General features: G+C 63.0%; 52 protein-coding genes and 2 tRNA genes (2 of these 54 only partly in view). 42 read left to right on the top strand and 12 right to left on the bottom strand.

Going from position 1 to position 56377, the window contains the following annotated elements; all coding sequences use genetic code 11:
* The 12 genes from mltG to NBH09_RS03820 all read left to right on the top strand — a co-directional run.
* Nucleotides 1–365 carry the 3' end of an endolytic transglycosylase MltG gene (gene mltG / locus NBH09_RS03765; protein WP_250787097.1) on the top strand. It extends 1069 nt beyond the left edge of the window, so only the last 365 of its 1434 coding nucleotides appear in the window; the start codon falls outside the window, past its left edge; the stop codon is at nucleotides 363–365.
* Nucleotide 366: 1 nt separating this feature from the next.
* Nucleotides 367–864, top strand: a complete 498-nt coding sequence (locus tag NBH09_RS03770; protein WP_250787098.1) for a YqeG family HAD IIIA-type phosphatase — start codon at nucleotides 367–369, stop codon at nucleotides 862–864.
* Nucleotides 865–872: 8 nt separating this feature from the next.
* Nucleotides 873–1406 (top strand): shikimate kinase, encoded by a 534-nt coding sequence (locus tag NBH09_RS03775; RefSeq protein WP_250787099.1) that lies wholly within the window; start codon nucleotides 873–875, stop codon nucleotides 1404–1406.
* On the top strand, nucleotides 1403–2512 hold the full coding sequence (locus NBH09_RS03780; RefSeq protein WP_250787100.1) for a hypothetical protein: 1110 nt from the start codon (nucleotides 1403–1405) through the stop codon (nucleotides 2510–2512). The genes NBH09_RS03775 and NBH09_RS03780 overlap by 4 nt, the downstream gene beginning before the upstream one ends.
* A 132-nt stretch (nucleotides 2513–2644) precedes the next feature.
* Nucleotides 2645–3775, top strand: coding sequence for a M24 family metallopeptidase (locus NBH09_RS03785; RefSeq protein ID WP_250787101.1), 1131 nt, complete (start codon nucleotides 2645–2647; stop codon nucleotides 3773–3775).
* A gap of 159 nt (nucleotides 3776–3934) precedes the next feature.
* On the top strand, nucleotides 3935–4498 hold the full coding sequence (efp, locus tag NBH09_RS03790; RefSeq protein WP_117806186.1) for an elongation factor P: 564 nt from the start codon (nucleotides 3935–3937) through the stop codon (nucleotides 4496–4498).
* A gap of 24 nt (nucleotides 4499–4522) precedes the next feature.
* On the top strand, nucleotides 4523–4885 hold the full coding sequence (locus NBH09_RS03795; RefSeq protein WP_006233982.1) for an Asp23/Gls24 family envelope stress response protein: 363 nt from the start codon (nucleotides 4523–4525) through the stop codon (nucleotides 4883–4885).
* A gap of 3 nt (nucleotides 4886–4888) precedes the next feature.
* A complete protein-coding gene (gene nusB, locus NBH09_RS03800) occupies nucleotides 4889–5476 on the top strand; it encodes a transcription antitermination factor NusB (RefSeq protein WP_195503162.1) in 588 nt (195 codons plus the stop codon).
* A 2-nt stretch (nucleotides 5477–5478) separates the two neighbouring features.
* Nucleotides 5479–5718 (top strand): exodeoxyribonuclease VII small subunit, encoded by a 240-nt coding sequence (locus NBH09_RS03805; RefSeq protein WP_006233978.1) that lies wholly within the window; start codon nucleotides 5479–5481, stop codon nucleotides 5716–5718.
* 35 nt (nucleotides 5719–5753) lie between these two features.
* Complete coding sequence (locus NBH09_RS03810) at nucleotides 5754–6557, top strand: TlyA family RNA methyltransferase (protein WP_195444370.1); 804 nt, start codon at nucleotides 5754–5756, stop codon at nucleotides 6555–6557.
* Complete coding sequence (locus NBH09_RS03815) at nucleotides 6554–7414, top strand: NAD(+)/NADH kinase (RefSeq protein ID WP_117746039.1); 861 nt, start codon at nucleotides 6554–6556, stop codon at nucleotides 7412–7414. The genes NBH09_RS03810 and NBH09_RS03815 overlap by 4 nt, the downstream gene beginning before the upstream one ends.
* Nucleotides 7404–9032, top strand: a complete 1629-nt coding sequence (locus NBH09_RS03820; protein ID WP_250787102.1) for a DNA repair protein RecN — start codon at nucleotides 7404–7406, stop codon at nucleotides 9030–9032. Before NBH09_RS03815 ends, NBH09_RS03820 begins: the two co-directional genes overlap by 11 nt.
* Before the next feature lie 59 nt (nucleotides 9033–9091).
* Here NBH09_RS03820 and NBH09_RS03825 read toward each other — a convergent pair whose 3' ends face one another.
* Nucleotides 9092–9949 carry a MurR/RpiR family transcriptional regulator gene (locus tag NBH09_RS03825; protein ID WP_250787103.1) on the bottom strand — a complete coding sequence of 286 codons (858 nt, stop codon included), beginning with the start codon at nucleotides 9947–9949 and terminating at the stop codon, nucleotides 9092–9094.
* A gap of 272 nt (nucleotides 9950–10221) precedes the next feature.
* Here NBH09_RS03825 and NBH09_RS03830 point away from each other — a divergent pair, with 272 nt between their 5' ends.
* The 10 genes from NBH09_RS03830 (at nucleotide 10222) to NBH09_RS03875 (ending at nucleotide 21080) form a co-directional block, all read left to right on the top strand.
* The gene (locus NBH09_RS03830) at nucleotides 10222–12225 is read left to right on the top strand and encodes a fructose-specific PTS transporter subunit EIIC (RefSeq protein ID WP_250787104.1); all 2004 of its coding nucleotides are present in this window, start codon (nucleotides 10222–10224) and stop codon (nucleotides 12223–12225) included.
* Nucleotides 12226–12771: 546 nt separating this feature from the next.
* The gene (locus NBH09_RS03835; RefSeq protein WP_022094575.1) at nucleotides 12772–13035 is read left to right on the top strand and encodes an HPr family phosphocarrier protein; all 264 of its coding nucleotides are present in this window, start codon (nucleotides 12772–12774) and stop codon (nucleotides 13033–13035) included.
* A 133-nt stretch (nucleotides 13036–13168) separates the two neighbouring features.
* On the top strand, nucleotides 13169–14872 hold the full coding sequence (ptsP, locus tag NBH09_RS03840) for a phosphoenolpyruvate--protein phosphotransferase (protein ID WP_035138206.1): 1704 nt from the start codon (nucleotides 13169–13171) through the stop codon (nucleotides 14870–14872).
* Nucleotides 14873–14946: 74 nt separating this feature from the next.
* On the top strand, nucleotides 14947–15879 hold the full coding sequence (locus NBH09_RS03845; RefSeq protein WP_006233969.1) for a 1-phosphofructokinase family hexose kinase: 933 nt from the start codon (nucleotides 14947–14949) through the stop codon (nucleotides 15877–15879).
* A 189-nt stretch (nucleotides 15880–16068) separates the two neighbouring features.
* A complete protein-coding gene (locus tag NBH09_RS03850) occupies nucleotides 16069–17001 on the top strand; it encodes a 1-phosphofructokinase family hexose kinase (protein ID WP_250787105.1) in 933 nt (310 codons plus the stop codon).
* 195 nt (nucleotides 17002–17196) lie between these two features.
* Nucleotides 17197–18591, top strand: coding sequence for a CCA tRNA nucleotidyltransferase (locus NBH09_RS03855; protein ID WP_250787106.1), 1395 nt, complete (start codon nucleotides 17197–17199; stop codon nucleotides 18589–18591).
* 127 nt (nucleotides 18592–18718) lie between these two features.
* Nucleotides 18719–18795: transfer RNA gene (locus NBH09_RS03860), tRNA-Glu, on the top strand.
* 22 nt (nucleotides 18796–18817) lie between these two features.
* Nucleotides 18818–18894, top strand: a tRNA-Glu gene (locus NBH09_RS03865).
* A gap of 150 nt (nucleotides 18895–19044) precedes the next feature.
* Entirely contained in the window at nucleotides 19045–20352 is a 1308-nt protein-coding gene (locus NBH09_RS03870; RefSeq protein WP_250787107.1) for a lysylphosphatidylglycerol synthase transmembrane domain-containing protein, read from the top strand.
* 116 nt (nucleotides 20353–20468) lie between these two features.
* On the top strand, nucleotides 20469–21080 hold the full coding sequence (locus tag NBH09_RS03875; protein WP_157757975.1) for a TetR/AcrR family transcriptional regulator: 612 nt from the start codon (nucleotides 20469–20471) through the stop codon (nucleotides 21078–21080).
* Nucleotides 21081–21175: 95 nt separating this feature from the next.
* On the opposite strand, the gene NBH09_RS03880 is transcribed toward NBH09_RS03875, so the two are convergent.
* The 5 genes from NBH09_RS03880 to NBH09_RS03900 form a co-directional block, all read right to left on the bottom strand.
* Nucleotides 21176–22510 (bottom strand): ABC transporter ATP-binding protein, encoded by a 1335-nt coding sequence (locus NBH09_RS03880; protein WP_250787108.1) that lies wholly within the window; start codon nucleotides 22508–22510, stop codon nucleotides 21176–21178.
* Nucleotides 22511–23533, bottom strand: a complete 1023-nt coding sequence (locus tag NBH09_RS03885; protein ID WP_250787109.1) for a FecCD family ABC transporter permease — start codon at nucleotides 23531–23533, stop codon at nucleotides 22511–22513.
* Between the two features lie 22 nt (nucleotides 23534–23555).
* Nucleotides 23556–25127 (bottom strand): ABC transporter substrate-binding protein, encoded by a 1572-nt coding sequence (locus NBH09_RS03890; protein ID WP_250787110.1) that lies wholly within the window; start codon nucleotides 25125–25127, stop codon nucleotides 23556–23558.
* 4 nt (nucleotides 25128–25131) lie between these two features.
* Nucleotides 25132–25665: a hypothetical protein gene (locus NBH09_RS03895; protein WP_195363984.1), complete on the bottom strand. Its 534-nt coding sequence runs from the start codon at nucleotides 25663–25665 to the stop codon at nucleotides 25132–25134.
* 144 nt (nucleotides 25666–25809) lie between these two features.
* Complete coding sequence (locus NBH09_RS03900) at nucleotides 25810–26736, bottom strand: sirohydrochlorin cobaltochelatase (RefSeq protein ID WP_250787111.1); 927 nt, start codon at nucleotides 26734–26736, stop codon at nucleotides 25810–25812.
* A gap of 458 nt (nucleotides 26737–27194) precedes the next feature.
* Between NBH09_RS03900 and cobM the strand changes: the two genes are divergently transcribed.
* The 17 genes from cobM to cobK are packed head-to-tail and all read left to right on the top strand — an operon-like array spanning nucleotide 27195 to nucleotide 42941.
* The gene (gene cobM, locus NBH09_RS03905; RefSeq protein ID WP_022094563.1) at nucleotides 27195–27986 is read left to right on the top strand and encodes a precorrin-4 C(11)-methyltransferase; all 792 of its coding nucleotides are present in this window, start codon (nucleotides 27195–27197) and stop codon (nucleotides 27984–27986) included.
* Between the two features lies 1 nt (nucleotide 27987).
* Nucleotides 27988–29172 carry a cobalt-precorrin-5B (C(1))-methyltransferase CbiD gene (gene cbiD / locus NBH09_RS03910; protein WP_250787112.1) on the top strand — a complete coding sequence of 395 codons (1185 nt, stop codon included), beginning with the start codon at nucleotides 27988–27990 and terminating at the stop codon, nucleotides 29170–29172.
* Nucleotides 29165–29398, top strand: a complete 234-nt coding sequence (locus tag NBH09_RS03915; RefSeq protein ID WP_199409454.1) for an SAM-dependent methyltransferase — start codon at nucleotides 29165–29167, stop codon at nucleotides 29396–29398. The genes cbiD and NBH09_RS03915 overlap by 8 nt, the downstream gene beginning before the upstream one ends.
* Complete coding sequence (locus NBH09_RS03920; RefSeq protein ID WP_250787113.1) at nucleotides 29399–30532, top strand: cobalt-precorrin 5A hydrolase; 1134 nt, start codon at nucleotides 29399–29401, stop codon at nucleotides 30530–30532.
* Nucleotides 30532–31275: a precorrin-3B C(17)-methyltransferase gene (gene cobJ / locus NBH09_RS03925; protein WP_284703090.1), complete on the top strand. Its 744-nt coding sequence runs from the start codon at nucleotides 30532–30534 to the stop codon at nucleotides 31273–31275. Before NBH09_RS03920 ends, cobJ begins: the two co-directional genes overlap by 1 nt.
* Nucleotides 31263–32510: a precorrin-6y C5,15-methyltransferase (decarboxylating) subunit CbiE gene (cbiE, locus tag NBH09_RS03930; protein WP_250787114.1), complete on the top strand. Its 1248-nt coding sequence runs from the start codon at nucleotides 31263–31265 to the stop codon at nucleotides 32508–32510. Before cobJ ends, cbiE begins: the two co-directional genes overlap by 13 nt.
* Nucleotides 32507–33889: a cobyrinic acid a,c-diamide synthase CobB gene (locus tag NBH09_RS03935; RefSeq protein WP_250787115.1), complete on the top strand. Its 1383-nt coding sequence runs from the start codon at nucleotides 32507–32509 to the stop codon at nucleotides 33887–33889. The genes cbiE and NBH09_RS03935 overlap by 4 nt, the downstream gene beginning before the upstream one ends.
* On the top strand, nucleotides 33882–35024 hold the full coding sequence (locus NBH09_RS03940) for a nicotinate-nucleotide--dimethylbenzimidazole phosphoribosyltransferase (protein WP_250787116.1): 1143 nt from the start codon (nucleotides 33882–33884) through the stop codon (nucleotides 35022–35024). The genes NBH09_RS03935 and NBH09_RS03940 overlap by 8 nt, the downstream gene beginning before the upstream one ends.
* Nucleotides 35021–35569 (top strand): bifunctional adenosylcobinamide kinase/adenosylcobinamide-phosphate guanylyltransferase, encoded by a 549-nt coding sequence (locus tag NBH09_RS03945; protein ID WP_250787117.1) that lies wholly within the window; start codon nucleotides 35021–35023, stop codon nucleotides 35567–35569. The genes NBH09_RS03940 and NBH09_RS03945 overlap by 4 nt, the downstream gene beginning before the upstream one ends.
* Complete coding sequence (locus tag NBH09_RS03950) at nucleotides 35524–36333, top strand: adenosylcobinamide-GDP ribazoletransferase (protein WP_250787118.1); 810 nt, start codon at nucleotides 35524–35526, stop codon at nucleotides 36331–36333. Before NBH09_RS03945 ends, NBH09_RS03950 begins: the two co-directional genes overlap by 46 nt.
* Nucleotides 36330–37331, top strand: a complete 1002-nt coding sequence (locus NBH09_RS03955) for a histidine phosphatase family protein (protein WP_250787119.1) — start codon at nucleotides 36330–36332, stop codon at nucleotides 37329–37331. The genes NBH09_RS03950 and NBH09_RS03955 overlap by 4 nt, the downstream gene beginning before the upstream one ends.
* The gene (cbiB, locus tag NBH09_RS03960) at nucleotides 37331–38305 is read left to right on the top strand and encodes an adenosylcobinamide-phosphate synthase CbiB (RefSeq protein WP_250787120.1); all 975 of its coding nucleotides are present in this window, start codon (nucleotides 37331–37333) and stop codon (nucleotides 38303–38305) included. Before NBH09_RS03955 ends, cbiB begins: the two co-directional genes overlap by 1 nt.
* The gene (locus NBH09_RS03965; protein WP_250787121.1) at nucleotides 38302–39525 is read left to right on the top strand and encodes a pyridoxal phosphate-dependent aminotransferase; all 1224 of its coding nucleotides are present in this window, start codon (nucleotides 38302–38304) and stop codon (nucleotides 39523–39525) included. Before cbiB ends, NBH09_RS03965 begins: the two co-directional genes overlap by 4 nt.
* Nucleotides 39518–41017 (top strand): cobyric acid synthase, encoded by a 1500-nt coding sequence (locus NBH09_RS03970; protein ID WP_250787122.1) that lies wholly within the window; start codon nucleotides 39518–39520, stop codon nucleotides 41015–41017. The genes NBH09_RS03965 and NBH09_RS03970 overlap by 8 nt, the downstream gene beginning before the upstream one ends.
* Nucleotides 41014–41529 carry a cob(I)yrinic acid a,c-diamide adenosyltransferase gene (locus NBH09_RS03975; protein WP_250787123.1) on the top strand — a complete coding sequence of 172 codons (516 nt, stop codon included), beginning with the start codon at nucleotides 41014–41016 and terminating at the stop codon, nucleotides 41527–41529. The genes NBH09_RS03970 and NBH09_RS03975 overlap by 4 nt, the downstream gene beginning before the upstream one ends.
* Nucleotides 41530–42171, top strand: a complete 642-nt coding sequence (locus NBH09_RS03980) for a precorrin-8X methylmutase (protein ID WP_250787124.1) — start codon at nucleotides 41530–41532, stop codon at nucleotides 42169–42171.
* Nucleotides 42168–42941 carry a precorrin-6A reductase gene (cobK, locus tag NBH09_RS03985; RefSeq protein ID WP_250787125.1) on the top strand — a complete coding sequence of 258 codons (774 nt, stop codon included), beginning with the start codon at nucleotides 42168–42170 and terminating at the stop codon, nucleotides 42939–42941. Before NBH09_RS03980 ends, cobK begins: the two co-directional genes overlap by 4 nt.
* 211 nt (nucleotides 42942–43152) lie before the next feature.
* On the opposite strand, the gene NBH09_RS03990 is transcribed toward cobK, so the two are convergent.
* From NBH09_RS03990 to metK, 6 genes are all read right to left on the bottom strand, one after another.
* Complete coding sequence (locus NBH09_RS03990) at nucleotides 43153–44367, bottom strand: ABC transporter permease (protein ID WP_250787126.1); 1215 nt, start codon at nucleotides 44365–44367, stop codon at nucleotides 43153–43155.
* Nucleotides 44364–45137 (bottom strand): ABC transporter ATP-binding protein, encoded by a 774-nt coding sequence (locus tag NBH09_RS03995; RefSeq protein ID WP_250787127.1) that lies wholly within the window; start codon nucleotides 45135–45137, stop codon nucleotides 44364–44366. Before NBH09_RS03995 ends, NBH09_RS03990 begins: the two co-directional genes overlap by 4 nt.
* Nucleotides 45137–46573, bottom strand: a complete 1437-nt coding sequence (locus NBH09_RS04000; RefSeq protein WP_250787128.1) for an efflux RND transporter periplasmic adaptor subunit — start codon at nucleotides 46571–46573, stop codon at nucleotides 45137–45139. Before NBH09_RS04000 ends, NBH09_RS03995 begins: the two co-directional genes overlap by 1 nt.
* A gap of 132 nt (nucleotides 46574–46705) precedes the next feature.
* On the bottom strand, nucleotides 46706–48439 hold the full coding sequence (locus tag NBH09_RS04005; RefSeq protein WP_250787129.1) for a L,D-transpeptidase: 1734 nt from the start codon (nucleotides 48437–48439) through the stop codon (nucleotides 46706–46708).
* Nucleotides 48440–48588: 149 nt separating this feature from the next.
* On the bottom strand, nucleotides 48589–50196 hold the full coding sequence (gene sdaAA, locus NBH09_RS04010) for an L-serine ammonia-lyase, iron-sulfur-dependent, subunit alpha (RefSeq protein ID WP_250787130.1): 1608 nt from the start codon (nucleotides 50194–50196) through the stop codon (nucleotides 48589–48591).
* A 343-nt stretch (nucleotides 50197–50539) separates the two neighbouring features.
* On the bottom strand, nucleotides 50540–51820 hold the full coding sequence (gene metK, locus NBH09_RS04015) for a methionine adenosyltransferase (protein ID WP_195192830.1): 1281 nt from the start codon (nucleotides 51818–51820) through the stop codon (nucleotides 50540–50542).
* 276 nt (nucleotides 51821–52096) lie between these two features.
* On the opposite strand from metK, the gene gltX reads away from it, so the two are divergent.
* The 3 genes from gltX to def all read left to right on the top strand — a co-directional run.
* A complete protein-coding gene (gltX, locus tag NBH09_RS04020) occupies nucleotides 52097–53572 on the top strand; it encodes a glutamate--tRNA ligase (RefSeq protein ID WP_250787131.1) in 1476 nt (491 codons plus the stop codon).
* An 89-nt stretch (nucleotides 53573–53661) separates the two neighbouring features.
* The gene (gene priA / locus NBH09_RS04025) at nucleotides 53662–56115 is read left to right on the top strand and encodes a replication restart helicase PriA (RefSeq protein WP_502799835.1); all 2454 of its coding nucleotides are present in this window, start codon (nucleotides 53662–53664) and stop codon (nucleotides 56113–56115) included.
* An 18-nt stretch (nucleotides 56116–56133) separates the two neighbouring features.
* Nucleotides 56134–56377, top strand: the 5' portion of a protein-coding gene (gene def, locus NBH09_RS04030; protein WP_035138252.1) for a peptide deformylase. It continues 293 nt past the right edge of the window; the window shows 244 of its 537 coding nt (coding positions 1–244); its start codon is at nucleotides 56134–56136; the stop codon falls past the right edge of the window.

Here is a 56377-nt window from a genome sequence, read left to right on the forward strand (position 1 = left end):
ACATCGTCAACTTGGCCTCTATCGTTGAGCGCGAGGGCCTCAACGCCGACCAGCGCGCGCACGTGGCCTCGGTCTTCTACAACCGCCTTGCCGGCAAGCTCGACGGTCTGCGCTATCTCAACAGCGATGCGACCATGATGTATGTCACCGGTGGCGAGGTTACCGCCGACGACCTGCAGAGCGATAGTCCGTATAACACCTATAAACACGAGGGTCTGCCGCCCACGCCCATCTGCTCTCCGTCGCTCGAGGCACTCAAGGCCACGCTTGAGCCGATCGACTCCGAGGACCTGTATTTCTACATTACGCAGGACGAGGAGTACTTCTCGCAAACCTACGAAGAGCATCAACAGTCTTGGAATTAACATGAGGATTTTTAGCCCCAAACGATACGTTGCCTCGGTCGATCGCATCGACCTTGATACCCTGTGGGCCGATGGCAAACGCGCCATTCTGCTCGATCGCGATAACACCCTGGTGCCGCGCGACACCGAGCAGGTTCCCGCCGCGGTTTCTGCTTGGCTCGACGCCGCCCGCGCCAAAGGTTTTAAGCTGTGCATGGTGTCCAACAACTGGCATCGCGACCAGGTCATGAGCTCTGCACGCGAGCTGGGACTCGAGGCCATCAGCCACGCCATGAAGCCGGCGCCGTTTGCCCTCAAGGCGGGTCTTAAACGCCTCGGCGCCACAGCCGACGAGGCGGTGCTGATCGGTGATCAGCTCTACACGGACGTGTGGAGCGGCAACTTCGCCGGCGTCGATACCATCCTGGTAAAGCCGCAGGCGACGCAGGACCTGTGGTATACGCAGATCTTCCGTATCTTTGAGCACCGGGCCTTGCGCGACCTTCCCTGCGAGGAATAGGTCTCGCTATGTCCCAGCATACCAAACACGGCTGTGACCATATCTTCTTTATCGGCTTTTTGGGCGCGGGCAAATCGACGCTCGCGCGCAACGTCGGCACTATGTTCAAGCGGCGTTTTATCGATACCGACCGCCTGGTCGTGCGCCGTTGCGGTAAGTCGGTAACCGAGATTTTTGAGACCGAGGGTGAGGGTCGTTTTCGCGAGCTCGAGACCTCGGCGCTCCGTTCGCTCCAAAGCGAGCGCAGCCTGTTGGTTTCGTGCGGGGGCGGTATCGTCGAAACGCCGGTGAATATTGAGCTGATGCACGAAATGGGTACGTGCGTGTACCTCGAGGGTGACTTCGAGGATTCGATTCGCCAGATTCGTCGGTCCGACACGCGCCCCGATTTCCGTTCGCCCGAGCACGCTGCGCGCCTGTTTGAGCATCGCCGTCCGCTGTATCGCCAGGCCGCCGACCTTACCCTTGATATTCGCAACAAGTCCTTCGAGGACGTTTCCTACCTTTGTGCCGAGATGCTTTTGGAGCGTGGACTGCTATGATTCGCCGTCAACTGATCAATTTCCAAAACCGCAGTGTCGATGTCCGCGTCGGATTGGGCGCGTTCGATGAGCTGTCGCGCATGTTTGCCTCGGCTGTGGGCAAACCTAAGCGCGCGATGGTGGTTTGGAACTCCGCCACATCCGAGCGTTTTGGTGAAGTCGTCGAGCATGCGCTGGTCGACGCCGGTTTTGTCGTGTCGCCGCTAGTCCTCGAGGTTTCGCCTGCTGGTGCCACGCTGGTCGATGCCGATACCGTCTTTGGCGCCCTGTCGGCTAACGGCATTACCTGCGACGATTTGGTTGTCGCTGTCGGCGATACAGCGACCTGCTCGGTCGTTTGTTGGTGTGCCAATCAGTGGTGCGGTCGCACCGAGTGCGCCTTACTGCCGACGACGTTCGACGCCATGCTCACGGTCGCGACGACCATGAAGCCGCTCGTCGCCTCGTCGGCGAATGCGCTTCCCGCTATCGCGTTCCGTCCCGAACCGGGCTTGGTCGTGTGTGACCTCGACCTTGTTCGCGAGGCGGACCCCGAGGACCTTAAGCTCGGCTATGTGGTACTTGTTGGCACCATGCTTTCGAGCAGCAAGTCCCGCTGGAATCAGTTTACTGAGACCGTCCCCGAGATTCTCGCGGGCGAGGAGGTCGCGCTCGTCAATGCCGTTCAATGGTCTCAGACTGCCCGCAAGGACGTACTGATGGCCACGAACCCGAGCGCCCGCCATGCGCTCGATTTTGGTAAGACGGGGGAGCGTACCTTGCGCGCTTGCTTGGGTGATGCCGCTTCGCAGGTCCCTGCCTATCAGCTGTTATCCGAGGGCATGCGCTTTGAGGCGCGCCTAGCACATGATGCCTGCGACTTTGATATCGATTACGTCTTTGAGGTCGATGACTGCCTGGAGGACTTTGGTATCGAGGAACTTGCCTTCGATCTGGAGCCTGCCGCATATATCGAGGAGTTCCGCAGACAGCAGTTCGCGCGCTCAAACCGCAGCATGCTGCCGCTGCCCGCAGCACTCGGTGCCATTCGCCTAACGAGCGTTGAGGACGAGGTTCTTGAGCGCCATGCTCACGCCTACTTGGCTTCTCGCAAAGAACTTCTCTAAGATTTATTGACATCCATCGTCTTTCGTATCATGTTGAGGGGCGGGTTTTCTATCGGTTGCGGATCGCATGCGATTCCGTCGTTCGGTTGAGACCCGTCCCGTCTATATAGAGACAACAAGAAAGGAATCTGCATGTCTGAGTTTGCTGCCGGTCCTGCCGGTCGTATCGAGCGTGTCCATGCCCTGATGGCCGAGCGCGGCTACGACGCTATCGTGGTGCGCGACGAGGCCAACCTTCGTTGGCTTACGGGCGTGAAGGGCGTCTTCGACTACACCTTCGAGTTCCCGCACGCTGCGTTTATTACGGTCGACCAGTGCCTGTTCCACACCGACTCGCGCTACCTCAACAGCTTTGAGGAGAACACGCCCGCCGGCAGCCCCTGGGTCTACGACATGGACGAGGGTACCATTCCCGGCTGGGTCGCCGGCAAGATCGCGGCTAACAAGTGCCGTGTCTGCGCTGTCGAGGACGATATGCAGATTAACTTCTACCAAGGTATTCAGCGCGGCCTGGAGGACCGTTCCGTCGCCTGCATGCTGCCGCTGATGCACGACGACATCCGCAAGATGCGCGCCATCAAGGATGCCGAGGAGATCGAGCTCATGCGTCACGCACAGTCGATCACCGACGCCGCCTTCCAGCACATGCTCGGCTTTATTAAGCCCGGTATGACCGAGAAGCGGGTTCGCAACGAGCTCGAGAACTTTATGTTCGCCAACGGCGCCGACAGCTTGGCCTTCGGCTCCATTGTGGCGAGCGGGCCCAACACCGCCAACCCGCATGCCGTGCCGAGTGACCGTGTCATCGAGAAGGGCGACTTCGTCCTCATGGATTACGGCGCGGGCTACTGCGATTATCGTTCCGACATGACGCGCACTGTCGTGATGGGCGAGCCTACCCAGGAACAGCTCGACCTGTACGCGCTCGTGCGCCGTACGCACGAGGAGTGCGTCGCCGCCATCCATCCGGGCGTCGAGGGCAACGACATTTTCAAGCTTTCCAAGAAGATCATCGGCGATGCCGGTTATGGCGATTATTACAACCATGGTCTGGGTCACGGCGTGGGCATCGACATCCATGAGCTGCCCAACTTCAACCGCAGTAAGAACACCATCGAGGTCGGCTCGGTTGTCACCATGGAGCCCGGCGTCTACCTGCCCGGTGTGGGCGGCGTGCGTCTGGAGGACTACGGCGTGGTCACCGAGAACGGCTACGAGCCCTTCACCAAGACCCCGCACGACCTGCACGTCATCGATTGCTAGCCCATTTCGATAGATTTTTGGGGCGGGGCGTCCGGATCGATTCGGACGCCCCGCGTTCTCTTTTTATGCGCTCGCTACAGGCGCCGTCTGCAAGTGTATAATTTCGGTCGTATGTAATTTGGACGCTTGTGCGTTCTGCCCATAACAAGAAAGGTCGCTATGCCTACCATTTCTACCGCCGACTTCAAGAACGGCCTCGGTCTCCGCATCAAGGACAAGGTCTACACCATCGTCGAGTTTCAGCATGTCAAGCCGGGCAAGGGCGGCGCGTTTGTGCGCTACAAGACCCGCGACATCAAGAGCGGCCGCGTCGTCGAGAACACCTGCAACGCCGGCACCAAGTTCGAGAGCGTCATGCTCACCACCCGTGAGTTCCAGTACCTCTACAACGATGGCGCCGACTACATCTTCATGGACAACGAGACCTATGAGCAGGTTCCCGTTCCCGAGGACATGGTGGGCGAGAACTCCAAGTGGCTGCGCGAGAACGACATTTGCCAGCTGCTCTTCGCCGACGATGAGCTCATGGGCGTGACCCCGCCGATGTTCATCGAGACCACCATCGTCCAGACCGACCCGGGCTTTAAGGGCGACACCGTCCAGGGTTCCACCAAGCCGGCCACGATCGACACCGGCGCTGTCATCCAGGTCCCCATGTACCTCAACGAGGGCGAGGTCATCAAGGTTGACACCCGCGACGGCAAGTTCGTCTCCCGCGTCTAGCAACCAACTCTTCTAGGAGGACTCATGCCCCAGGAAATCAAGATTGACGGCATCGGCATTTCGCCCGATGTTCTGACCGCCATCGTCTCGCGCGCCGTGTCCGATGTCGAGGGCATCGCCTCCGTTGGCGTCAAGGACCTTGCCACCAACCTTGTCTCCATGATGCTCTCGTCCAAGGCCCCGGCTTCTGAGCCGGCGGTCGAGGCCGAGGTCGTCGGCGACAAGCTCGCACTCACCGTGCGTGTCGTGGTGTTCTTTGGCTATCCGTTCAAGAAACTCGCCGAGGCCGTTCGCGCCGCCGTGGTCGCTGCCATCGATGCCCAGGTTGGCGTCGAGGTCGAGCGCGTTGACGTTTGCATCGACGGCCTCGTTTTCCCCAAGGAGTAACCTTTGAGCCTTAAGGTTTATCGCGGGCGTACGCTTGCCCGCAGTCAGGCGCTGCAGCTGCTGTTCCAGGCCGAGGCCACGGACAGCCCGCTCGAGCGCGTCCTCGAGGGTGATTTCCTGATCTCGAAGGGTCCCCTCGACCCCTATGCGCTGGAGCTGTGCCGCGGTGCTTACGAGCATATCGACCGCATCGACTGCGCCCTGCGCTCCGTTGCCAAGAACTGGGATCTTATGCGCATGCCCGGCGCCGATCGCAATCTGCTGCGTATCGCCGTTTATGAGATGCGTTTCCTCACCGACGAGGAGGTCTCGGACGCCATCGTGATCAACGAGGCCGTCGAACTTGCCAAGGCCTATGGCACCGACCAGTCCGCGTCGTTCGTCAACGGCGTTCTGGGTAAGATCGCTCGCAGCGAGGAACTGCCGGGCGAGGACCTATACCAGGAGCTGCTGGCCGAGGATCGCGCTCGCGAGGAGGCACAGGCTGCCGAGGCTGCCGCTAAGGTTGCGGTTGCCCAGGCTGAGGCTGGTGTGCTGGCCGAGGATGCGGACGCTGCTGAGGCCGTCGAGGCCGACTCCGTCGAGGAGTAGCCATGCCAGAGGGTTCCGTCCGCAACTTTGATGAGATCTCGGACCGTCTGGACCAGATCATCGCTACCGTTCGCTCCAAGGATACGTCCTTGGAGCGTTCACTCGATCTGTTTGACGAAGCGATTGAGCTGGGCTCCCGCGCGGTCGATATGGTCGATAAGTTTGAGCTGACGCCGCGTGAGGCCGACAAGCTCGAGCAGGAATACGATGAGGATGCGGCAAACGAATCCCAGGATAGCTAGGCTGCATCTCCGGATACGAATGGTTGATGGCATTCATGAAACGCGTGCGTCTTGATGACGAACTGATTTCACAGGGCATCTGCGCCGATCGCGCGGATGCCCTTCGCACTCTTATGGCCGGCTTGGTCTCGAGTGGCGGTGAGCGCTTGACTTCGCCGGGTCTTAAGGTGATGCCGGGGCTGCCGCTGCACGTGAAGGGGCGCATTCCCTATGTTGGCCGCGGCGGTCTTAAGCTCGAAGGCGCGCTTGATGCGTTTGGCATCAATCCGACGGGCCTTGCCTGTCTGGATGTGGGCTGCTCTACCGGGGGTTTTACCGATTGCCTGCTCAAGCGCGGAGCTGCGACCGTTGTCTCTGTGGACGTGGGTCGCGCCCAGTTCGATTGGTCGTTGCGTCAGGACGATCGCGTGACGCTGCATGAGCGCACAAACGTGACGCAGCTGCCTGAGCTTGGCTATGCCGGCGCCATCGACCTGGCTGTGTGTGATGTCTCGTTTACCAGCATCGCGAACATTATCGATGCGGTACTGGCGTGCCTGGCGCCTACGGGTGCATTCTGCACGCTCGTAAAGCCACAGTTTGAAGCTCCGGCGGCGCTGGTGGGCGAGGGCGGCATTGTGACCGATCCCGCTGTGCGCCGCGATACGCTCGTGGCGGCGGTTGAGCTCTTTGCTGCCAAGGGGCTGTTCCCGGTCGATGTGTGCGTTTCGCCCATTCATGGTGCCAAGGGCAACGTTGAGTTTTTCCTGTACGGCACGAGATTTGAATCTGGCGACCGCTCGCAAGACGTGCTGCAATCCCAGGTATCGGTTTTGAGCGAGAAAGCTGCAACGCTATGAAGGTCTTTCTGGTTCCCAATTACTACAAGCAAGAGGCGGTCGAGAGCGGCCTGATGCTCGAGCTTTGGCTGACGCGCCAGGGCTATGAGGTCGCATGGGCTGCCGACCAGCGATCGAAGATTCAAAGCACGCCTGATATTGACGGCTCCGATCTGGTCATTACGCTCGGCGGCGACGGTACGTTGCTGCGCGCTGCCCGCATCCTCAACCATCGCGAGATTCCTATCCTCGGTCTTTCCTATGGTCACCTGGGCTTTTTAACTGCTGCGAGCCCCGAGGAGCGCGACATTCTGCAGGTCGTGAGCGACGCCCTTTCCGGCGAGCTGCACGTGAGCCGTCGCGCCACCATCGCCGCGGATATCGTGTCCGTGCGCGACGATGGCACGAAGGATGTCGTGCGCACGTTCGCCCTCAACGACATGGCGCTCACGCGCGGCCCCCTGTCCGATATGGTTGAGTTCGACATCACGGTGTCGGGCCACCATATCGATCGACTGCGTGGCGACGGCGTGGTCGTGTCCACGGCGACTGGTTCTACGGGGTACGCGCTCAGTGCAGGTGGCCCCATTGTGAGCCCCGACTATACGGGTATGGTCTGCGTACCCATTGCGCCGCACACCATTCAGGCCCGTGCCTTCTTGACTTCGCCGAGTGATGTCGTCGAAATCTTTATGTCCGATGATCGCCCGAGCGTTCCGGCGATCGCTATCGATGGACAGTTTATTACCTGCGACGGCACGGTCGAGAGCGTGGCCGTGCGCCGAGGCCCAGGCGATGTGCTGCTGCTCGACTACGGCCCCGAGAGTTTTTACAACTCGGTGAGCCGCGTATTCTACGGAGTCCGTCATGATCGATGAGCTGCAGGTTTCTAACATTGCACTCATTCGTGAGGCGACGCTGGTGCCGAGTGCCGGCTTGACCGTCCTGACCGGTGAGACCGGTGCTGGCAAGACCGCACTGCTCTCGGCGCTCAAGCTTATTTTGGGCGAGCGCGCGGATTCGTCGACGGTGCGCGAGGGCGAGGCGCTGGCGAGCGTCGAGGCGCGCCTGTTTGACGGGCCGCACGACACGGAGGGGTTCACCGTACAGCGTAGCCTTTCTGCCGAGGGCCGCAGCCGCGTGAAGATTGACGGCCGCATCGCCAGCGTGCGCGAGCTTTCGGAGCGCGTTGGCGTGATGATGGATCTGTGCGGCCAACACGAGCATCAGCGCTTGCTCGATCCATCGCATCACGTTGCGATGGTCGATGCCTGGGCGGGGCGCTCTGCGCTCGAGGCACTCGAGCACTACCGTACTTGCTTTAAAGCCTCGCGCGCGGCTGCCAAGGAGGTCCGTCGCGTTGAGGAGGCCTCGCGTGCGCAGGGGAGTCGTGTCGAGGAGGCGCGCTTTGCCCTCGAGCGCATCGGCGAGGTCGACCCTAAGCCGGGCGAGTATGAGGAACTCGAGGAATTGCTGCCGCGCTCCGAACATGCCGAGGTACTGGTTGCCACAGCTAACGATGCCCATGCATCGCTTGCCGCCGAAGGGGGAGCGCTCGATGCCGTGAACAGCGCCGTGGCAGAGCTTTCCCGAATGGCTACCGTCGATCGCAAACTGGGCGACATTGCCGATGCACTTTCGGATGCCTGCATCTCTCTTGAGGATTGCGCGAACGAACTTCGTTCCTATCGCGATGGGGTTGCCTTCGATCCTCGCGAGCTCGCTCGCATGCGCGAGCGGTATTCCGACCTCAAGGGCCTGCTGCGTCAGTGGGGTCCGACCATGGACGATGTCTTTGCCATGCGCGACCGCTCACAAGAGCTGCTGTCGCTGGTCGATGATGGCGATGAACAGATCAAAAAGGCGCGTGAGGCACTCGGGAGCGCCGAGCGCGAGCTGTTCGCTGCTGCCAGGGCACTTAAGCGCGCTCGCAATACGGCGGCCCCGCGCTTCTGCCACGAGGTCGGCCGCCAGATGGCTCGCTTGGAGATGGGTGGCGCCGAGCTCGTCTGGGAGTCGCGCGATCTTCCCCGTGCTGAGTGGACGCCCGTTGGTCCTTCGAGCTACGAGCTGCTATACCGCAGCGGTGCCGGTTTGACGCCGCGCCCCCTGCGCCGCATTGCGTCGGGCGGCGAGCTTAGCCGCGTCATGCTGGCAAGCAAGGTTGTCCTCGGTAACGCGGACGGTGTCGATACGCTGGTGTTTGACGAGGTCGATGCTGGTGTCGGTGGCTCCACGGCGCGTGCACTCGCGGGCGTGCTGGCAGATCTCGCCGCTACGCATCAGGTGATTGTCGTAACCCACTTGGCGCAGGTCGCCGTCATGGCGGACAAGCATTATGTTGTCAGCAAGGAACCGGGCGATGTTCCCCAGACGCATTTGGACGAGGTAACCGGCGAAGCGCGTACCGCCGAGATCGCCCGCATGCTGAGCGGCGATCAGTCCGAGGCAAGCTTGGCCCACGCGAAGCAGATGCTCGAAGAAGCTCGAGGTTAGGTCGTATCAGCGGTGTTGGTGGGACAAAATAGAATGAAATTTTTGTCCCACTACGCGTTTTACTCAACGACCTTATCCGGCTGGATGAGCTCCTCGTAGTAGCTGATATGCTCGCGAGCGTCTTCAATCTCGGGCAGCAGGAAGTTGTAGATGACTTCGATGATCATCGTGGCGCTGATCTTAGAGAACGCAAAGTCGCCCGTTGTCAGCAGCGCTTCGTGGTTGACGGTGTTAAAAGTGTAGTCTGCCAGGCGCGCGAGCGGGGATTTACTGTCGCTGCTGATGACGACTACGGTTGCGCCGCAGTTGCGAGCCGCTTTTGCCATGCGATTCAGTCGGCGCGATTTGCCAGAGTTTGAGATTAGCACGATAACGTCACCCGGGCGCAACGTGAGCGCAAAGCCGATTGATGTTTCGCTAATGGTGCTCGCCATGCAGCGCAGGCCCAGCTGCGAAAACTTAAATGTCGCGTCGAGCGCGACCGCGTTTGTATTGCCCACGGCGGCGAACTCAATAACGCCGGCATTCTTAAGCGCGTGTACAACTGCGGCCAACGTGTCGTGATCAATGCCGTCGATGGTCGCATTAAGCTCGCTCACCTTGGCAGCCAGGATGTTCTTGAGGCTCTGCTCCATATTGTCGAGCGAGACCTCGTCAGTCAGGCCCTCGTTACGCTGGCTTTCCAAATCCCTCGCCAACGAAAACTGAAAGCTGCGGAAGCTACCAAAGCCCAGCTTGCGGCAGAAACGCGAAACGGTCGCCTCGGACGTGGCGGCAGCGCGCGAGAGCTGAGCGGCCGTGAGGCGTGGCGCTTCGGACTGGTGCTCCAATATATAGTCGACAATGCGCTGCTCGGACTCGCTGTATCCCTGATGGGTACTAATGAGGGAAAGTGCGCTCTTGCTACTATCGGTCATGGATGGCTCCTGGTTGGCATGAAAATCTAACTTGATTTGCAACGCCATAGTATACGGGCATTTTCAATTACAAGATACACCTTGCCGTTTCAGGTGTTGATGGTAAACTTTCACCTACCGTTTACGGTTATGAAAGAACCTTTCACCGGAGAATTGCACCTTGTCTCTTCTCACGCGGACGGTAGGTTGGTATCTTTCAGTTGTGGAAAAACGCGCATCGAAGCGCGTGTAGGGGAGCGCCCGCGGGCGCTGTACTCAAGAAGGAGGGACACATGGCTAAGTTTGACATCATCGCCGCGACCGGTTGCCCGACCGGCATTGCGCACACCTTCATGGCGAAGGAGGCGCTGGAGAAGGCAGCTGCCGAGCGCGGTCTGACCATTAAGGTCGAGACTCATGGCCAGGTCGGTGTCGAGAACGAGCTCACCAAGAGTGAGATCGCTGGCGCCAAGGCCGTCGTCGTCGCAGCCGACAAGGATGTCCAGGCTGAGCGTTTCGCCGGCAAGCCCATGGTTTCCGTTGGTGTTTCCAAGGCCCTTTCCGTTGAGGCCGCCGGTAAGCTGATTGATCGCGCGCTCGCCGCCAAGGGTGACGACACGGTTGCAGCTGCCGCCGATGTCGAGGACGATGTCGAGGAGAAGGAGTCCATCGGCCACATCATCTACAAGCACCTCATGAACGGCGTCAGCCACATGCTGGTCTTCGTCGTTGCCGGTGGTGTTCTGACCGCTGTCTCGTTCCTGTGGGGCATTACGTCCTTCGATTCGACGGCGTCTGACTACAACAGCTTTGCTGCGATGCTCAAGATCATCGGCGGCATCGCAATGAACCTCATGGTTCCGGTGCTTTCCGCCTACATCGCCGAATCCATCGGCAAGCGTCCGGCGCTCGTTCCCGGTTTCGTCGCCGGTATGATCGCCATCCAGGGTCTGCCTGTTAACGCCGATACCGGTATGATCGACGCCGGTGGCGCAGGTGTGGGCTTTGGCTTCCTGGGCGGCATCGTCGGCGGCTTCCTCGCTGGCTATGTCATCCTGCTGCTCGAGAAGGTTTTTGCCGGTCTGCCCAAGAACCTGGACGGCCTCAAGGCTATCTTCCTGTACCCGCTGTTCTCGACCGCCATCGTCGGTCTGGTCATGCTCGGCATCTCCGGCGCCATGGCTGCCATCAACACCGCCATGATGGACTTCCTCAAGGGCCTGTCCGCCTCTGGCGCCGTTGTCCTGGGTCTTGCCATCGGCTGCATGTGCGCCTTTGACATGGGTGGCCCGGTCAACAAGGCTGCTTACGTCACCGGTACCGCTATGCTCACCGAGGCTCTGGCCGCCGGTGTCGGTACCGACACCTACAACTTCGGCACCAACTTCATGGCTGCCGTCTCCGCCGCCTGCATCGTTCCGCCGCTGATCACCACTTTCGCCGTCGTTGTCGGCAAGAAGTACTTCAGCCAGGAGGATCACGACGCCGGTGTCGTCAACCTCATCCTTGGTTGCACCCACATCACCGAGGGCGCCATTCCGTTCATGACCAAGAACATCTGGCCCGTCATGCCCATCATGATGCTCGGTTCCTCCATCGCTTCGATCCTGACCATCATGTTCAACGTTCATGATCCGGCGCCCCACGGTGGCTTCCTGGTCCTGCCCGTTGTCGAGAACGGTCCGCTGTGGGTCCTCGCTATCCTCATCGGCGCCGTGATCGGTGGCATCCTGTTCGTGGCCTTCAAGAAGTACGACTTCGAGAAGAACCATAAGGCCGCTCCTGCAGCCAAGCCGGTTGAGGCCCCCAAGGCCGCTGCCGTCGAGGCCCCCAAGGCCGAGGCTTCCGACTTCGTGAAGGTCGAGAACGTCTTTGTCGCCGAGGACTTCGCTTCTCGTGACGAGGCCTTGAGCTTTGTTTCCAACCAGGCCGTCAAGGCCGGTATCGCCGGCGACGCCGACGCCGTTATGAACGCCTTCCTGGCCCGCGAGGCCGAGGGCACCACGGGCATGATGGAGGGCTTCGCTATTCCGCATGCCAAGTCCGACGCCATCACCGAGGCTGCCGTCATCGTCGTCAAGGACGACTCTGGCGTGACCGGTTGGGACACCATGGACGGCGCTCCCGTCAACGTTGCCATTGCCCTGCTCATCCCGGGCGCTCAGGCTGGCACCACGCACCTCAAGATCCTGTCCAAGGTCGCCGAGGCGCTCATGGACGAGGACTTCCGTGCCACCGTCAAGGGTTCCACCGACGCCGCCGAGATCGCCAAGACGATCAACGCCCGCCTGGTCTAATTCCACGGTACGCGAATAACATCGCCCCTTGTAACAAAGGCGGAGACCCTCTCCAGGGCCTCCGCCTTTTTCATCCCCAAATAAGTTGCGGTGAAATAGGGACTGTGTAAACGATTCAACCCCAAATTCAGTCCCTATTTCACCGCAACTTACAAAAGGGTACAGATAGGCCCCTTCAACTAGTTCAACCAGGCGAACAAAAATCAGCCAGAATTCCGTTCGCACGATATTGCTCTGGACCGACTGAGTTTCCGCAGCTTGCTCGCCCACAGGGGGCCGGGCGCGGCCTGCGAGATTTATCGCGAGTTCCGCACGAGCCGAAGAGCACTTAATGTGCTCTTCGTGCGAGCAGGACTGTAGAGCAGGAAATCTCACTGGCCACGCCCGGCCCCCTGTGGGCGAGCAAGCGGACGACAAACACATCTGTCCAACAATTCGTGCGAAACATAATGAAAAACAGTTTGATGTGAGTTAATATAAACAACGTCGTGAATCTGACTCCTGCCGCATGCATGACAGGGGTTAAACACAAAAAAGGAGTCAATTATGGTTTCTGAGAAGGCTACCCTCGTCAATCCGCAGGGTCTTCACATGCGTCCGGCCGGCCTCTTCGCCTCCACCATGGGCAAGTACGCCTGCGACGTGACTGTCGTCACCCCCGAGAAGGAGGTCAACGGTAAGTCCCCGATGGCCCTCATGGCTGCTGGTATCCCCTGCGGTACCGAGGTCGAGGTCAAGTGCGACGGCGCTGACGAGGCCGAGGCTCTGGCTGCTGCCATCGAGCTCATCAAGAGCGGTCTTGGCGAGTAGAACTCAAACGGGTCGCATGTTGAACAACTAAGTTCATATTTGGGGGCGCAGTGACCTGTTGCAAGGTAGCTGCGCTCTTTTGTCATGGATATGGCAAAACGCTTTATCACATGACACGGAGAGAGGAATGGGAATGTATCAGGGAGTCAACGCTTCCGAGGGCATCGGTATCGGCACCGTCATGGTCGCCGTCGATCCCGACTTGACGTTTGAGCCGCACGAGGTTGCTGATTCGGCAGCAGAGAAGGAGCGCTATCAGTCCGCTCTTTCGGTCTTTTGCGAGAAGACCCAGGCTCAGGCCGACCACATGAAGGAGACGGTGGGCGAGGCCGAGGCCGAGATCATGAGCGGACATATTGTCCTGGCTCAGGATCCGGGTATGACCGACGCCATCAACGCCGCCATTGACGGCGGTACCTGCGCCGAGCAGGCGCTCATGGACACCTCGACCATGTTCGAGAACATGTTCCTGTCCATGGACGACGAGATGTTCCGTCTGCGCGCGGCCGACATCGCCGACATCCGCACCGGTATTCTGGCCGAGCTGCTGGGCAAGGAGGTCGTCGACCTCTCCGTCCTGCCCGAGAACACCGTGGTTGTCGTGCATGACCTCACGCCGTCCATGACCGCCACGATCGATAAGGCCCACGTTGCCGGTATCGTCACCGAGACCGGTGGCCGCACGTCGCACTCCGCGATCATCGCGCGTGCCCTCGAGATCCCGGCTGTCCTTTCGGTTTCCAACAGCTGCACCGCGCTGCGCAACGGTATGACCGTTGTCGTCGACGGTGGCAAGGGTATCGTTGAGGCCGATCCCGACGAGGAGACGCTCGCTGCCTACACCGCCAAGGCCGAGGCCTTCGCTGCCGAGAAGGCAGCCCTCGAGGCCTTCCGTGGCAAGCCGTCCGTGACTGCCGATGGCATCAAAAAGATCATCGCCTGCAACATCGGTAACCCTGATGACGTGCCCAACGCGCTCGATCACGATGCTGAGGCCATCGGTCTGTTCCGCTCCGAGTTCCTGTTCATGGACTCTGCCGAGCTTCCTTCCGAGGAGGAGCAGTTCAACGCCTACCGTAAGGTCGCCAGCGCGCTCAAGGGTGCTCCGGTCATCATCCGTACGCTCGATGTGGGTGGCGACAAGGAGATTCCGTATCTGCATATGGTCAAGGAAGACAACCCCTTCATGGGCTTCCGCGCCGTGCGTTACTGCCTGGCCAATCCCGACCAGTACAAGGTCCAGCTCCGCGCTCTGCTGCGCGCTAGCGCCTTCGGTGACGTCAAGATTATGATCCCGCTCGTCACCTGCGTCGAGGAGGTCTTGGCTGTCAAGGAGCTCGTCGAGCAGTGCAAGGCCGAGCTGACCGAAGAGGGTCGCAAGTTCAACGAGAACATCGAGGTCGGCATCATGGTCGAGACGCCCGCCGCTTCGCTGCTCGCAGACCGTCTTGCCGAGGTTGCCGACTTCTTCTCCATCGGCACCAACGACCTGATCGGCTACACCATGTGCGCCGACCGTGGCAACGACACCATCTCCAACCTGTACCAGGTGTACTATCCCGCCGTGCTCCGCTCGCTCAAGAACATCATCGAGAGCGGCGTGAAGGCCGGCATCATGGTCGGTATGTGCGGCGAGGCCGCTGCCGATCCGCTGCTCGAGCCGCTGCTGATCAGCTGGGGCCTGGAGGAGTTCTCGATGAGCGCTCCGTCGATCCTGCGCGCCCGCAAGACCATCAGTCAGTGGACCAAGGCCGAGTGCGACGAGCTCGCCGAGAAGGCGCTCGCCTGCAACACCGCCGCCGAGGTCAAGGCACTGCTCGAGTCCGCAGCTCGCTAATTTGGTATCAGAGGTAACCGCGTGGTTGGAATGGGCCGGCCACGCGGCCCTCACATATACAGGGGGTACTGTAAATGTTCTACACGCTAACCGCTAACCCGGCTGTCGACATGACGGTTTCGAGCTCTCCGCTCGAGCCCGACGAGAACGTCCGCACCGGCTCGGCCAGCTACACGGCTAACGGCAAGGGCCTCGACGTGTCCTTCGCCTTTAAGAAGATGGGCGTCGACACCGTCGCGCTCGGCTTCTTCGCCGGCTTCACGGGCAAGTTCATCGTCGAGGAGGTCATGAACCTGGGTTGCCTCTGCCGCCCGGTCTGGACCGACGGTATCACGCGCATTAACACCTACGTCAACGATGGCCAGCACGAGTACGGCATCCTGAACCCGGGTGCTCCGATCACGCCGCAGCACCAGGAGGAGCTCTACAACATCCTGGACACCGCGGGCGATCTCGAGTGCCTGATCGTTTCCGGCTCCGTGCCTCCCAAAGCTACGCCTGACTTCCTGGCTCAGGTCATGGAGCACGCTCAGGCTCGTGGCGCCGACGTCGTCCTGGACCTGTCCTCCGATAAGCTCAAGGAGCTCGCTCACAAGAAGCCTCTGCTCATCAAGCCGAACCATCACGAGATGAAGGCCATCTTCGGCGTGCCGGTCGACACCGACGACGAGGTCCGCGTTGCCATGAAGATGGCTCACGACGCCGGCGTTCAGAACGTGCTGCTCACCCGTGGTAGCCGCGGCGACGCTTACTTCTCCAACGGCGAGGACATCTGGTACGCCAAGCGTGAGTTCAACATCAAGCTGGTTTCTTCCGTCTGCGCCGGCGACTGCACCCTCGCTGCGTTCCTGCACAAGTGGTACAGGGATCGCGACAACGTCGAGGAGGCCATGAAGCTCGCTATGGCCACCGGCGCCAACGTTGCCGAGTCCGTCGGCATTGGCGACTTTGGTCACGTCGACGAGTACAGCAAGCGCGTTGCTGTCCGCAAGCTCGATCGTCAGTAATCGAAACGCGACATATTCGTGCGCATGCGGCGCCCTGGTTTCGGCCGGGGCGCCTTTTTTGTTTCGTCATGGGGGAGAGATGTCCTGCCGTACTTCATCGCTTCCATACCGTTCACCGAGTTGCCCTAGCCTTTTACCGATGCGTGGAATATACTTTCATCAACACGTTGCTTCGTGAAAGGAACATTCATGATTTACACGCTCACTGCAAATCCCGCCATCGACTACAACATCGCCTGCGACGGCCTTGACGCTAACACCGTCACGCGTACCCGCAATGCCGTCTACACGCCCAACGGCAAGGGCCTCAACGTCTCGTTTACTCTTGACCACTACGGTGTCGACACCACGATCCTGGGCTTCTTCGCTGGCTTCTCGGGCGAGTTCATCGTCAAGGGCGCCGAGGCCCTGGGCGTGCCCGTCAAGCCCGTGTGGACCGACGGCATCACGCGCGTCAACGTGTTCCTCAATGCCGGCCCCGACACCGAGTACAACATGGTCAACGCCGGTGCCGCCATCAACGAAGCCAATGAGCAGGAGATGTTTGAGCTTATCGATTCGCTTGATGACATGACCTGCCTGGTAATCAGCGGCTCGCTGCCTCCCAACACTTCCGAGGGCTTCCTGGCCGAGGTTCTGCGCCGCGTCAAGGCCAAGGGTGCCGAGTTCGTTCTCGACATTTCGAGCCATCAGCTGGCAGATCTCATTGCCATGGAGCCGCTGCTGATCAAGCCCAATGACGACGAGTTGCTCGATATCTTTGGCATTAAGGTGAGCGGTGGCGACGATGAGTCCGTCAAGGGCGCTATGGCTGAGCTTCATGCCAAGGGCGCCAAGAACGTGCTGCTGACCCTCGGCGGCGCCGGTGCGTACTTCTCCAACGGCAAGCACATCTGGTTTGCTAACCGCACCTTCGACGTCAAGCTGCTGTCGACGGTGTGTGCCGGCGATTCCTCGCTCGCTGCCTTCCTGTCCGTGTGGCATGACGCCCCCGAGCGCGTCGAGGACGCCCTGCGCCTGTCGATGGCCACCGGCGCCAACGTGGTCGAGTGCCCCGGTTTGGGCGATTTTGCCAAGGTGGACGAATATAAGAAGCACATCGAGGTTCGCCAGGTCTGCTAACCGCATCGATACATCGTTGCCGAACACCCGCTTTGGATTACCAAGGCGGGTGTTTTTTGCGCGCTGAACATATGTGGTGTCTGCTGTCTCGTTTTATCTAATCAACGACGCGATTGCGTGTGCGCGCTTTCTCGTTTCTTGTTAGACTTCTTGAGAACCATCGATTAACGCTCACAAGTGCAGGAGGCCATAGGCATGTGCAATGTTTCGCTCAACGGTACGCAACCGTCCGATGCGTCCCTACGCGTCCTGCGCGCGCTTGAGGCGGCTGGTCTTGAGGCTTGGTACGTGGGCGGTTGGGTGCGCGACGCCCTGATGGGGTGCCCCAGCCACGATGTTGATATGTGCTGTAGCGGCCTGTGGCAGGAGTCCAAGGCGGCGCTCGAGGCCGCCGGCATCGTGGTTGTGGAGTCGGGCATTAAATTTGGCGGAATCACGGCTATTTCCGATGGCGAGCGTATCGAGGTCACCACGTTCCGTCTGGATGGCTTCTATACCGATGGGCGCCATCCTCAGAGCGTCGAGTGCGCCGCCTCGCTCGAGGACGATCTGGCGCGCCGCGACTTTACCGTCAACGCCATGGCCTGGCATCCCGAGCGCGGGCTTGTCGACCGCTACGACGGCCAGGGTGACTTGGAGCGCAAGCTGATTCGCGCTGTCGGCGATCCCAAGCGTCGCTTTAACGAGGACGCCCTGCGCATGTTGCGTGCGGTGCGCTTTGCCTGCCGCCTGGACTTTATGATTGAGCCCGAGACTAAGCGAGCGCTTGCCGAGTGCGCGCCGCTGCTCGACGCCGTGGCGCGCGAGCGTGTGGGTATTGAGCTCGAGGGCATTCTTTCGACCGGTCATGGGGGAGACGCGATGCTGCGCTACCCCGAGCTCATCTGCGCCGCCGTGCCCGAGTTGGCAGCGGGTCGCGGGTTTGATCAGCGCAGTGTCTATCATGCGTTTAACGTCTACGAGCATATCGCCCGTGTGCTTACGGTGGCGGGGGAGCTCGCGCTGTGTGACGGCGTCGCGCCCTCGTCGAGCCTTATGTGGGCGGCGTTTTTGCACGATGTGTCCAAGCCCGAGTGTTTCACGGTCGATCACGCCGGCAGCGGACACTTCTACGGTCATCCCGAGCTCGGCGCCAAGAAAGCGCGCGTCATTATGGATCGCCTGGCGCTCTCGCACGACCTGGTGCGCGACGTGTGCCTGCTCATCAAATATCACGACAAGCCGCTGCGCCCCGAGCGCTCCTGCCTGCTCAATATGATGTGCGCGCTTTCGGGCGAGGGCGTCGACACGCCGCGTTTGATGGACGAGCTCATGGATCTTAAGCGTGCCGACACGCTCGGCAAGGCCCCGTCGTGCTTCTATTACGTTGAGACGATTGAGGAGATGCGCGCGATGGCGCACGAGCTGCTGAAGGCGGGGGAGCCCTATACGCTCAAGATGCTCGCCATCAACGGCGGCGACCTGATCCGTGCCGGAGTCAAGCCAGGGCCGGAACTGGGGCAGCTACTCAACTCCGCCCTCGACGCCGTGATCGAAGACAACATCCCCAACGAGCGCGAAGCTCTTTTGGTCCATCTCAACTTGAATTAGCTACCCAGTTTACCTGTGTGTTCCATAACCTGCCGACAATTTTTCGGCAATTTGGAATTTCTTCTTGCGCTGACGTTTTTTGTCCCGTAATATATTTCCTCGCAGCACGGCAGTGCAGATGTCATGTGGCCCGTTCGTCTAGCGGTTTAGGACGCCGCCCTCTCAAGGCGGAGATCACCAGTTCGAATCTGGTACGGGCTACCACTTCTTTTCTGCTGAGGCTTATGGCCCGTTCGTCTAGCGGTTTAGGACGCCGCCCTCTCAAGGCGGAGATCACCAGTTCGAATCTGGTACGGGCTACCACGCATCTGATACCCGGACTTCCCATGGAAGGCCGGGTTTTTTATTTTCAAACAACCGTCTGCAATTCCCGTTTGAACCAGAGCTTTGCGTTCTGCTTATGGCCCTTACGGGTACAATATCCAAGATATTTTGACTGTTAGAAGGAGTCTCATGACGGAGTCCTCTCAGCATACGTCTAAGCCCCAGGTCGAGGTTGAGGCCTCGGGCGGAGATGACAATAAGAGCGCACGCCGCGGCGCCATCTTTATCGGCGTCGTGCTGGTGGGTTATATCGTCTATCTGGTGGTAACCGGGCAGATGAGGCAGTTCTGGGCCGCAATGTCGAGCGTCCAGGCGCCTTGGCTCGCTGCTGCATGCTTTTGCATGTTCCTGTACCTGTTCTTTGGCATTGTGGCCTATGCGATCGCTGTCTGGCTCGACCCCAATTCACCCGTCGGCATTCGCGACCTCATTTCGGTCGAGGCGAGCGGCATCTTCTTTGGCAACCTCACACCTATGATGATGGGCTCGACTCCTGCTCAGATCTACCGCCTGACCAAGGCGGGCCAAAATGTCGGCGAGGCCGGAGCCACGCAATTCACGCGCTTTATCGTGTATCAGTTTGGCCTCGTTGCCTGGGGCGCTATCCTACTGCTTGCTCGCATGCCGTTTTTTGCCGAGCGCTATGGCGACATGACGCTGCTGTGCGTCTTTAGCTTTGGTGGGCACTGCTGCATCTTGCTTGGCATCTTCGCCGTCGCGCTCATGCCTAAGACCGTCACGCGCGTCGCCCACTGCATCATCAATTGGCTTGAGCGCATTGGTGTCTCGGCCACTAAGATCGAGGGATGGCGCACGTTTGTCGATGGCGAGATCTACTCCTTCTCCGAGAAGTTCAAGCTTTCAGCCGGACATTTTTCTTCCATGCTGCTCACCGTGTTTATCACCATGCTGCAGCTCGCGTTTTTCTATCTGGTTCCGTATTTCCTAATGCTTGCCTTTGGCCACCACGAGGTCGACTTTTTCTCGGTCATGGCCGCGAGCGCCTTTGTCCAGTTGCTGAGCTCTGCGGTCCCCTTGCCCGGTGGAACTGGTGGCGCTGAGGGCGGCTTTGCATTGTTCTTGGGTCATTTCTTTGGGTCGGCTTCGACCGCCGGCTATCTGCTGTGGCGTCTCATTACGTTTATTGCGCCTACCATTTTGGCTGCGCCCCTGCTGGGACTTAAGAGCGCCCACAACGAGAGCATCCATGCGCGCTGGGATCGCGTGATGCGCAAGCTCGGCCGCACGCCTCAGATGCCCTCTGTGGCCGCGAAGCCGCACCCCACGAATGCTGTTACCGTTGATCCCAGGAAGCACGCTCAGAAGGCTTCTGGGACCGCTAAGCCGGCTCATAAAGCCTATGTGCGCCAGACAGGCGATGGTATTCGCGTATCTCCGTCGGCACTTAATAAGAAGAAGCATCCTAAGTCGCAGTAGGGCAGTCGTGCGTTCTTCATGACGCGGGGCATATTTGTGCCGTATGGGGGATAATCCTCTTACGTAGATTATCTCTCATCTGTTGATGAATGCTCGCATATCGAAGGGACACGCCCATGGCAACCAGCAAACCGCGTCTTGACCGCCGCATCGTTCGCAGCCGCAATGCCATCCTTTCTGCTTTCGAGCGCCTGCTCATGGAAAAGCCTTTGGCAGACATTACGGTGAGTGCCATCGCGCGCGAGGCCAATGTCGACCGCAAGACTTTTTACGTTCACTTTGGTACGGTTGACGGCCTGCTCGATGCCATTGCCGTCGATGTTGTGGAGATGATTGTCGACTCGGTCGAGAAAACGCTTGCTTCCATGGACGGCGACACCAACGAGCGCGCCCTTGGCGCGGCGGCGACCTTCTTTAAAACCGTTAACGAGGCGCTGTGCAACAACCTCGTGCTCAATCGTCAGCTGATCGAGAACATACCGCTCGATGATTTTATGGCTCGTCTTCGTGCGCCGCTCGAGCACGAGATTGCCGAGCGCGATCTGCTGCCCCAAGGTCTCAAGGACGAAATGTTCGACTACTATCTGGCGTTTTTGCTGTCGGGTATTATCGGTATCTATCGCACGTGGGCGCTGTCTGACGGCTCGGTTCCTATCGAGCGCGTCTCGGAGGTCGCCAACGACCTAACTCTCAATGGCCTGTCGAGTCTGGAATCTCGCTTGGATTAGGCCTAGTTGGGCTCGTCGGCGTGGAAATTCCTGTTCCTGAGGTTCTCCGGCGCCTTGGAGACCTTGCCGGCGTAGGAGCTGTAGCCTGAGGATCCTTAAAAGAAAGTCCAGTTTATCCTTCCCACTCCAATTTTGGAATCCTCCGATGCGCCTTCGCACGCTCGCATGACCTCGATACCATGCGAGCGTGCAAACTCGACGAGCTCTGCGTTGCGGGCGTTTATGGTGCCGAAGGCGGCGGGGCACACGATAAGGCGCGCGCAGTGGACGAGGAGCTCTTTGGCGCGGGCTATGGTTTTATCCCCGATCGGCTCGAAGGCGCGCTCGGCCACGCATTCCGTCGCCAGGTCGCGCGCGAGCTCGCAGTCGATGTCCCCTTCGTGCAGAACGCCCGCGTAGAACGCCTTGCCCTGCCGGATGAGCTGGCGAAACACAGCCGACCCCGTACCTGCGCCGGCGATGACGAACGTGTGCGCATCGCCGTGTGGGCGCCCAATTTCCACGCTGCCGAAGCGCTCGTTGAAGGTGCCATGTTGAAGGCCGTAGAGCTCGCCAATCGTCTCGCGCGTGAATATGTCCTCGGGTGCGCCGGCGCGGAAGACCCGGCCGTCCTTCACGCAAATCACCTTGTCGGCGCTTTTCTGCGCGAGCTCGAGTTCGTGGATGGACATGATGACAGCCACATTCCGCGATTTCGAAAGGTGGCGAAGTATTCGCAGCAGGTCGATCTGGTAGCGGATATCGAGATACGACGTGGGCTCGTCGAGCACGAGCACACGCGGATCCTGCGCGATGGCGCGTGCGAGCATGACGCGCTGGCGTTGCCCGTCGCTTATCTGCATGAAGTCGCGCTCGGCGAGCTCTTCCACATGTGCGGTTTTCATGGCCTCATCGACCCGACTATGGTCGTCGGGCGAGAGTGTGCCCATTCGCCCGGTGTAGGGATGCCTTCCCGCCTCCACGATATCGCGGCAGGTGAGGAGCTCGGTCCGGGGGCGATCTGTCAGCATAACGGCAAGGTTCCTTGCGAACTCCGTCGTCTTCCATCGGGAAATCTCCCACCCGTCGAGCTCGACCGCGCCGGCAAGCGGTGCCAGATGGCGTGTGATGGTTTTCAAGATGGTCGACTTGCCCGAGCCGTTCGGCCCGATGAGCGCCACGACGTCGCCCGCGCGAACCTCCAGCTCGACGCCTTCGACTACGACCTTCTTGTCGTAGCCCGCCGACAGGTCGCTTATGCGGAAAAGCGGCGCTCCGTCAGCCTTCGTTGCGACCGGGGTTTCTAGGTTCGACTCCGCTCGGAGGAGGCGTTTCGCGCGCAGTTCCGCGCGAGTCGAAAGTGCCTTCTGGCGCTTTCGTGCGAGCTTAGGACTGTTTAAGCATGGAATGTCCCCTCCGAGCGTTTTGGGCTGCGGCACGAATTTCCCCATCTACCTCACTCGCTTCTTCAACATGAGTGCGATAACCACCGGCGCGCCGAAGATGGCGGTGACGGCGCTGATGGAAAGCTCGACGGGGGAAAACAGCGTGCGCGCGATCAAATCGCAGCCCGCGCAGAAGATGGCGCCTCCCAAGAAGCACGCAGGAATCACTCGGATGGGCTTCGACGACTTCAGCGCCGACTTAACGAGATGCGGAACCGCGATGCCTACGAACGACACCGGACCAGCGAACGCGGTCACGCAGGCGGAGAGCATGCTCGCTAGAAGGACGAGCACCACGCGGAAGCGTGCGACGTTCACGCCGACGCTTTTCGCGTAGGCTTCTCCCAGCTGGAAGGCGGAAAGGGGCTTCGATATCGCGAATACGCATGCGCTCACGGTGATCACCACGACCGCGATGACCGCGACGTCGTCCCAGCTCGAACCCGAGAAGCTACCCAAAGACCAGTTGTGCAGGTTTACGATGGACTGGTCGTCGGCGAAGGCGATGAGGAAGTTCGTCGCCGCCGAGCAGATGTATCCCACCATGACGCCCGCCACGATGAGCATGGCCATGGAACTTATGCGCCGTGCGATGAGGAGCACGAAGCCGATGGTGATAAGCGAGCCCAGAAACGCTGCGACCACCATGGCCGGCGAGGACATGGCCTGGTTCGCGCCCAGAAGTACGATCATCGTAAGCGCGACGACGAACTTTGCGCCCGAGGAGACGCCCAAGATGAACGGGTCGGCGATGGGGTTGTTGAAAAACGTCTGCAGCAGGAACCCGGAGAGGGAAAGCGCCCCGCCGAGAAGCACGGCTGAAAGCACACGCGGCAGGCGAATCTCCCAGATGACTTGGCTTTCCATGGAATTGGCCGCGCCGCCCGAAAGGATGCCGAGGATGTGGTCTGCGGGCACGAGCACGCTCCCGATGCACAGGTTGGCCCCGACGAGCACGATGAGGGCAACGGCGAGCAGCGCCGTCACGACGCGACACCGCGCGGCGCGCCCCGATTCGTCGTATGTCATGGAAAGTCGGCTTCTCATGGTGCTAGCCGAGCTTCCTCAGATAATGGAAGTCGCTCGCGTCATCGCCGGTGAACGCCCCGTGCAGCTCGTCGATAATGTCGGCGGTAGAAGTCATCTGCTGGTACATGTCGGCGCTTGTGACCCAGACGTTGCCGTTCTTCACGGCTTTGAACTGCGACAATAGCGCGTTTTTGCCTACGAAGTCGTTCAAGGTGGCAACCGATTCGTCGATGGTGCCGTTGTAGACGATGATGTCGGCATCCTTCGCCGTCGCGTAGAAGCGCTCCATTTCGAGCGTTACTGACGAACCTGACGTCGACGCCGTCTGCGCGTCATCGAGCGCGTAGTTGCCGCCTGCAAGCTCGATCATCTGCGCCACGTAGTCGCCCGCCCGCCGCGTGACGGCGGCCCCGTTCGAGTTAATGTAGAAATACGCCACGGTTTTACCTGACGACGCAAGCCTCGACGTTTGCTCGACGCGGGCCTTCTGCTCGTTGAACAGGTGCGCGGTCTCGTCTTCCTTGTCGAACAGGACGCCGAAAAGCTTAATCCACTCGACGCGCCCGAGTGCTTCGGGCTCGCTCGACGACTGTTCGGTGAGCACGACGAGCCCGAGCTTCTGCAGCTTTTCCTTCACATCGGGCGTGTGGTTGATCATGGTGTTCTCGATGGCGAGCGTGCAGCCCGAGGCCGATATTCGCTCGTAGTCGGGCGCGCTGTACTTGCCGCCGTAGGCGATCGCCCCACTTTCGAGCGCGCTTTTGAAGCCCCCGACCGAGCAATCGTCGGCCTTCGTGCCCGACATGAGGATATTGTCGTTCGCATCAAGCGCGTCGACCAGGCACATCGTCGCCGACGACACGAGGTACACCTTGTCGGCGGGGCGCCTTATGACCGCGATGTCGGAGCTCAACCCATCAGGTACCTTTGCATTTTGCGGCACCACGAGGAAGCGCTCCCCGTTCGAAATGCAGATAAGCCGCAGGCCGCCTTCGTACTCGTCGACAGTGAAGTGCTTGGCGTATTCAAGCTGAAGCGCCCCCGTCGGCTCCCAGCCGCAGCCCAAATCGGCGTTGTGGAAGTCGGCCGCGGCGTTTGAAGCCGTTCCCGCAGGGGAGCCGCCGCTTGCTTCGTCGCCCGATTTCTCCTTCATGGTGGATGAATCGAAGTGGAGCGTGTAGTCGATGGTGTGCGGCGTCGACATGGCGACGGTCTCGGCCGACACGGCGATGTCCTCGTCGAGCGTGACGGGTATCTCGAACGTGGAGTTGCCGCCGTCGTTTACGGGCGCGTAGTCCACGCCGTCGACGGTCATCTTGTCGTAGTTCGAACTCGACCAGGTGATGGTCGCGGTGTAGGTGTCGCCATCCTTCACAATTGTGGTGGGTGAGGCGATGCTTGCGCGCCCTGACCCACCGGAAAGCGAGACGCTCACAGTGTATTCCTGAGAGCCCGCCGTGGCACCGGTCGCGTTCGGGCTCGCACTGCACCCCGCGAAGGGAAGCGCGAGCAGGGCGACGAGAACGCAGGCGATCGCGCGCGCCGCGATGCTGCGGCGCTTTCTGTTTTCCCCCTTGGGAAGAATCGACCGCATGGCGTTACTTCAGCGCGTCGGCGCGCAGGTCGACGCCGGCGGATTCGAATACGAGCGTGCGGTCGTACCACCGCTCCCTTTTAATGCTCCACGCGGCGCAGGCGGTGTCCTCGTCGAGCGCATCAACGGGCACGTCGTAGGTGTACTTGCCTTCCGCGTTTTCCACATAGGGGATGAAGTCGGCCTCGCTCGCGGCGGCAGCCTCGTCGCCCGTGCCCATGAAGAGCTTGCCGTAGCCCGTGCCGGAAAGTGTCATCACGCAGTGCATGGAGCCGTTTTCCACGATGAGCTGTGCGTCCACAATCCTGAACATGTTCGAGCTGGAATCTACGGTGATCGGATAGGTGCCGTCGGCCACCTTGTCGGCGGTGATGGGGGCAGCGCTTGCGCCCTCGGGCGCATCGGCCGCCTGTTCGGTCTTTTCCTGGGAATCGGCATCGCTTGCCTTTGCGCTGTCGATTGAATTTCCGCCGCAGCCGGCGAGCGAGAACGCGAAAAGCGCCGCCGACAGGGCGAAGGCGAGGGTTTTCTTCAACATGGAGGGGATCCTTTCAATCGCTTCAACCGCCCGCGCCGTGCGGTGGGCGGGCGGGATGCGAATGCAACGGGCATGCGCCGTCAGTCGGGGAAGGCGCATGCCCGTTGCACGGGGACGCGACCGGCGCCCCCGTGCGCGGCGAGTTTACAGCTTGGCGATGGCGTCGTCCACGTGCGAGACGTAGATGTCGTCGACCGCGACGTTCTGTCCCAGACCCTGGAGCAGGCACGTCACTTCGAAGCCGGCGGCCACGAACTTCGCAGCCCAGCTGTCGGGGTCGGTCTCGTCTGCCATGTCGTTGTTCGCGTGGTCGCCCGCGACCACCATGAACGGCGCGAGCACGGCCTTCTTGTAGCCTGCGGCGCTCGCGGCGGCGATAACATCCTCGCAGGTCGGTTCAGCCTCGACGGTGCCGACGAAGAACTGCGTCAAGCCCTCGTTCTTAAACACTTCCTGCATCTTGGCATAGTCGGCGTTGGAATCGGCTTCGGTGCCGTGGCCCATGAGGCACAGCGCCGTCTTGCCGTCGTCGAAGGTCGCCATGTTCTCCTTAATGGCTGCGGCCACCTTCTTGTAGTCGTCGTCGGAGGTGAGCAGCGGGTCGCCGAGCGAGATTTTGTCGAACTTGTCGGCGTACTTGTCGAGCTCGTCTTTCACGTCGGTGTATTCCAGGCCACTCATGAGATGCGTCGGCTGCACGACGATTTCCTTCACGCCGTCTTCCACGCAGCGGTCGAGCGCCTCGGTCATGTTGTCGATCGTGATGCCGTCGCGCTTCTTCAGCTTGTCGATGATGATCTGCGCGGTGAAGGCGCGGCGGATGTCGTAGTCCTGCCAGTACTTCTCGCGGATAGCGTCTTCGATGGCGCCGATGGTGATGTGGCGCGAGTCGTTGTAGCTCGTGCCGAAGCTCGTGACGAGGATGACCGGCTTCACGGCCTTCTCCTTTTCGCTCGATTTCTCGGAACTCGCAGAGGTGTTGGAGCAGCCCGCGAGCGCGACTCCGGCGAGCGCGACGGCTCCGGTTGCTGCGGCGCCCATGAAGCCGCGGCGTGACATCTGGTCGGACATGGTTTTTCCTTTCCTCGGTTTGCCGGTCCCCCGGCGACAGTTGCTTGTCGGCACAAGCGAAAGAAAAGCGCACCCCTCGGGGTTCACAAGGAGCTAACGCCACGGCGATGCCGTGAGGAAAAGGCGAAGCAGTCTGGCTTGGGGCGCGAGGCGGTTCGACCGCGCGTCCTATACAGTAATGTCCCTTGCCCAGGATTCCCACCTGGTTCCCTCCGCAAGCCAGCGCGGGCTGTGCGGGCGCCGCGCCGGTCATTTCCTTTTATCCGATTGTCATATGCTCGTTGCCGAAACTTTTACTATGATAGTGGGCGCTTGTGAACGTGTCAAAGCCAGGGCGGGCGGCATTGCGCCTACTGCCTGCGTATTTGCGCCGATTGCCGCCGCAGGCGCCGTGTTTTGCCCGCTGCGCGAATGGCGGCGTAAACGGTTGCGATGAGAAACGGGAAGGGAAGGCTCGGATGATTCATATCGTTGGCGCAGGCTCGGGCGCCGCCGACCTTATCACGCTGCGCGGGGCGCGCCTTCTGCGCGCGGCCGACGTGGTCGTTTGGGCGGGGAGCCTTGTGAACCCCGAGCTGCTCGCCGAGTGCAAGGAATCCTGCATCGTCTACGACAGCGCGCACATGACCTTGGAGGAAGTGCTCGACGTGATGTGCGCGGCAGATGCGCGGGGTGAGGAAGTGGTGCGCCTGCACACGGGCGACCCGTGCCTGTACGGCGCCATCCAGGAGCAGATGGACGCGCTCGACGCGCGTGGTGTGGACTACGAGGTGGTGCCCGGCGTGTCGAGCTTTTGCGGTGCCGCGGCGGCGCTTCGCCAGGAATACACGCTGCCGGGAATCAGCCAGTCGGTCGTGATCACGCGGCTTTCCGGGCGCACCCCCATGCCCGCGGGCGAGGGCATGCGCACCATGGCGGAAAGCGGCTCGACTATGGTCATCTTCCTGAGCTCGGGTATGCTCGCCGAGCTTTCCGCCGAGCTTTTGGCCGCGGGCCGCAGCTCCGACGAGCCGGCGGCGCTCGTGTACAAGGCGACCTGGCCTGAGGAGCGCGTGGTGCGATGCACAGTGGGCACGCTCGCCGACGCGGGCGCGCGAGAGGGCATCGACCGCACGGCGCTCGTGGTGGTGGGACGCGTGCTCGGAGCTCGCGGCGGGCTTGCGCACGACGGCGCGCAAGCGGAGTCGTACGAGCGCAGCAAGCTTTACGACCCTTCGTTTGCCACGGGGTATCGGAAGGCGAGCAGCTAGCGTGGCCTTCGAGCACTACATATATACCGGGACGACCCGCCTGCGCTGCGGCTATACCACGGGGAGCTGCGCCGCGCTCGCGGCGAAGGCGGCCTGCGAGATGCTCTTGTCACGAAAGCCCGTCGGCCGCGTGTCGATCGTCACCCCCGGCGGGCTGCCCGTCGAGACGGACGTGGTCGATGCATACATCGGCGAGGGGTGCGCCCAGTGCGCCGTGCGAAAGGATGCAGGCGACGACGCCGATGTGACCGACGGCGTGCTCGTGTACGCGCGCGTGGAACATGCGGGGTCGGGCACGGGTACTGCGGGCAGCAAGGACGTGCCCGCGCACGAATCGGAAGTTTCCGTCGATGGCGGCGTGGGCGTGGGGCGCGTGACGTTGCCCGGGCTCGAGCAGCCGGTGGGGGCGGCCGCCATCAACGCGACGCCGCGCGCGATGATTACTTCGGCGGTGCGTGAGGTGTGCGCCGCGCACGGTTTTTCTGGAAACATTGCTGTGACGATTTCGGTACCCGAGGGTGTGGCCCTTGCCGAAAAGACCTTCAACCCGCACCTGGGGATAGAGGACGGCATCTCCATCCTGGGAACGACGGGCATCGTCGAGCCGCGCAGCCTCGCTGCCTTGCGTGACAGCATCGAGCTCGAGATTCGGCAGCATGCGGCTATGGGGCGGCGCGGAGTCGTGCTCACGCCCGGCAACTACGGCGGGCAGTTCATCTCGGGGCATTTCCACCTAAACGGTGCGCCGGTGGTCTTCATCTCCAACTTTGTGGGCGATGCGATTGATTGCTGCGTTCGCGAGGGATTCACCAATGTCCTTCTTGTGGGACACATCGGCAAGCTGGTGAAGGTCGCTGGCGGCATCATGGACACCCATTCGCGTACCGCCGACTGCCGCGCGGAGATTCTGGCCGCCCACGCGGCCTTGGCCGGCGCGGGCGCGAAGACCGTGCGCGAGATCATGTCGTCTGTCACGACCGCGGCGGCGCTCGAGGTAATCGAGGCCGCCGGCGTGGGGGACGCTGCGCGCGCTTCGCTCGCTGCGGCAATCGAGGACAGGTTGCGCCGTCGCGCGGCGGGCGCATGCGACATCGCCGCGGTCGTGTTCGACGCCGAGCGCCGCGAGCTTTTCCGCACGTCGGGCGCCGATGCAGTCATCGGGGAATTGGGGGCGACCTATGAGTAAAGGCGTGCTGTACGGGGTAGGCCGCGCAATCGGCTGGCCGGGGACGAAGGTGGTCATGAAGGCGCGCCGCTCGCTTGCGGACATGAAGCGCATCCTTCGCGAGGAGGGCGCCTTCGACGGTGCCGAGCTCGTAGAGGACTGTGGACTTCCGGGCGAGCGCGTGTACCGCTCGCTCGACGATGTGCCCGATCGGGGCAGCTACTTCTCGACGATGGTGGTGCGCTAGATGAGGGTTTCCTGCATAGCGTTCACTGAGAGGGGGTATGCGTTGGCGGAGCGCACCGCACGCGCGCTTTCCGATTGCGCGCAGACAGGTGAAGATGACCCTGGCTGGGACGTTTCCGTTTCGCGCGGGTTCGGCGAGGGGAAGGCCGACCTGCGCGCATGGACGGCGCTCGCGTGGGAAGCGTCGGACGCGCTTCTGTTCGTGGGCGCGGCGGGCATCGCCGTGCGGGCGATCGCGCCGCATGTCGTCTCGAAGGCAAGCGATTCCGCGGTTGTGGTGATCGACGAGGCGGGGCGCTTTGCCGTCCCGCTTTTGTCGGGGCATTTGGGCGGTGCGAACGAGCTTGCGCAAACTGTGGCTCGCGCGGCAGGGGCCATCCCCGTCATCACCACGGCGACCGACGTCCGCGGCGTGTGGGCGGTTGATACGTGGGCGCGCTGTGCGGGGCTCGCCGTTTCGAATCCCGAGGCCATCAAGCGAGTGTCGGCGCGGCTGCTTTCGGGTGGGCGCGTGGCGCTCTATTCCGACATGCCGATTTCGGGACAGCCGCCTGAGGGGGTTGACATTGCGTCCGACCGCGCTCGGGCCGATATCGTCGTGTCGCCGTTCGCTGGCGCGAATGCAGGTGCGTCCGTTCGCGCGGCGGAGACAACGGGCGAGGTCGTGCCCGCCGGTGAGACGGGGAAGCCGGCGGGCGTGCGGGCGCAGGCGCCTTCGCCCGAGCCGCTTCGCCTTGTCGTGCCCTGCATCGTTGCGGGCATAGGGTGCCGTCGCGGTGCGTGCGCCGAAGCGATCGGGGAGGCGTTTCTTCTCGCGTGCGGGCAGGCGGGCATCTCGCCTTCGGCCGTGCGCGAGGCGGCGACGATCGACGTGAAGGCGCACGAGGAGGGTCTGCTCGCCTTCTGCCGCGCGCGCAATATCCCGCTTGCGACGTATTCCGCAGAGGAGTTGTCGCAGGTCGAAGGCAGCGTTTCGCCATCTGATTTCGTGCGCGCGACGGTGGGGGTCGACAACGTGTGCGAGCGCGCGGCGCTCGCGGACGGGGGCAAACTTATCTTCCCGAAGCTCGCTCACGGCGGCGTGACCGTCGCGTTTTCCAAGGTAACTATCGAACTTTCGTTTAAGGAGCGGTGATGGGAAAGCTCTTCGTGGTGGGGATCGGCCCGGGCGGCCCCGACGGCATGACGATTGCGGCTCGGCGCGCGCTCGAGGCGGCCGACATCGTTGTGGGGTACACGAAATACGTGGAGCTCGCGCTCGCCGCCGTGCCCGACGCGGCGCATCTCGCGACGCCGATGATGCACGAGGTCGAACGGTGCCGCCTGGCGCTTTCGCGCGCGCAGAGCGGAGAATCCGTGGCGCTCGTGTGCAGCGGTGATGCGGGCGTGTACGGCATGGCGAGCCCCGTGCTGGAGCTTGCGGAGGACTACCCCGATGTAGACGTGGAAGTTATCGCCGGGGCCACCGCGGCTCAGAGCGGGTCGGCGGTGCTCGGCGCCCCGCTTGCCCACGACTTCGCGGTCGTGTCGCTCTCCGACCTGCTCACGCCGTGGGAGGTCATCGAGCGCAGGCTCGCCGCCGTGGCGAGCGCCGACTTCTGCATCTGTTTGTACAACCCGCGCAGCAGAAAGCGCGCCGACAGGCTCTCGCGCGCGGCGAAGATTATGCTCGAATGGAAGGCCCCCGACACGCTCTGCGGCTGGGTACGCAACATCGGGCGCGAGGGGCAGCAGTCGGGCATGTGCAGGCTCTCCGAGCTGGGGGAGATCGACGCCGACATGTTCACCACCGTGTTCGTCGGCAACGCTGACACGAAGCTCGCAGGCGGCCGTATGGTCACGCCGCGCGGGTATCGGGAGATTCCATGCGAAAGGTAACGATCATCGGGGCGGGGCCCGGAAACCCCGACTTGCTCTCGCGCGCGGCGCTCGACGCGATCGACATCGCTGACGTGGTCATCGGCGCTCATCGCGCGCTTGCCGGCATCGACGTGCCGCCCGACGTGGTGAGATGCGAGCTCGTGAAGACGGCGGACATCGTCGCCGCGCTCACCGATGCGGCGTCGTGGCGGCGCGCCGTGGTCGTGATGACGGGCGATGTGGGGCTGTTCAGCGGCGCGCGCCGCCTGGTGGAGGCGCTCTCCGGCGACGCGCAGGTGGACGTGCGCGTTGTTCCCGGCATAAGCTCAGCGTCGTATCTCGCCGCGCGCCTCGCGCGTCCATGGCAGGATTGGCGCTTCGCGAGCGCTCACGGCGCGGCGTGCGATATCGTGGCCGAGGCCGAGCGCGCAGGCGAGCTCTTCCTCGTCACGTCGGGCGGGGAAGACCCCTCGAGGCTTTCGGGCGAGCTTGTGCAGGCGGGCTTCGGGGACGCGCGTGTGACGGTGGCCGAGCGCCTGTCGTACCCCGACGAGCGCATCACCTGCGCGACAGCAAGTGAAATCGCAGGTCAGACGTTCGACGACTTGAACGTGATGCTTATCGAGTTCGCATCCCGCGCCGCGAGTTCCCGCTGGCCGTACGCTTCCTCGGGCATTCCCGACGAGCTCTTCATCCGCGGCGACGTTCCCATGACCAAACAGGAGGTGCGCGCAGTCGCGCTCGCGAAGCTGCGCCTTACCGCTACCGACACCGTGTGGGACGTCGGGGCCGGCACGGGGAGCGTGTCGATCGAGGCGGCGCTCGTCGCGCGAGCGGGGTCGGTATGGGCGGTCGAGCGCAACGCGGCCGGCGTGCGGCTCATCCGAGAGAACGCGGATGCATTCGGGTGCGGCAACGTGCATGCGGTCCCCGGTGTCGCCCCCGAAGCGCTCGCGAAACTGCCCGTTCCCGACGCTGTGTTCGTCGGCGGGAGCGCGGGCGAGCTTCCCTCCATCGTGGAGGCAGCGCTCGAGAAGAACTCGCAGGTTCGCCTGTGCGTGCCATGCGTCACTGTTGAGACGCTCACCGAGGCGTGCGCGCTCCTCTCGGGTTCGCGCTTTAAGGGGTTCGAGGCGTGCCAGGTGTCGGCCGCCCGCGCCGAGGCTGTAGGCTCGCACCATCTTATGAAGGCGCAAAACCCCGTGTTCCTCGTCAGCGCGCGTGGTGCAGGTGGGGAAGGCGGCGCCCGGTGAGCACGTCCATCCCGCGCTTTATGGTCGCTGCGCCCTCGAGCGGGAGCGGCAAGACGGTCGTAACGTGCGCGCTCCTGCGCGCGCTCGCGCGCCGCGGCCTTGCATGCGCGGCCTTCAAATGCGGCCCCGACTACATTGACCCGCTCTTTCATCGCCGCGTCGTGGGTGCGCGCTCGGGTAACTTAGACGGCTTCTTCACCGACGCTCTGACGCTGCGCGCCCTGCTCGCACGCGGTGGCGCGGGCGCGGATGTCGCGGTGCTCGAGGGGGTCATGGGTTTCTACGACGGCATGGCGCCCGGCGTGGCCGACGCGAGCAGCTATCAGGTTGCGCGCGACACGGAAACGCCGGTCGTTTTAGTGGTGAACGGGCGCGGGGCGTCTTTATCGCTCGCCGCCGTAATCCGCGGCATCGCCGAGTTCCTGCCTTGTGCGAACGTGCGCGGCGTCGTGCTGAACAAGACGAGCGCCGCTGCCTGCGCCTACGCGGCCCCTGCGATTGAGAAGCACACGGGCGTCGCGGTTTTGGGGAATATCCCCGCCGACGAGGCGTTCTCGCTCGAAAGCCGGCATCTGGGGCTTGTGACCGCCGACGAAGTCAAGCAGCTCTCCGCGCGCATCGACAAGATGGCCGAGCTGGTGGAAAAGAGCGTCGACGTCGACCGCTTGCTCGAAATAGCGGCGACGGCACCCGATATCCGCGAGGAACCTTACCTGTTGGAGCCGATCGCGGGAGCGCGGCCCATCGTCGCCGTCGCGCGTGACGAGGCGTTCTCGTTCTACTACGAGGAGAACCTGCGCGCGCTCGAGGACCTGGGTTGCGAGCTGGCCTTTTTCAGCCCCCTGTGTGATAGCGAGTTGCCCCGGGGGACAAGCGCCCTCTATCTGGGGGGCGGCTACCCGGAGCTCCATGCGCGGAAGCTCTCCGAGAATGCGCCGATGCGCGAGGCGGTGCGGCGCGCGGTGGAATCCGGCATGCCGACGGTCGCCGAATGCGGTGGGTTTTTGTACCTGCAGCGCGAAATCGCCGATAGCGAGGGGCGGCGCTGGCCTGTTGCGGGCGCCCTTGAGGGCGCAAACGAGAACGGGGGAAGGCTGTCCCATTTCGGGTACGTGGAGCTTACTTCCCAACGCGACGGGCTCTACGGGCCGCGCGGCACACGCATCCGCGCGCACGAGTTCCACTACTGGCAGTCCACCTGCCCGGGCGGCGACTTCTGGGCGCAGAAGCCCCGGCGCGACAAGGGCTGGCCGTGCATGACGACCACCCCGTCCCTGGTGGCGGGCTTCCCGCATGTGTACTATCCTGCTAACCCCGACGTTGCGCGCGCGTTCGCGTCTGCCGCAGCGTCGTTCGCAGAGAGGAGACGGCATGGCTGAAGCAACCGAAACCGCGCTTGCCTGTATCCGCGAGGAAGTCGAGCGCGCGTTCTCGTCGGCGCCGGGCGCCGTGCTCGAAGCCGCGCTCTCCCGGATCGCGCCCGCAGACGAGTGCGCCCGCGCCGCCGCGTACGCCGCGTGGGACTCCATCGCGCACCCCTTGGGGGGATTGGGCGACTTTGAAGACGCCGTCGCGTGTATCGCCGCAGCTCAGGGGAGCGCCGTGGTGGCCGAGTTCCCCCGTGCGCTCGCGGTATTCTTCTCCGACAACGGGGTCGTTGCCGAAGGCGTGTCGCAAAGCGGGCAAGACGTGACGCGAGCCGTCGCGCGCAACATGTGCGAGGGGGCCACGAGTGCCTGCCGCATGGCGGCGTTCGCGGATGCCGAGGTCGTGCCCGTCGACGTGGGTATGGCCCGGGGCATAGAAGACGCGCGCATGGTGCTCGCGAACGTGCGGCGGGGGAGCGGTAATATCGCGCACGGTTCCGCTATGTCTCGCGATGGGGCCGTGCGCGCGATCGAAGTCGGAATCGCCGTCGCGTGCGGGCTTGCCCGCGCCGGCGTGCGCCTTCTCGCCGCGGGCGAGATGGGCATCGGCAACACGACCACCTCGGCGGCGGTGGCCGCAGTGCTCCTCCGGGCGGACGCACGGAGCCTCGTCGGGCGCGGCGCGGGGCTCTCGGACGCCTCGTTCGCGCGCAAGCGCGACGTGGTCGAGCGCGCTATCGACGCGAACTCTCCCGATCCCGCCGACCCGATCGACGTGCTCTCGAAGGTGGGCGGCTTCGACATCGCGGCGATGTGCGGCTTCTACCTGGGGGCCGCGGCCTCGAAGGCGCCGGCGCTCCTCGACGGGGTCATATCCTGCACGGCGGCCCTGTGCGCGGCGCGCCTGTGCCCTAACGCCTTGGGCTACCTCGTGGGCACCCACGCATCAAGCGAACCCGCAAGCCAGGAGCTCCTTCGCGAGATCGGCATTAAGGCACCCCTCGACGCAGGCATGCACTTGGGCGAGGGCGCGGGCGCCATGGCGTATCTGCCCCTTCTGGATTCGGCGCTGCGCGTGTACCGGGATGGGAAGACGTTCACGGCGACTGGCATGGCTGCTTACGAGCATTTCGAGGCCGGGAAATGACGGTGACGCTCGTCATCGGCGCCGCCGTGAGCGGCAAGAGCGCCTACGCCGAGTCCCTGTGCCTCGGGCACGATGGCCCTCGCGTGTACCTGGCAACGATGGAGCCCTTCGGGGAAGAGGGCGCCCGCCGCATCGCGCGCCATCGGGCGCTGCGCGAGGGCAAGGGGTTTTCCACCCTCGAGCGCACGCGTGACGTGGGCGCCGCAGTGTCCGGGCTTCCGCGCGGCTGCACGCTTCTTTTGGAGGACGTGGGCAACCTGGTTGCAAACGAGCTTTTCGCGGAAGGCGGCTTGTCCCCACGTGACCCCGACGCTGCGGCGCGCGAGGTGCTCGGAGGCATCGAACGGCTCGCTCAGGCCGCTGCGTATACGGTGGTGGTCACCGTCGACGTGTTCGCCGATGGGATGCGCTACGATGAGGGGACCGAGGCATGGAGGCGCGCGCTCGCGCGCGTGAACGCGGGCGTGGCGGCGCTGGCCGACCGCGCAGTCGAAGTGGTATGCGGGATTCCCGTGTGGATGAAAGGCGAAGGACCTACAAGGTGAAGATAGCAGAGGCAATCGGCGCGGCGTTCGGAACGTTCTCGCGCATCCCCGTCCCGAAATCGGCCTGGACCGATTTCGGATCAACCCATGCGCTTGCCGCGTTTCCCCTGGTGGGCCTTGCGGAAGGCTTCCTCATGACGGCGTGGGGGCACGTGGCGAACCTGCTCGGCGTGCCCGCGACCATCGTCGCGGCTGTGCTCGTGGCGCTGCCTGTGGCGGTGACGGGAGGCATTCACCTAGACGGGCTCTGCGACACCTCCGATGCGCTTGCAAGTTGGACCCCGCGCGAGCGAAAGCTCGAGATCATGCACGACCCGCGGGCAGGCGCCTTCGGGGTCATCGGTGTTGTCATGTACCTTATTCTGCAGTTTTCCCTGTTCACCGCGCTGCCGCTTACGGCGGGGGCGTTCCTCGCGCTTCTGTGCTCGCTCGTGTTCTCCCGCGCGCTTTCGGGGCTCGCCGTAGAATGCTGGCCTGCCGCGCGGGCGGACGGCATGGCCGCGGGACTCTCGCCTGCTAAGAAGCGCGTGGCGATCGTCGTGCCGCTTTGCGCTTTCGCTGCGGCTTCGGCTGCAGGGATGGTCGCGTGCGCTCGGGCCGTCGGCGCCCTTATGGCGGTGGCGGGGCTTTTGGCGCTCGCGTGGTACCGTCATGTTGCCCTGTCCCGCTTCGGCGGGGTGACGGGGGATTTGGCCGGATGGTTTCTGCAATGGGCCGAGCTCGCGATGCTTGCCATGCTGGTGGCGGGGGGTATGCTCCTATGATTCTCGTGGTAGGCGGCGCGCATTCGGGGAAGAGGACCTTCGTGCGCGAAAAGCTCGGGTTCGCGGCGGACGATTTCGTCGACGCGGCGCAGCTTGCGGAGGGCGGCGTGCCCGCGGCTTTTGCCGGCCGCGTCGCGTACCATGCTGAGGAACTCGTACGCGCGCTCGACGCTGACCGGGCGCTCGAGCGGCTGATCGGCTTCGACGCAGTGATTCTGTCCTTGGTCGGCTCGGGGGTCGTCCCTATGCATGCGGAAGACGCCCAATGGCGCGAGCGCGCGGGGCGCCTGGGATGCGCGCTCGCTGCGCGCGCCGACGTCGTCGTGCGCATGACGTGCGGGATTCCCCAGGTCATCAAAGGAAACCTTGCCGATGCTCCTCGAGGGACGCAGGGCGCGGGCGCGCCTTTGGAGGTCGTCTTCGTGCGCCATGGTGCCACGGCGGGCACGGAAGACCATCGCTACAGCGGGGCGGGCACCGACGAGCCCCTGTCGAGCGCGGGCGAGCGCGCTTTGCGCGACCTCGCGTGCGATCGTGACGTGTTCCGTGTTATCACGAGCGGCATGGCCCGCACCGACCAGACGGCGCGCATCCTCTTCCCGAACGCGGAGCTTATGGCGTGCCCCGGTCTGCGCGAGATGGATTTCGGTGACTTCGAGGGGCGAAGCGCCGCCGAGCTTAAAGAGGATGTGCGCTACCGCGCCTGGGTAGACTCCTGGTGCGAGACGCGCTGCCCGCATGGCGAGGGCAAGAGCGATTTCACCCGCCGCGTCGTCGCGGCGTTTCGGGAGGCGTGCGAATCGGAGCGCGCCCAGGGGAGTGGGCGCGCCGTCTTCGTCGTTCACGCGGGTACCGTGAAAGCGCTGCTCTCCGAGCTAGCTGTCCCGAAAATGGGATATTTCGACGTGCATACCGAGCCGGGCGGCGCATGGGCCGCCACCTGGGATGGGCGCTGCCTTCGCGACGTTCGCCCCGCTTCGGGGGGCGATGCCCGGTGATGACGATTCTTGCCGCCGCCGCCGGGTTCGCAGCCGACCTTGCCTTCGGCGACCCGCGCTGGCTTCCCCATCCCGTTGTCGCCATGGGGCGCGCGATCACGTGGGCCGAAGGCCGCCTGCGGGGCTCATTCCCGCAAACGTCCGCGGGCACGCGCGCCGCAGGGCTTGTGCTTGCCGTGGCGCTTCCGCTTGCGTGTGGGCTTTTGACCTTGGGAATCCTGCATCTTTGCGGCATGGTTCACCCCGGCTTGCGCTTCGTGGCCGAGGCATGGGCGAGCTATCAGATTCTCGCGGCATGCGAGCTGCGCCGCCAGAGCCTGGCCGTGGCCCGCGCGTTCTCGAAGGGCGGCCTTGTCGCGGCTCGCGAAGCCGTCGGGCTCATCGTGGGACGCGACACGTCTGTTCTCGACGAGCAGGGCGTTGCGCGCGCCGCCGTGGAAACGGTGGCGGAGAACGCGAGCGACGGCGTCATCGCGCCGCTTTTCTACCTTATGATCGGGGGTGCGCCCTTGGGCATGGCGTACAAGGCGGTGAACACGCTCGACAGCATGGTGGGCTACAAAAACGAGCGCTACATCGACTTCGGCTGCGCCTCGGCGCGCCTCGACGATGCGGTGAACTGGATTCCCTCGCGCTTATCGGCCCTGCTCATGATCGCCGTGTGCCCGATCGTCGGGCTCGATGCTCGCGGGGCGGCGCGCATCTGGCGCCGCGACAGGCGTCGCCATGCGAGCCCCAACTCGGCGCAGACCGAGTCAGCGTGTGCGGGCGCGCTCGGGCTGCGCCTGGCAGGACCCGCGGTGTATTTCGGCAAGCTCGTTGAGAAACCGACGATAGGCGACGCGTCCCGCGAAATCGAGTGGGGCGACATCGCCCGGGCGACTAGGCTCATGCTCGCCGCGTCCGTATGCGCGCTCGTCGTCTTCGGTGCCGCACGCGCGGCGGTCGTGCTCGCCGTGGGGGCGATGGTATGAGGGAAGACCACGCCGCGTCCCGGGCTGCCGGGGGAATCCTGCGCGCCCGTGCGCATGGGGGTAGCACGCAATCGCTCGGCATCGCTTGCGAAGGGGGCGCCTCCGACCTCATTGACTTCTCGGTGAACGTGAATCCGGCAGGCCCCTCGCCGCGCGCCGTTGCCGCAGCTTGCAAGGCGCTTTCTCGAATCGACGCCTACCCCGATAGGGAAAGCCTCGCCCTCGTTCGCGCCCTAGCGCGTGCCCAGGGCATTCCCGAAGATACTATCGTCTGCGGCGCGGGCGCGTCCGACATCATTTGGCGGCTCGCCGCGGCGGTGCGCCCGAAACGCATCGTCGTGTGCGCGCCGACGTTCTCTGAATATGCGGAGGCGGCATCGTACTACGGCGCATGCGTGCAGGAGTTCCCGCTCTCCGAAGCGGACGACTTCGACGTGCCCGCCTCCTTCGCCCGCGCGATCGAGGGGCCGGGAGACGTGGCGTACATCTGCAATCCGAACAACCCGACGGGGCGCCTCGTCGACCCCCGCGTGATCGATGCCGCGGCTTGCCGCTGCGAGCAGGTGGGCGCGCTGCTCGTCGTGGACGAGTGCTTCCTCGGATTTGCGCCCGACGCCCGCGAAAGGAGCGTGGCCGCACGCGCCGCGTGTTCGCGCCATGTGGCCGTGCTCTCCGCATTCACCAAGCTCTACGGAATGGCGGGGTTGCGGTTAGGATATCTGATCAGCGGAAACGCCCAACTCCTCGAGGGGATTCGCCGGGCGGGGCAGGCGTGGCCCGTCTCCTCGGTCGCCGAGGCCGCGGGTATCGCCGCCCTGGAAGACGTCGAATACGTCTCGCGCACGCGCGATGTATTGGCGGGCGAGCGAGCGTGGCTTTCCCACGAGCTCTCCTCGCTCGGGCTTTCCGTCGTGCCGTCGGATGCGAACTTCCTTTTAGTCCGCACACCGGCGAAAGACATCCCCGAGCGCCTGTATAAACAGGGGGTTTTGGTCCGCACGTGCGACTCGTTTTCGGTACTGTCCCGTTTCTGGTGCCGCGTCGCGGTGCGCACGCGCAAGGAGAATGCCCGGCTTGCGATGGCGTTCGGCCGCGCGCTTCGGGTGGAAGGCGCATCGGGCGAAGGCGAACCCGACAAACGGGGCTGCGCTTCTTGCAGCGGCGCTATGGCGGGCGCGTATGGCCGAGGCTCGACGAAGGAGGTCGATACCCGTGGGTAGGGCGAAGCCCATCATGATCCAGGGCACCATGTCGAACGCGGGGAAGAGCCTGCTTGCGGCGGGGCTGTGCCGTGTGCTTTCGCAGGACGGCCTGCGCGTGGCTCCCTTCAAGAGCCAGAACATGGCGCTCAACAGCGGTGTCACGGCCGACGGGCTCGAGATGGGGCGCGCCCAGATCATGCAGGCCGAGGCGTGTGGCATCGTGCCCGACGTGCGTATGAACCCCATCCTGCTCAAGCCCGAAAGCGACCACCGAAGCCAGCTCATCGTGGCCGGCAAGGCGCAGGGAGCCTTCGCTGCGAGGGACTACTTCGCGCGAAAGAAGGCGCTCATGCCGCAGATTTTGGAGTCGTTCGATTCGCTCGCGGAGGAAAACGACGTCATCGTCATCGAGGGCGCCGGCAGCCCCGCCGAAATCAACCTTGCCGAAAACGACATCGTCAACATGGGGCTCGCGCGCGCCGTGTCCTCCCCCGTGCTGCTCGCGGGCGACATCGACCCAGGCGGGGTATTTGCCCAGCTCTACGGCACGGTCGCGCTCTTTGCGCCCGAGGATCGCGCGCTTTTGCGGGGGCTTGTTGTGAACAAGTTCCGCGGCGATGTGGAAATCCTCCGCCCGGGTTTGGCCCCGCTCGAGAAGATGTGCGGGGTTCCCGTCGTGGGGGTCGTGCCGTTTCTTACGCTCGACCTGGACGACGAGGACTCGCTCGCGCCGCGCCTATCTGCCCGCGAGGCGCGCGGCGTCATCGACGTCGCCGTCGTGCGCCTTCCGCATCTGTCGAACTTCACCGACTTCGACCCGCTTTCGCGCGTGCCCGGCATGGGCGTGCGCTACGTTTCCTCGACGACCGATCTGGGCCGACCCGACCTGGTGGTGCTTCCCGGCTCGAAGTCCACGCTCGACGACGCGCGCTGGCTTGCGGCTAGCGGCATCGGAGCCTGTGTACGTGCGCTTTCGGGCGCGGGCACGCCGGTGCTCGGCATATGCGGAGGCTACCAGCTTTTGGGAGACGAGCTTTCCGACCCGCACGGCAGGGAAGGCGCTGGCACCGCGCGCGGGCTCGGGCTCATCCCTGCAAATACGGTGTTCAAGGAGGAAAAGCGCCTCGCCCAGTCGGAGCTGCGCATCACGGGCGCCCAAGGCGCGTTCTCGGTGTGGAACGGCATGACGGCGCGCGGGTACGAGATTCACGACGGCGAAACGACCGTCTCCTGCGCCCCTGCGGGCACGATTGGCGGCAACCCAGAAGGCGCGGCCTGCGGAAACGTGTTCGGAACCTATCTCCACGGCCTGTTCGACGAACCGGGGGTGGCACTCGCCCTCGCGCGCTCGCTCGCGCGCATGCGCGGCCTGCCCGAGAGCGTCGTGGGTGCTGCGGGCGCGGTGTCCGCGGCCGATCACCGTGCGCGCGAGTTCGACCGTCTGGCCGACTCCGTGCGCGGGGCGCTCGACATGGAGTATGTCTACCGCATTATCGAGGAGGGCGTATGATCCACGTGTATCATGGCGACGGCAAAGGCAAGACCACGGCGGCGATGGGCCTCGCCCTTCGCATGCTCGCCGCAGGCCGCCGCGTCGTCGTCGTGCAGTTCCTGAAAGACGGCGAAAGCGGGGAGGCGCGACTGCTCGCCGAGCATTTCGGCGTGCCCGTGTTCGCGGGGAAGGTGTCGGAAAAGTTTACCTGGTCCATGACGTCGGAAGAACTTGCCGCGACGTGCGAGCTGCACGATGGGAACCTCGCTTCCGCGCTCGCCGAGCTCGAGGGCGCGCAGGAGGGGCTGCTCGTGCTCGACGAGGCGCTCGACGCGCTTTCGAAGGGGCTTGTCGACGAGGCACTCGTGGACCGCGCGCTCGATATGTCCGCGCGCGGCGTCGAAGTAGCGCTCACCGGGCGCGCGCCTTCCCGCAAGATCGTGGAGAAGGCCGACTACATAACCGAGATGCGGTGCGAGAAACACCCCTACGCTCAGGGGATAGGTGCAAGGGAAGGAGTGGAGTACTAGATGGATTCCAAGGAGATGGCGCCCGGCGACATCGAGCGGCGCAGCTTCGAGATCATCACCGAAGAGCTCGGCGGCCGCACGTTCCCGCCGCTTGAAGAGCCCGTCTTGAAGCGCGTCATCCACACCACTGCCGACTTCTCGTACGCCGATTCCCTCGTATTCACCCATGACGCCGCGCACTGTGCTCTCGACGCACTGCGCGCAGGGGCCACGGTGCTCACCGACACGAACATGGCGCTCGCAGGCATAAGCAAGTCCGCGCTCGCGAAGCTCGGCTGCAAGGCCGTGTGCTACATGGCCGACCCTGATGTCGCCGCGGCTGCGCGCGCCGCGGGCACGACTCGCGCCGTTGCGAGCATGGACAAAGCTTGCGGCATCGAGGGTCCGCTCATCGTGGCCGTCGGTAACGCTCCCACAGCACTTCTGCGACTCGCCGAGCTAATGGACGCGGGGAAGATCGCGCCCGCGCTCGTCGTTGGGGTGCCGGTCGGGTTTGTGAATGTGGTCGAGGCGAAAGAGGAGCTACTTGCGCGACGCGTGCCGGCCATCGTCGCGAGGGGTCGCAAGGGCGGCTCGACCGTGGCGGCTGCCATTATGAACGCGCTGCTCTACCAGATCACGCGCCCAGGCGGCCCGAAGTGACGGCGCCCGCATCCGCGCCGGCGCTGCGCATCTTCGCCGGCACCACCGAGGGCCGTCTTCTGTGCGAATGGGCGAGCGGGGCGGGCATCCCCGCCCGTGCCTACGCGGCAACCGAGTACGGAGGCGAGCTTTTGGGCGAGCTTCCGGGCATCGAGGTGCATGCGGGCAGGCTCGACGAGGCCGACATGGAGCGCGAGCTTTCCGGCGCGCGCATCGTCGTCGATGCCACGCACCCCTTCGCTACGCTCGCAAGCGGCAACATCCGGGCCGCTTCGCTCGCCGTGGGTGCACGATGCCTGCGCCTTGCGCGCCCGGCCGAGGTGCTGCCCAAAGGCGTCGTGCCGGTCGCGTCGATCGCCTGCGCGGCGCGCTTTCTCTCCGAGAACCCGGGTCGCGCGCTTCTCACGACGGGGAGCAAGGAGCTTGCTCCCTACACGCGCGTCGCCGATTTCGCGGAGCGCTTCTTCGTGCGTGTGCTCCCGCTGCCCGGTGCTATAACGAAGTGCATCGACGCGGGGTTTTCGCCGTCGCACGTCATCGGCATGCAGGGGCCCTTCACCCGCGAGCTCAACGAGGCGATGCTTCGGCAGGTGGGAGCCCAGTGGCTTGTGACCAAGGACTCGGGAACCGTAGGCGGCACGGCCGAGAAGATCGCCTCCGCGCGCGACGTGGGAGCGCGCTGTATCGTGGTCGCCCGTCCCGCCGAGGGAGGCGGGGCCCTTTCGCTTCGGGAAGTGGAAGACGCGCTCTTACGGGAGTTCGCGCGCTAGGCGCTCGCCGCGCCTGCGCGCCCTCCCGCCCGCGAGGAGGAGCTCCTCGAGCAAGCTCGAACCGTACAAGACTGTCATCCGCCAATAGCTCGAGGACGACGCCCGGAACTGGCGCAAGCAGCCCTTCAATCAGTTGCGGTGAAATAGTGTCTGTTTTTGCTGTTAGATAGCATATTCAGTCCCTAATTCACCGCAACTTGTTGGTGGTGGCTTACTGGTAGCGTAGGCACTCCACCGGGTCGAGCTTTGCTGCGCGGCGAGCGGGGTAGAAGCCAAAGATTACACCGATGCCGACCGATACGGCAAACGCGATCAACACTGTCGTAATGGAGAAGCTTGGCGTGATCGTCCCGGTAGCTCCAAACTCGCTCATGATGCCCGAGCTTGCGGCAAAGAACGTGAGTCCCCATGCCAGCAGATAGCCAATCAGGACACCCAACAGTCCGCCGGTGACGCACAGCGCCGAGGACTCGGCCAAAAACTGCGCGGTGATATCACGACGACTGGCGCCCAGAGCGCGGCGGATGCCGATCTCGCGAATGCGCTCCGTTACGTTGGTAAGCATCATATTCATAATGCCGATACCGCCGACAAGCAGCGAGATGCTGGCGACAGCACCCATGATGAGCGAGAATGCGCCCATAAAGGAGTTGAGTGCATCGATAGCGCTTTTCATGGAGGTTGCCGATACACTGTCGTACTCGTCCTCCTCCTCGATGCCCTTCATCGCGCGCGCCTTGGACTCGATGGTCTTGCAAAGCTCATCCATGTCCGTGCCCTCGGCGGCAAGTGCCGTCACGCTGGGGAATGAAGGATTCTCGTCGCCAAACAGTCCGGAGATAGTTTCGCGTGGCATATACAGCGTGAGCGAGCCCATGGAGTCGCTGCCGCCATCAATCACGCCTACAATCTGCACCTCGCCGTTGGACACCTTGATGGTTTTCCCCAGCGCATCCTGTTCGTTGCCGTAAAGCTGATCGGCGCCGTTGCGGCTGATGAGCGCCACGCGCGAGCCTGATTGGGACTCGGCCTGGGAATAGGTGCGCCCCGCAACGAGCTTGCTGGCCCCCACGGCGTCGAGCATGTCGCTATCGACACCCTGTGCCATGACGGTATAGCTTTTATCGCCGGTCTTATACTCGGTATACGCGCTGTCGACAATGCCGATCTGCTCTATCTGCGGCACCAGTTTTTGAAGCTTCTCGATGTCCGACTCGGTGAGTTCTTGCGACGAATAGATTTGCACCATGCGTGCCGCATTGAGGCCCAGACTGTTGACCAGGCTGTTTTGGATACCGCCGATGAGCGAAGTCATGGCGATAACCGAGGCGATGCCGATGACAATGCCCAGGATGGTGAGCAGGCTGCGCCCCTTGTTGGCTTCGAGCGAGTGAAGGGCTTCCTGGATGAGATCGCGGGCGCTCATGCCACCACTCCTTTCGGCGGGTTGGTGGAGGCGGAAATCATGGGCAGGCTATCTACGGCGCTGCGCAGGGTCCGCGGTGCATGTGGAATATACGCGCCGTCGTGAATGCGACCGTCGCGGATGGTCATGGCACGGTCGGCCTCGGCGGCGATGCTGGGGTCGTGTGTGATAAGCACGATGGTTTTGCCGCGCTTCTGGAGCTTATGGAAGGTCTCCATCACAAGCGCTCCAGTGGCGGAGTCCAGGTTTCCCGTCGGCTCGTCGGCCAGAATGATGGGCGGGTCATTGACGAGGGCGCGCGCGATTGCGACGCGCTGCATCTGGCCGCCCGAGAGCTCGGATATGCGGTGGTCCCAGTGGTCGACCGGTAGCGTGACGGCCTGCAGCGCGTGCACGGCGCGCATTTCGCGCTGGCTACGGGGCACATTGGTGTAGGCCAGCGGCAGCATGACGTTTTCGATAACCGACAGGCGCGGCAGCAGGTTGAAGCTCTGAAAGACAAAGCCAATGCTCAGGGCGCGGACTTCGGTCAGCTCGTCATCATCGAGCTCGGCCACGTTGAGCCCTTGCAGGTAGTAGTCGCCCGCCGTCGGCTTATCCAAGCAGCCGAGGATGTTCATGAGCGTCGACTTGCCCGAGCCCGAGGGGCCGGTAATGGCCACGAACTCACCGGGATTTACCGCCAGGCTCACGTTGTGCAGGATGTGGGCGCAACCTGCCTCGCTCACAAAGATGCGGTGCACGTTGCGGATGTCGATAACGGGACGCATTACATGCCCTCGTCGGCAGACATACTGCCCGAATCCGCGCTGTAGCCGCCGTCAGCCGTTGCGTCCGCTCCGGTGTCCATGACGAGCGTGTCGCCATCGCGCAGCTTGGTAACCGGCACGTTGGGGTTGATCTCGTTGCCCTGGTCGTCGCGCTTAACCTGTGTCTTGCCGACTACGGCTTCGTTGTCGTTTTGCGTCACGACGGTCACCTTCACGCGATGGGTTTGCTTGCCCTCGTCATCGGTTGCGACGTTGACGTAATAGTGTTCGCCGTCTTCGGTCATGAGCGCCATCGTCGGCACCATCACCACGTCGTCGAGCTGCTCGGTCACCACCGAGACCTCGGCCGTCATGCCCGGCTTCAGGCGCGCGTCGGGCGCCTCGATGAGAATGTCGACGTTAAAGGTCACGCTGCCGCCGCCACCGTTGGCGGCGTCGGAGTTTGCCACCGACGCGATAGCCGTGACGGTGCCCTGGCTCACGATATCGGGAAACGCGGGATACGTGACGTTGGCGCTCTGCCCAACGGCGATCTTGGCGATGTCCTTTTCGCCCACCTGCACGGTCACCTTCATCTTAGATAGGTCGGCGATCTGCATGCACTGCTTGCCGCCGCTCGTATCGCTTTCGCCCATGATCATGCCGCCTGTAACCGTGGCGCCCACTTTGGCATTGAGCTCCACGATGCTACCCGAGCTCGGGGCCGTGACCGTGCGACTGGAGGCCTTGGCGTTCGCCTGGTCGAGGTTTGCCTGGGCTGATGCGAGGCTGCGCTGCGCGGCCGATACGGCGTTCGTGTCCACTGATGCGGCGGAGACGCCAGCCGCTGCGGAAGCTCCCTCGACGTCCGTCGTTGGGGTGGCCTGCGCAGCAGCTGCGGCTTTCTGCGCGTTGGCGAGGTCTTCTTGAGCGGCAGCAACTGCACGCTGCGCCTCGGCAACGTTGCGATCGAGCTCGTCGTTTTTAATGGTCATAAGCACGTCGCCCTCGTTGACGGATTGGCCTGCCTGCACGTTGATAGAATCGACCGTGCCGTCGACAGAAGGGGAGACCACTGAGGACGAAATGGGTTTGAGCTGGCCTTTCGCCTCGACCGTTGTGGTAAACGTGCCCTCGGTCACTATGTCGGTCACAGGACCGCTAGCGCCCTGTGGCTGCACATTGATAACAAGGGTTGCAACAATGGCAATGAGCGCGACGGCACCCACGACGCCGGCGGCAATACCGCGACGAATCAGCTTTTTGCGTCGGCGTTCGGCACGCTTTGCCTTGAGCTTGGCATATGCCTCTTCATCGGAAATCTCGGCCGTATCGTTCGCGCGTCCGCTCTGCTTGTCGGCATGTACGTTTGTAATCAGAGGAAACGTTTCGGTGGCACCTTCGGGCGTGCGCTCGGTATCATCTGGGCCCGGGGTGATCGTGGGGACATTCGGCATAGCGTCTCCTTTATAGAAAGAACCTCGATAATTATATGCGCCCACCGGTTGGGGCGGGCGCATAGGACGGTTTCTTTCGGAACTGTTAGATTGGTCGCAGCGGTTCCACGTTGTAGGAATGCGCGCGTTGCACTACGAGTGGACAACCACGCACAGGCCGACTTTGATGCAATCGTGCAGTGCCTTGGCGTCGGCCAGGCGCAGGTTGATGCAACCGTGGCTGCCGCACCACTTGTACGACTCGGCGTTATCGAAGCTCTTGTCGTTTTGCCAGGTGGCGTCGTGGAAGCCGATCATGTTGCCCTCAAACGGCATCCAGTAGCTCACCGGGCTCTCATATTTGGGTTTACCGGTCTCGGGGTCCTTGGCTCCGATCAGGGTGCTGCCGCCGTCGTTGCTGTTGATTTGCCACACACCCTCGGGGGTGGCGTCTTCGCCCGGTTTGCCGGAAATAAAGTTGGCCTCCCACACGATATTACCGCTCTCGTCATAGTAGCGCGCGTGCTGCTCGGACAGGTCGACGTCGATATACGCCTTCCAGTCGGGCTCTCCCTTTGCGGTAAAGGTGTCGGCCTTCTTGGAGTACTTGATCTCGATCTCGCCGGTCTGCTTGTTGTTAATGGCGTCCTCGACCTGCTTGGCGAGCGAGCTGCTGTCGATGGACCAACCAAAGTCGCCGCCTTCGACGGCGCACTGCTTGCCATCGGCGCGCGTCCACCAGCGAGTGGAGCCCACGGTATTAAAGCCGTTGGCGAGTTCGGCTGCCCAGTTGCTGATCTGCGACGTATCGAGCGTTGGGTTGGCGGGATCGGCAAAGCTGATCCACTGCAATACGGAGCTGCCATCAACCTTGCCGGCATCCTCGCCGTTGAGCTTGAGGGTCACGTTGACGCCCAGAAAGTTGTTGGCGGCATCGCATGCGGCCTGAATCTGATCATCGGTCAGCGTTCCATTGAGCGGCTCATAGGCATCGTTGCCGAGCTTGGAAAGATCTACGGACTCGGCCAGCGAGGCAAGCTCGAGCTCGGCATACTTAATGACATGCTCGCGGTTGAGTTTTTCGTTGGAGCGCGCCTTCTCGACGGTAAACTTGCCGGCCTGCTCGTCATAGGAGCTATTGGCCTCGAACGTTCCAGAACGGCCCTCGTTGAACTCGTCGATGGCGCTGCCCAGATCCTCCTCAAACTGTTTTTGGTTGAAGGCGTCGGAAAGCATGGACAGGTCGACGTCTTGATCAAGATCGACTTCGTTGGAGGTAGCAGTTGTTTTGGTCTTGCCGCTTAAGGATTCCACAAGGCGGACCGGCCATACAAAGGCCTCGTTGTGGCTGATGATCTCTTTTGAGGCAGCTTCGCCGTCGACAATGGGTTCATCGGACTCGGGCTGATAGGACCAGCTAAAGTCATCGCCTGTCACGGTGAGCTTATAGTGCTTCCATGCCGAGTTGACCTTGGTGGCGGCAGACGAAGCGTTGGAGAATGAGACGTCGACGCCGGCGATGGTGGTGTTGGGGTAGGCTAGCTGCGAAAACGCAACGATGCCTACGATATAGACAATGACGATGAGACCCAGGACGACAAAGAGCGTCGTCTTTTTGCCCGACTTATTGTTGCCAGCGGACTTGCGTGCGGGACCGCGATCGCCTCGAGCGTGCGTGGGGGGCTGCTTGGGCGCATTGCCGTTTGCCTGGCGCTGATGACGTTGTTGACGCTGCTGTCGCTGTTGGTTCGGGCGTTGGGAAGCGTTTGCTGCACTACGCTGCTGACCGTGGCTCGGCGCGATAGGACGCGGCGACTGAACGCCGCCGGTGTGCTTGCTCGGCTGCTGCGGATCGGGAATCAGTTGAGTTCGATCGTTTTGCGACATCGTATGCATATCCTTCGAATTTCGCCTTGCGGCTCATCGTGTTTTTACTGGGCTTGCATTATAGCGATTGCCCTGCTGTTTGTGGTACGGAAACGGTGGCATTCAAAAGAGGTGGGACATTTGTCCCACCTTTGAGTTGTTCTTAGCCGTTATCCGCACACACCGCATTTTGCACAGGCTGAAAGTGCGGCCGGAGCCTGCGCGATGCCGCCCTTTGCCGTCTCGCGCAGCGTGGCCGGCAACGCGTGGCCCACTGAGAGCATGACATGTGCCATCTGGTCAAACGGAACCAGGCTCTTAATTCCTGCGAGGGCGAGTTGTGCCGAACTAAAGGCCGCTGCCACGCCGATGGCGTTGCGGTTTTGGCAGGGCACTTCCACGAGGCCACCGACGGGGTCACAAACGAGGCCCAGCAGGTTACTCAGCGCGATGGAACTGGCGTCGAGCGCCTGCTCGGGCGTGCCGCCGAGCATCTGCACCAGCGCGGCGGCTGCCATGGCAGCGGCGCTTCCCACCTCGGCCTGGCATCCGCCCTCGGCGCCGGCGACGCAGGCGCTCGTGGTGAGGTTGAGGCCGATGGCGGCTGCGCAGTAGAGCGCGTCCATGACCTGCTCGTCGTCGAGCTGAAGGTGATCGGCGAGCGCCAGCACGCAGCCGGGCACGACACCCGCGGAGCCTGCCGTGGGGGCGGCGACGATCACTCCCATCGTGGCGGAGCGCTCGAGCACGGCCATCGCGCGGGCCACGGCGTCGGTTTGAACGGTGCCCATCAGGCTCGTGCTCAAATCGTTACGGCCGGTGGCATCGACGAGTTTAGCCTCGCCGCCGATAAGCCCGCCGAGCGATCGCTGCGGATTGGCGATGGGGGCCGTGGTCTCCTCCCGCATGACGTCGAGCACGCGACGCATGGCGTCGACGGCGTGGGCTTCGCCGGTCAGGCGCGCCTCACGCACGGCCATGACGGCGCCGATGCTGAGCCCCAGTTCCTCGCACGCATCGAGCAGCTGCTCGCCGTCGTCGAAGATCTCCTTGGCCGAGACGCCGGGGGAGAGCGACGAGGCAGAACCGGGGAGCTCGATAAAGGTCGCGTAATCGACATTGTCGAGCTTGCGTAACATGGGGACGACGGTGTCGTCGGGCGCACCGTCGGTCTCAAAGACGGAGTAGGCCTGGCCGCCCACTTCGGTTCGGTAGGTGCGGCAGAAGGCGATGTTCACGTGGGCGTAGGCGAGCAGGTTCGTGAGCGCGGCGAGCACGCCGGGAACGTCCTTGTGCGCCACGAAGAGCGTGGAATACATGCCCGAGATGTCGACGCCGACGCCGTTAATGCGGCTGATGCGCATCTTGCCGCCGCCCAGGCTCTCGCCGCGGACCTGCGCCGTGGCGCCCGTGTCGTCGACCATATCGATGTCGACGGTGTTGGGGTGGATGGAGGCGTCGTCGCCCTTGATGTCAAAGTGATATTCGAGGCCCTGCTCGCGAGCGAGGTCGAAGGCCTGCTTGATGTTCTCGTCATCGGTGTCGAGGCCCAGGATGCCCGCGACGAGCGCACGGTCGGTGCCGTGGCCGCGGTAGGTGTGGGCGAAGGAGTTCCATAGGCCAAAGGTGACTTTGGCGATGCGGCCTTCTAACAGGCTGGCGGCAACTTGGGCGCAGCGCAGGGCGCCGGCGGTGTGTGATGAGCTGGGGCCGACCATGACGGGGCCCAAGATCTCGAATGCCGAGGTCGTAGCTAGTGTTTGCGGCTTGCCTGCCATATGCGCTCCTGTTCTATCCCGTCGTCCCGAGGGGCGGGGCATACTCTGTCCCGCCGTTCCGAGGGCTTTGGTATTTGGTCGCCTGCTCGGGCAGTCCTGCTCGCACGGAGAGCACATTAAGTGCTCTCCGGCTCGTGCGGAACTCGCGACCGACCAGATACCAAAGCCCTCGGAACTTAGGATACATGGTTGGAGTCGCTCTGCTGCGAAATTTATCGGCCTATGACCTATTCCATGTCCCAGGTCGGCTCATCTTCACCACCTTTAAATAAAAAAGAAGTACCGGTTGGAGCCGGTACTTCTTTTGGTGCGTTGTTTCTTGGCTGTAGCTTTTGCCGTTAGCTTACAGGCCGCAGGCTGCTTTGAGTTCTTCGACTCGGTCGGTTTTTTCCCAGGTGAAGTCGGCGTCTTCGCGGCCGAAGTGACCGTAGGCTGCCGTCTTTTCGTAGATGGGGCGACGCAGGTCTAGGTCGCGGATGATTGCGCCCGGGCGCAGGTCGAAGGTCTTCTCTACCGCCTCGACGATCTTGTCCTCGGCAACATGTGCGGTGCCGAAGGTGTCGACCATGATTGAGAGGGGCTTGGAAACGCCGATGGCGTAGGCAAGCTCGACTTCGCAGCGGTCGGCCAGACCGGCGGCGACCACGTTCTTGGCTACCCAGCGCGCGGCATACGCGGCGGAGCGGTCGACCTTGGTGCAGTCCTTGCCGCTAAAGGCACCGCCACCGTGACGGCCATAGCCGCCGTAGGTGTCGACGATGATCTTACGGCCAGTCAGTCCCGTGTCACCCATAGGTCCGCCCACGACAAAGCGACCGGTGGGGTTCACGTAGATGTCGGCGTTGTCCCACGGCATGTTCTCGGCGGCCATGACCGGGGTGATGACGTGCTCGATTAGGTCGGCCTTGATCTTGCCCATGTCCTCGATCTCGGCGGCGTGCTGCGTGGAGATGACGATGGTCGTGACCTCGACGGGCTTGCCGTCCTCGTAGCGCACGGTGACCTGGGTCTTGCCATCGGGACGCAGATAGGCGAGGGTACCGTCGTGACGCACGGCAGCCAGGCGCTCGGCCAGGCGGCTTGCCAGGTAGTGAGGCATGGGCATGAGGGTCTTGGTCTCGTTGGAGGCGTAACCGAACATCATGCCCTGGTCGCCGGCACCGATCAGGTCGATCGGGTCGGTGGTAGCGCCGGTCTGGGTCTCGAAGGACTCGTCAACGCCCTGAGCGATATCGGGTGACTGCTCATGGATGAGGCTCATAACGCCGCAGGTATCGCAGTCAAAACCGAATTTGGCACGGTTGTAGCCAATGCGGCGGATAACGCCGCGGGCGATTTCCTGAACGTCGACGTAGGCCTGGGTGCGAATCTCGCCGGCGACGATAACGGTGCCGGTGGTCACGAGGGTCTCGCAGGCGCAGCGGACGTTCTCCACGTTGGCGGGCACGCCGTTGGGGGCGATGTAGCCCTGCTCCTGCAGCTCTATTTCTTTGGCGAGGATTGCGTCGAGGACGGCATCGCTGATCTGGTCAGCGATCTTATCGGGATGACCTTCGGTCACCGACTCCGACGTAAAAACAAAGGACCCGTGTTGGGGTGGGATGGAACGAAGTTCTTCTGACATGATTGTCCTTTCAAAAACGTGTCCCGCGACCGTTACCATTCCGCCGGGCTCTCTATGCAAGGGCACATCATAACGCGTAAATCAAACATTCACACCCTTTCCGCACCTACTCATTGGGGACAGACTTAAATGACCAGCCTTAAACTAAGAACGTTTCCAAAGACTGGTCATTTATGTCTGTCCCCAATGAGTGGGTCGGTGCCCTTTGTGCGGAGGTCGCATTGTTGCTTTATACTGGTGCAGTTAGACATCCATCCTGCAATCGAGGAGATATCCATGGCATCAGACGTTCGCGTCCGCTTTGCACCCTCACCGACGGGCAAGCTGCACATCGGCGGCGCCCGCACCGCTATCTATAACTGGGCTTTCGCCCGCTCAAACGGCGGCACGTTCATCCTGCGCATCGACGACACCGACCCCACCCGCTCCACCGACGAGAACACGCAGATCATTCTGCGCGCCATGCGTTGGCTTGGCCTGGACTGGGACGAGGGTCCCGAGGTGGGCGGCGACTTTGGCCCCTACGCCCAGACCGAGCGCCTGGACCTGTACAAGCAGGCCGCCCAGAAGCTTTGGGACGAGGGCAAGGCCTATCCCTGCTTCTGCACCAAGGAGCAGCTCGACGCCGACCGCAAGGCCGCGCAGGAGCGCAAGGACCCCTTCCAGGGCTATCAGCGCCGTTGCCGCGATCTTGATCCCGAGGAGGCCCGCCGCCGCATCGAGGCCGGGGAGTCCTACGTCCTGCGCATCAAGGTGCCCGAGGACCGCGGCGATGTCGTCATCCACGACGCCGTTCACGGCGAGGTGACCTTCGACGCCAAGGAGCTCGACGACTTTGTCATCTTCCGCTCCGATGGCACGCCCACGTACAACTTCGCGACCGTCGTCGACGACGCCATGATGAAGATCACCCACGTCATCCGCGGCGACGACCACCTGTCCAACACCCCGCGTCAGGTCATGGTCTACGAGGCCCTCGGCGCGCCCGTGCCTACGTTCGCCCACATCTCCATGATCTTGGGTGCCGACGGCAAGAAGCTCTCCAAGCGCCACGGCGCCACCTCGGTGGAGGAGTACCGCGACGCCGGCTACCTGTCCGACGCCTTCGTCAACTATCTGGCTCTGCTGGGCTGGTCACTCGACGGCGAGACCACGATCATCCCGCGTGATGTCCTGGCCAGCAAGTTCTCGCTCGACCGCATCTCCAAGAACCCGGCGACCTTCGACCCCAAAAAGCTCGATTGGGTTAACGCTGAGTACATCAACGGTATGTCCGACGCCCAGTTTGCCGACGAGATCATGGTCCCCGAGCTGCACGAGGCTGGTCTCATAGAGGGCAATGTTGAGTACGGTGAGGACTGGATCGACGCACTCGCTGCCATCGTCAAGCCTCGCACCAAGATGCCGGCCGACGCCGTTACCGTCGCCGCCCCCATCTTCGCTACGGCCGAGACGCTTGAGTATGACGAGAAGTCCGTCAACAAGGGCCTGGCCAAGGAGGGCATGGGTGCCATTCTGGACGCCGCCAAGGCCGCACTCGAGGGTGTGTCCGAGTGGACCGCCGCCAACGTTGACGCCGCCCTTGAGCCTCTGCCCGAGCAGCTGGACCTCAAGAAGCGCGTGGTGTTCCAGGCTGTGCGTGTCGCCGTCTGCGGCAACATGGTGAGCCCTCCGCTGGGCGAGACCATGGCGCTCGTCGGCCGCGACGACTGCCTGGCGCGCATCGACCGCGCCCGCACGATGGCGCTGTAATCGCTGCGCAAACGTATGTATCCGAGCCCCGTTCACCTCGAGCGGGGCTCTTGTTTCTGTAGACGAATGGGATAGGAGGTGCTGGAGCCGTGGCCGAGCAACTGTCGCTGTTTGGTTCGCCGGAACCGGAGGAGGTTCCGGTGAAGCCAGTGCCTGCCGCTGCCTCGGCTCGGCCTAAGCCTGCACCTGAGCCCATCGCCGCCTATGCGAGCGTGGTCCTCGACATCCCGACGCGTGCGCTGTCCGAGCCGTTTGCTTATGGCGTTCCGCAGTCACTCGCCAACGATGTCCAGATCGGCTCCACCGTCCTAGTTCATTTTGGCAACCGTGCGGCCGCGGGCTACATCGTCAACATCGCGCCCGAGCTGGCCGACCTGCAAGGTAACGACGCCCTCGACCCCGCGCGCATTAAAGCCATCGAGGCTATCCTCAGCAAACCGCTCTTTACCGCAGAGGCTGCCCGTATCGCACGCTGGATGAGTTACGAGTATGTCGCGACGCTTTCCGAGTGCCTGCGCCTGTTCTTGCCACCGGGCGGAAGCCCGCGCGTGGTCAAGGGCGACGACGGCGTGTGGACTGTCGAGCGCCCCGCCGTCAAGCCTATCCAAAACCGCTGGGTCATGCTTACGCCCGAGGGCTTCGACTATACGCCGCCCAAGACCGCGGTCCGCCAGCGTCAGCTCATCGAGGCGCTCCAGTGCGGCCCGGTCACGACGCGCGACCTCAACCTGCTTTACAACAGCATGTCGGCGACCATTAAGGCGCTCGAAAAACGCGGCGTCGTCGTGGTGGAGGAGCGCCGTGCGTGGCGTGGCTGCAGCGAGCAGACCACGCTGTCCTCGGCAAGCGGCAAGACGCCGGTCGCACTTACCAACGGCCAGCAGCAGGCACTCGCGCAGATTGAGCGCGCCCGTCTGGACGCTCATGGAGACGTGGTGCTGGTCGACGGCGTCACCGGCTCCGGCAAAACCGAGGTTTACCTTTCGGCGATTGAGCGCGTGCTGGCGGCCGGCCGTTCGGCCTGCGTGCTCGTGCCCGAGATCTCGCTGACGGCCCAGACCGTCGGCCGCTTCCGCTCGCGTTTTGGCGAGACGGTCGCCGTGTTCCATTCGCGCCTCTCGGCCGGCGAGCGCCTGGACCAGTGGGATATGGTCGCCAGCGGTGCGGCCCGCGTGGTCGTCGGCGCCCGCTCGGCGCTCTTTTGCCCGCTCAGCGACTTGGGCCTCATCATCATCGACGAGGAGCACGAGACCAGCTACAAGCAGGGCTCCAGCCCGCGCTACCACGCGCGCGAGGTGGCGGCCGAGATGGCGCGGCGTTATCGTTGCCCACTCGTGTTGGGCTCCGCCACGCCCTCGGCCGAGGCCCTCGACCGCTGCCGCCGTGGCACGTATAACGGTGCCACCTGGACGCGCGTCGAGATGCCCGAGCGCCCGGGACTCGCTGTGCTGCCTACGGTTCGAATCGCAGACCTGCGCCGTGAGTTTTCTCACGGCAGCCGCTCCATGTTCTCAAAACCCTTGATGGAGGGCTTGGAGCGTGTGGTCGAGCGCCGCGAAAAAGCCGTGCTGTTGCACAACCGCCGTGGCTTTGCGCCATTCCTGATGTGCCGCGAGTGCGGCTGCGTCCCCACCTGCAACCACTGCTCCACCGCGCTTACGTATCACGAGCGCACGCACACGCTGCAGTGTCACACATGCGGTTCGACTTGGCGCGTGCAGCCCTATCCGGCGCCCACAAGCCGCTGTCCCAAGTGCGGCAGTCGCTACCTGGCAAAAATGGGTCTGGGCACTCAACAGATCGAGGACGCGCTGCACCAGATGCTTCCCGAGGACGTCGCCATTATTCGCATGGATGCCGATTCCACGCGCGGCAAGGATGCGCACAAAAAGCTGCTCGAGCAGTTCGATGCCGCCGATTGTGCGGTGCTGCTGGGCACCCAGATGATCGCCAAGGGCCTCGACTTTCCCGAGGTCACGCTCGTGGGCGTGGTCAATGCCGATTTCGCCCTCAAGCTGCCGGACTTCCGCGCAGGAGAGCGCGCATACGACTTGCTGGAGCAGGTTGCGGGCCGCGCCGGCCGCGGCGATCGCCCCGGTGAGGTGATCATCCAGACCTACCTGCCCGAGGACCCGGTCATTCGCGCCGTCGCTGAGCATGACCGTTCGATCTTTACCGACTACGACCTGGATCAGCGCCGCGACGCGGTGTACCCGCCGTTTGTTCGCCTGGTCAACATCTTGGTGTGGTCGGCGAACCGAGACGAAGCGCAAGACTACATCGGTCGCATCGCGAAACTCCTCAAGCGCTGCTGGCATGCCGCCGCGCCCGACTTTTTGCGGGCGGGGAGTGCCGTGCCGCAGGTGCTGGGCCCGGCTTCGTGTGTAATCGAGAGAGCCAAGGACCGCTACCGCTTCCATCTGCTTGTGAAGTCGCCTGTGGGGTACCATGTCTCTGATGATATCGACGCCTGTCTCAAAGAGGTGGGCTCTGTGCACGGCGTGAGCGTGAGCGTTGACGTCGACGCCTATGATTTGATGTAACAACCCGAAAGGATGGCCATGGAAGCCAACGGAATCGTACTGTCGCCCGACCCTCGTCTGCGCCAGGAGTGCGCCGTCATCGAGGAGATCACCCCGGCGATCGAGGCGCTTGCCGAGAAGATGAAGAAGATGATGTTCGAGAACGGCGGTTGCGGCCTGGCTGCCCCGCAGATCGGCGAGCTCATTCAGCTCGTCACCATCGACTGCGACTACAGCGACAAGAACGACTACGACCCCTACGTGCTCATCAACCCTGTCATTG

This window comes from Collinsella sp. BG-O-102 (assembly GCF_023656745.1).
Lineage (GTDB): Bacteria > Actinomycetota > Coriobacteriia > Coriobacteriales > Coriobacteriaceae > Collinsella.

What these genes read in the sequence shown, in the direction of transcription:
- NBH09_RS03770 (WP_250787098.1), top strand. Translation starts at nt 367, where the DNA reads ATGAGGATTTTTAGCCCCAAACGATACGTTGCCTCGGTCGATCGCATC.
- NBH09_RS03775 (WP_250787099.1), top strand. Translation starts at nt 873, where the DNA reads ATGTCCCAGCATACCAAACACGGCTGTGACCATATCTTCTTTATCGGC.
- NBH09_RS03780 (WP_250787100.1), top strand. Translation starts at nt 1,403, where the DNA reads ATGATTCGCCGTCAACTGATCAATTTCCAAAACCGCAGTGTCGATGTC.
- NBH09_RS03785 (WP_250787101.1), top strand. Translation starts at nt 2,645, where the DNA reads ATGTCTGAGTTTGCTGCCGGTCCTGCCGGTCGTATCGAGCGTGTCCAT.
- efp (WP_117806186.1), top strand. Translation starts at nt 3,935, where the DNA reads ATGCCTACCATTTCTACCGCCGACTTCAAGAACGGCCTCGGTCTCCGC.
- NBH09_RS03795 (WP_006233982.1), top strand. Translation starts at nt 4,523, where the DNA reads ATGCCCCAGGAAATCAAGATTGACGGCATCGGCATTTCGCCCGATGTT.
- NBH09_RS03805 (WP_006233978.1), top strand. Translation starts at nt 5,479, where the DNA reads ATGCCAGAGGGTTCCGTCCGCAACTTTGATGAGATCTCGGACCGTCTG.
- NBH09_RS03810 (WP_195444370.1), top strand. Translation starts at nt 5,754, where the DNA reads ATGAAACGCGTGCGTCTTGATGACGAACTGATTTCACAGGGCATCTGC.
- NBH09_RS03815 (WP_117746039.1), top strand. Translation starts at nt 6,554, where the DNA reads ATGAAGGTCTTTCTGGTTCCCAATTACTACAAGCAAGAGGCGGTCGAG.
- NBH09_RS03820 (WP_250787102.1), top strand. Translation starts at nt 7,404, where the DNA reads ATGATCGATGAGCTGCAGGTTTCTAACATTGCACTCATTCGTGAGGCG.
- NBH09_RS03825 (WP_250787103.1), bottom strand. Translation starts at nt 9,949, where the DNA reads ATGACCGATAGTAGCAAGAGCGCACTTTCCCTCATTAGTACCCATCAG.
- NBH09_RS03830 (WP_250787104.1), top strand. Translation starts at nt 10,222, where the DNA reads ATGGCTAAGTTTGACATCATCGCCGCGACCGGTTGCCCGACCGGCATT.
- NBH09_RS03835 (WP_022094575.1), top strand. Translation starts at nt 12,772, where the DNA reads ATGGTTTCTGAGAAGGCTACCCTCGTCAATCCGCAGGGTCTTCACATG.
- ptsP (WP_035138206.1), top strand. Translation starts at nt 13,169, where the DNA reads ATGTATCAGGGAGTCAACGCTTCCGAGGGCATCGGTATCGGCACCGTC.
- NBH09_RS03845 (WP_006233969.1), top strand. Translation starts at nt 14,947, where the DNA reads ATGTTCTACACGCTAACCGCTAACCCGGCTGTCGACATGACGGTTTCG.
- NBH09_RS03850 (WP_250787105.1), top strand. Translation starts at nt 16,069, where the DNA reads ATGATTTACACGCTCACTGCAAATCCCGCCATCGACTACAACATCGCC.
- NBH09_RS03855 (WP_250787106.1), top strand. Translation starts at nt 17,197, where the DNA reads ATGTGCAATGTTTCGCTCAACGGTACGCAACCGTCCGATGCGTCCCTA.
- NBH09_RS03870 (WP_250787107.1), top strand. Translation starts at nt 19,045, where the DNA reads ATGACGGAGTCCTCTCAGCATACGTCTAAGCCCCAGGTCGAGGTTGAG.
- NBH09_RS03875 (WP_157757975.1), top strand. Translation starts at nt 20,469, where the DNA reads ATGGCAACCAGCAAACCGCGTCTTGACCGCCGCATCGTTCGCAGCCGC.
- NBH09_RS03880 (WP_250787108.1), bottom strand. Translation starts at nt 22,510, where the DNA reads ATGGGGAAATTCGTGCCGCAGCCCAAAACGCTCGGAGGGGACATTCCA.
- NBH09_RS03885 (WP_250787109.1), bottom strand. Translation starts at nt 23,533, where the DNA reads ATGACATACGACGAATCGGGGCGCGCCGCGCGGTGTCGCGTCGTGACG.
- NBH09_RS03890 (WP_250787110.1), bottom strand. Translation starts at nt 25,127, where the DNA reads ATGCGGTCGATTCTTCCCAAGGGGGAAAACAGAAAGCGCCGCAGCATC.
- NBH09_RS03895 (WP_195363984.1), bottom strand. Translation starts at nt 25,665, where the DNA reads ATGTTGAAGAAAACCCTCGCCTTCGCCCTGTCGGCGGCGCTTTTCGCG.
- NBH09_RS03900 (WP_250787111.1), bottom strand. Translation starts at nt 26,736, where the DNA reads ATGTCCGACCAGATGTCACGCCGCGGCTTCATGGGCGCCGCAGCAACC.
- cobM (WP_022094563.1), top strand. Translation starts at nt 27,195, where the DNA reads ATGATTCATATCGTTGGCGCAGGCTCGGGCGCCGCCGACCTTATCACG.
- NBH09_RS03915 (WP_199409454.1), top strand. Translation starts at nt 29,165, where the DNA reads ATGAGTAAAGGCGTGCTGTACGGGGTAGGCCGCGCAATCGGCTGGCCG.
- NBH09_RS03920 (WP_250787113.1), top strand. Translation starts at nt 29,399, where the DNA reads ATGAGGGTTTCCTGCATAGCGTTCACTGAGAGGGGGTATGCGTTGGCG.
- cobJ (WP_284703090.1), top strand. Translation starts at nt 30,532, where the DNA reads ATGGGAAAGCTCTTCGTGGTGGGGATCGGCCCGGGCGGCCCCGACGGC.
- cbiE (WP_250787114.1), top strand. Translation starts at nt 31,263, where the DNA reads ATGCGAAAGGTAACGATCATCGGGGCGGGGCCCGGAAACCCCGACTTG.
- NBH09_RS03940 (WP_250787116.1), top strand. Translation starts at nt 33,882, where the DNA reads ATGGCTGAAGCAACCGAAACCGCGCTTGCCTGTATCCGCGAGGAAGTC.
- NBH09_RS03945 (WP_250787117.1), top strand. Translation starts at nt 35,021, where the DNA reads ATGACGGTGACGCTCGTCATCGGCGCCGCCGTGAGCGGCAAGAGCGCC.
- NBH09_RS03950 (WP_250787118.1), top strand. Translation starts at nt 35,524, where the DNA reads ATGCGGGATTCCCGTGTGGATGAAAGGCGAAGGACCTACAAGGTGAAG.
- NBH09_RS03955 (WP_250787119.1), top strand. Translation starts at nt 36,330, where the DNA reads ATGATTCTCGTGGTAGGCGGCGCGCATTCGGGGAAGAGGACCTTCGTG.
- cbiB (WP_250787120.1), top strand. Translation starts at nt 37,331, where the DNA reads ATGACGATTCTTGCCGCCGCCGCCGGGTTCGCAGCCGACCTTGCCTTC.
- NBH09_RS03965 (WP_250787121.1), top strand. Translation starts at nt 38,302, where the DNA reads ATGAGGGAAGACCACGCCGCGTCCCGGGCTGCCGGGGGAATCCTGCGC.
- NBH09_RS03975 (WP_250787123.1), top strand. Translation starts at nt 41,014, where the DNA reads ATGATCCACGTGTATCATGGCGACGGCAAAGGCAAGACCACGGCGGCG.
- NBH09_RS03980 (WP_250787124.1), top strand. Translation starts at nt 41,530, where the DNA reads ATGGATTCCAAGGAGATGGCGCCCGGCGACATCGAGCGGCGCAGCTTC.
- NBH09_RS03990 (WP_250787126.1), bottom strand. Translation starts at nt 44,367, where the DNA reads ATGAGCGCCCGCGATCTCATCCAGGAAGCCCTTCACTCGCTCGAAGCC.
- NBH09_RS03995 (WP_250787127.1), bottom strand. Translation starts at nt 45,137, where the DNA reads ATGCGTCCCGTTATCGACATCCGCAACGTGCACCGCATCTTTGTGAGC.
- NBH09_RS04000 (WP_250787128.1), bottom strand. Translation starts at nt 46,573, where the DNA reads ATGCCGAATGTCCCCACGATCACCCCGGGCCCAGATGATACCGAGCGC.
- NBH09_RS04005 (WP_250787129.1), bottom strand. Translation starts at nt 48,439, where the DNA reads ATGTCGCAAAACGATCGAACTCAACTGATTCCCGATCCGCAGCAGCCG.
- sdaAA (WP_250787130.1), bottom strand. Translation starts at nt 50,196, where the DNA reads ATGGCAGGCAAGCCGCAAACACTAGCTACGACCTCGGCATTCGAGATC.
- metK (WP_195192830.1), bottom strand. Translation starts at nt 51,820, where the DNA reads ATGTCAGAAGAACTTCGTTCCATCCCACCCCAACACGGGTCCTTTGTT.
- gltX (WP_250787131.1), top strand. Translation starts at nt 52,097, where the DNA reads ATGGCATCAGACGTTCGCGTCCGCTTTGCACCCTCACCGACGGGCAAG.